This window comes from Roseicyclus salinarum (assembly GCF_029624655.1).
In the GTDB taxonomy this organism is placed as follows: Bacteria; Pseudomonadota; Alphaproteobacteria; order Rhodobacterales; family Rhodobacteraceae; genus Roseibacterium; species Roseibacterium salinarum.
Window position 1 is genome coordinate 1 of record NZ_JARRSA010000025.1, and the last position, 52,090, is coordinate 52,090.

General features: G+C 69.4%; 53 protein-coding genes and 1 pseudogene. 32 read left to right on the plus strand and 22 right to left on the minus strand.

Features of this window, described 5'->3' with window-relative positions; all coding sequences use genetic code 11:
• A pseudogene (locus P6F26_RS14810) lies at window positions 1-342 on the plus strand (hypothetical protein); the annotation flags it as partial.
• Window positions 343-696: 354 nt separating this feature from the next.
• Window positions 697-1,524, plus strand: coding sequence for a hypothetical protein (locus tag P6F26_RS14815; protein WP_278029472.1), 828 nt, complete (start codon window positions 697-699; stop codon window positions 1,522-1,524).
• 105 nt (window positions 1,525-1,629) lie between these two features.
• On the opposite strand, the gene P6F26_RS14820 is transcribed toward P6F26_RS14815, so the two are convergent.
• Complete coding sequence (locus P6F26_RS14820; RefSeq protein ID WP_278029473.1) at window positions 1,630-2,454, minus strand: outer membrane protein; 825 nt, start codon at window positions 2,452-2,454, stop codon at window positions 1,630-1,632.
• Between the two features lie 345 nt (window positions 2,455-2,799).
• Between P6F26_RS14820 and P6F26_RS14825 the strand changes: the two genes are divergently transcribed.
• Together P6F26_RS14825 and P6F26_RS14830 are read left to right on the plus strand one after the other, a co-directional pair.
• Window positions 2,800-6,069 (plus strand): adenylate/guanylate cyclase domain-containing protein, encoded by a 3,270-nt coding sequence (locus tag P6F26_RS14825; RefSeq protein WP_278029474.1) that lies wholly within the window; start codon window positions 2,800-2,802, stop codon window positions 6,067-6,069.
• 133 nt (window positions 6,070-6,202) lie between these two features.
• Entirely contained in the window at window positions 6,203-7,330 is a 1,128-nt protein-coding gene (locus P6F26_RS14830) for a ligand-gated ion channel (protein ID WP_278029475.1), read from the plus strand.
• Between the two features lie 6 nt (window positions 7,331-7,336).
• Here P6F26_RS14830 and P6F26_RS14835 read toward each other — a convergent pair whose 3' ends face one another.
• From P6F26_RS14835 to P6F26_RS14860, 6 genes are all read right to left on the minus strand, one after another.
• Window positions 7,337-10,939 carry a flavoprotein gene (locus tag P6F26_RS14835; protein ID WP_278029476.1) on the minus strand — a complete coding sequence of 1,201 codons (3,603 nt, stop codon included), beginning with the start codon at window positions 10,937-10,939 and terminating at the stop codon, window positions 7,337-7,339.
• A gap of 285 nt (window positions 10,940-11,224) precedes the next feature.
• Window positions 11,225-11,668: a BLUF domain-containing protein gene (locus P6F26_RS14840; RefSeq protein ID WP_278029477.1), complete on the minus strand. Its 444-nt coding sequence runs from the start codon at window positions 11,666-11,668 to the stop codon at window positions 11,225-11,227.
• A gap of 382 nt (window positions 11,669-12,050) precedes the next feature.
• Entirely contained in the window at window positions 12,051-13,400 is a 1,350-nt protein-coding gene (locus P6F26_RS14845) for a cyclic nucleotide-binding domain-containing protein (RefSeq protein ID WP_278029478.1), read from the minus strand.
• Between the two features lie 4 nt (window positions 13,401-13,404).
• Window positions 13,405-13,635, minus strand: coding sequence for a hypothetical protein (locus P6F26_RS14850; RefSeq protein ID WP_278029479.1), 231 nt, complete (start codon window positions 13,633-13,635; stop codon window positions 13,405-13,407).
• Entirely contained in the window at window positions 13,632-13,850 is a 219-nt protein-coding gene (locus tag P6F26_RS14855) for a hypothetical protein (RefSeq protein WP_278029480.1), read from the minus strand. The genes P6F26_RS14850 and P6F26_RS14855 overlap by 4 nt, the downstream gene beginning before the upstream one ends.
• Window positions 13,851-14,013: 163 nt before the next feature.
• Window positions 14,014-14,217: a hypothetical protein gene (locus P6F26_RS14860; RefSeq protein ID WP_278029481.1), complete on the minus strand. Its 204-nt coding sequence runs from the start codon at window positions 14,215-14,217 to the stop codon at window positions 14,014-14,016.
• Window positions 14,218-14,442: 225 nt separating this feature from the next.
• Here P6F26_RS14860 and P6F26_RS14865 point away from each other — a divergent pair, with 225 nt between their 5' ends.
• Window positions 14,443-15,843: an amidase family protein gene (locus P6F26_RS14865; RefSeq protein WP_278029482.1), complete on the plus strand. Its 1,401-nt coding sequence runs from the start codon at window positions 14,443-14,445 to the stop codon at window positions 15,841-15,843.
• 343 nt (window positions 15,844-16,186) lie between these two features.
• On the opposite strand, the gene P6F26_RS14870 is transcribed toward P6F26_RS14865, so the two are convergent.
• Window positions 16,187-17,155: a LysR family transcriptional regulator gene (locus P6F26_RS14870; protein ID WP_278029483.1), complete on the minus strand. Its 969-nt coding sequence runs from the start codon at window positions 17,153-17,155 to the stop codon at window positions 16,187-16,189.
• Between the two features lie 90 nt (window positions 17,156-17,245).
• Here P6F26_RS14870 and P6F26_RS14875 point away from each other — a divergent pair, with 90 nt between their 5' ends.
• The 10 genes from P6F26_RS14875 (at window position 17,246) to P6F26_RS14920 (ending at window position 26,731) form a co-directional block, all read left to right on the plus strand.
• A complete protein-coding gene (locus tag P6F26_RS14875) occupies window positions 17,246-18,112 on the plus strand; it encodes an ABC transporter permease (RefSeq protein WP_278029484.1) in 867 nt (288 codons plus the stop codon).
• A complete protein-coding gene (locus tag P6F26_RS14880; protein ID WP_278029485.1) occupies window positions 18,112-18,909 on the plus strand; it encodes an ABC transporter permease in 798 nt (265 codons plus the stop codon). The genes P6F26_RS14875 and P6F26_RS14880 overlap by 1 nt, the downstream gene beginning before the upstream one ends.
• Window positions 18,910-18,949: 40 nt before the next feature.
• Window positions 18,950-20,092 (plus strand): extracellular solute-binding protein, encoded by a 1,143-nt coding sequence (locus tag P6F26_RS14885; protein ID WP_278029486.1) that lies wholly within the window; start codon window positions 18,950-18,952, stop codon window positions 20,090-20,092.
• Window positions 20,093-20,157: 65 nt separating this feature from the next.
• Window positions 20,158-21,240, plus strand: coding sequence for an ABC transporter ATP-binding protein (locus P6F26_RS14890; protein ID WP_278029487.1), 1,083 nt, complete (start codon window positions 20,158-20,160; stop codon window positions 21,238-21,240).
• Between the two features lie 4 nt (window positions 21,241-21,244).
• Complete coding sequence (locus P6F26_RS14895; RefSeq protein WP_278029488.1) at window positions 21,245-22,600, plus strand: aminotransferase family protein; 1,356 nt, start codon at window positions 21,245-21,247, stop codon at window positions 22,598-22,600.
• Between the two features lie 14 nt (window positions 22,601-22,614).
• Window positions 22,615-23,541 carry a 3,5-dioxohexanoate:acetyl-CoA acetone transferase gene (gene kce / locus P6F26_RS14900; protein WP_278029489.1) on the plus strand — a complete coding sequence of 309 codons (927 nt, stop codon included), beginning with the start codon at window positions 22,615-22,617 and terminating at the stop codon, window positions 23,539-23,541.
• A gap of 3 nt (window positions 23,542-23,544) precedes the next feature.
• Complete coding sequence (locus tag P6F26_RS14905; protein ID WP_278029490.1) at window positions 23,545-24,036, plus strand: GNAT family N-acetyltransferase; 492 nt, start codon at window positions 23,545-23,547, stop codon at window positions 24,034-24,036.
• Complete coding sequence (locus tag P6F26_RS14910) at window positions 24,033-25,058, plus strand: histone deacetylase family protein (protein ID WP_278029491.1); 1,026 nt, start codon at window positions 24,033-24,035, stop codon at window positions 25,056-25,058. The genes P6F26_RS14905 and P6F26_RS14910 overlap by 4 nt, the downstream gene beginning before the upstream one ends.
• 75 nt (window positions 25,059-25,133) lie before the next feature.
• On the plus strand, window positions 25,134-25,583 hold the full coding sequence (locus tag P6F26_RS14915) for a thioesterase family protein (protein ID WP_278029492.1): 450 nt from the start codon (window positions 25,134-25,136) through the stop codon (window positions 25,581-25,583).
• 95 nt (window positions 25,584-25,678) lie between these two features.
• Complete coding sequence (locus tag P6F26_RS14920) at window positions 25,679-26,731, plus strand: extracellular solute-binding protein (protein WP_278029493.1); 1,053 nt, start codon at window positions 25,679-25,681, stop codon at window positions 26,729-26,731.
• A 1-nt stretch (window position 26,732) separates the two neighbouring features.
• Here the strand turns inward: P6F26_RS14920 and P6F26_RS14925 are convergent, their stop codons facing one another.
• The 10 genes from P6F26_RS14925 to atpD form a co-directional block, all read right to left on the minus strand.
• Window positions 26,733-27,257, minus strand: a complete 525-nt coding sequence (locus tag P6F26_RS14925; protein WP_278029494.1) for a DUF6647 family protein — start codon at window positions 27,255-27,257, stop codon at window positions 26,733-26,735.
• A 145-nt stretch (window positions 27,258-27,402) separates the two neighbouring features.
• Window positions 27,403-28,287, minus strand: a complete 885-nt coding sequence (locus P6F26_RS14930) for a F0F1 ATP synthase subunit gamma (protein ID WP_278029495.1) — start codon at window positions 28,285-28,287, stop codon at window positions 27,403-27,405.
• On the minus strand, window positions 28,274-29,809 hold the full coding sequence (locus P6F26_RS14935) for an alternate F1F0 ATPase, F1 subunit alpha (RefSeq protein ID WP_278029496.1): 1,536 nt from the start codon (window positions 29,807-29,809) through the stop codon (window positions 28,274-28,276). Before P6F26_RS14935 ends, P6F26_RS14930 begins: the two co-directional genes overlap by 14 nt.
• Window positions 29,806-30,618 carry a F0F1 ATP synthase subunit delta gene (locus tag P6F26_RS14940; protein ID WP_278029497.1) on the minus strand — a complete coding sequence of 271 codons (813 nt, stop codon included), beginning with the start codon at window positions 30,616-30,618 and terminating at the stop codon, window positions 29,806-29,808. The genes P6F26_RS14935 and P6F26_RS14940 overlap by 4 nt, the downstream gene beginning before the upstream one ends.
• 4 nt (window positions 30,619-30,622) lie before the next feature.
• Window positions 30,623-30,880 (minus strand): F0F1 ATP synthase subunit C, encoded by a 258-nt coding sequence (locus tag P6F26_RS14945; protein WP_278029498.1) that lies wholly within the window; start codon window positions 30,878-30,880, stop codon window positions 30,623-30,625.
• Window positions 30,881-30,882: 2 nt separating this feature from the next.
• Window positions 30,883-31,587 carry a F0F1 ATP synthase subunit A gene (locus P6F26_RS14950; RefSeq protein ID WP_278029499.1) on the minus strand — a complete coding sequence of 235 codons (705 nt, stop codon included), beginning with the start codon at window positions 31,585-31,587 and terminating at the stop codon, window positions 30,883-30,885.
• Window positions 31,578-31,868: an N-ATPase subunit AtpR gene (locus tag P6F26_RS14955; RefSeq protein ID WP_278029500.1), complete on the minus strand. Its 291-nt coding sequence runs from the start codon at window positions 31,866-31,868 to the stop codon at window positions 31,578-31,580. Before P6F26_RS14955 ends, P6F26_RS14950 begins: the two co-directional genes overlap by 10 nt.
• Window positions 31,861-32,148 carry an AtpZ/AtpI family protein gene (locus tag P6F26_RS14960; protein WP_278029501.1) on the minus strand — a complete coding sequence of 96 codons (288 nt, stop codon included), beginning with the start codon at window positions 32,146-32,148 and terminating at the stop codon, window positions 31,861-31,863. The genes P6F26_RS14955 and P6F26_RS14960 overlap by 8 nt, the downstream gene beginning before the upstream one ends.
• Window positions 32,145-32,537 (minus strand): F0F1 ATP synthase subunit epsilon, encoded by a 393-nt coding sequence (locus P6F26_RS14965; RefSeq protein ID WP_278029502.1) that lies wholly within the window; start codon window positions 32,535-32,537, stop codon window positions 32,145-32,147. The genes P6F26_RS14960 and P6F26_RS14965 overlap by 4 nt, the downstream gene beginning before the upstream one ends.
• Window positions 32,527-33,939, minus strand: coding sequence for a F0F1 ATP synthase subunit beta (atpD, locus tag P6F26_RS14970; RefSeq protein WP_278029503.1), 1,413 nt, complete (start codon window positions 33,937-33,939; stop codon window positions 32,527-32,529). The genes P6F26_RS14965 and atpD overlap by 11 nt, the downstream gene beginning before the upstream one ends.
• Window positions 33,940-34,145: 206 nt before the next feature.
• Between atpD and P6F26_RS14975 the strand changes: the two genes are divergently transcribed.
• Both P6F26_RS14975 and P6F26_RS14980 read left to right on the plus strand, forming a co-directional pair.
• Window positions 34,146-34,319, plus strand: coding sequence for a hypothetical protein (locus tag P6F26_RS14975; RefSeq protein WP_278029504.1), 174 nt, complete (start codon window positions 34,146-34,148; stop codon window positions 34,317-34,319).
• A 35-nt stretch (window positions 34,320-34,354) separates the two neighbouring features.
• Window positions 34,355-34,717 (plus strand): hypothetical protein, encoded by a 363-nt coding sequence (locus P6F26_RS14980; protein ID WP_278029505.1) that lies wholly within the window; start codon window positions 34,355-34,357, stop codon window positions 34,715-34,717.
• Window positions 34,718-34,815: 98 nt separating this feature from the next.
• Here P6F26_RS14980 and P6F26_RS14985 read toward each other — a convergent pair whose 3' ends face one another.
• Window positions 34,816-35,850, minus strand: a complete 1,035-nt coding sequence (locus P6F26_RS14985; protein ID WP_278029506.1) for a LacI family DNA-binding transcriptional regulator — start codon at window positions 35,848-35,850, stop codon at window positions 34,816-34,818.
• A 128-nt stretch (window positions 35,851-35,978) separates the two neighbouring features.
• Here P6F26_RS14985 and P6F26_RS14990 point away from each other — a divergent pair, with 128 nt between their 5' ends.
• The 9 genes from P6F26_RS14990 (at window position 35,979) to P6F26_RS15030 (ending at window position 44,426) form a co-directional block, all read left to right on the plus strand.
• Complete coding sequence (locus P6F26_RS14990; RefSeq protein WP_278029507.1) at window positions 35,979-36,935, plus strand: Bug family tripartite tricarboxylate transporter substrate binding protein; 957 nt, start codon at window positions 35,979-35,981, stop codon at window positions 36,933-36,935.
• A gap of 70 nt (window positions 36,936-37,005) precedes the next feature.
• A complete protein-coding gene (locus P6F26_RS14995) occupies window positions 37,006-37,464 on the plus strand; it encodes a tripartite tricarboxylate transporter TctB family protein (RefSeq protein WP_278029508.1) in 459 nt (152 codons plus the stop codon).
• A gap of 13 nt (window positions 37,465-37,477) precedes the next feature.
• Complete coding sequence (locus P6F26_RS15000; RefSeq protein WP_278029509.1) at window positions 37,478-38,977, plus strand: tripartite tricarboxylate transporter permease; 1,500 nt, start codon at window positions 37,478-37,480, stop codon at window positions 38,975-38,977.
• Window positions 38,974-39,837, plus strand: coding sequence for an alpha/beta fold hydrolase (locus P6F26_RS15005; protein ID WP_278029510.1), 864 nt, complete (start codon window positions 38,974-38,976; stop codon window positions 39,835-39,837). The genes P6F26_RS15000 and P6F26_RS15005 overlap by 4 nt, the downstream gene beginning before the upstream one ends.
• Window positions 39,838-39,841: 4 nt before the next feature.
• The gene (gene ltnD, locus P6F26_RS15010) at window positions 39,842-40,756 is read left to right on the plus strand and encodes an L-threonate dehydrogenase (protein WP_278029511.1); all 915 of its coding nucleotides are present in this window, start codon (window positions 39,842-39,844) and stop codon (window positions 40,754-40,756) included.
• A 16-nt stretch (window positions 40,757-40,772) separates the two neighbouring features.
• On the plus strand, window positions 40,773-41,759 hold the full coding sequence (denD, locus tag P6F26_RS15015) for a D-erythronate dehydrogenase (RefSeq protein WP_278029512.1): 987 nt from the start codon (window positions 40,773-40,775) through the stop codon (window positions 41,757-41,759).
• Window positions 41,756-43,024 carry a 3-oxo-tetronate kinase gene (otnK, locus tag P6F26_RS15020; protein ID WP_278029513.1) on the plus strand — a complete coding sequence of 423 codons (1,269 nt, stop codon included), beginning with the start codon at window positions 41,756-41,758 and terminating at the stop codon, window positions 43,022-43,024. Before denD ends, otnK begins: the two co-directional genes overlap by 4 nt.
• The gene (gene otnC, locus P6F26_RS15025; RefSeq protein WP_278029514.1) at window positions 43,021-43,668 is read left to right on the plus strand and encodes a 3-oxo-tetronate 4-phosphate decarboxylase; all 648 of its coding nucleotides are present in this window, start codon (window positions 43,021-43,023) and stop codon (window positions 43,666-43,668) included. Before otnK ends, otnC begins: the two co-directional genes overlap by 4 nt.
• The gene (locus P6F26_RS15030) at window positions 43,665-44,426 is read left to right on the plus strand and encodes a hydroxypyruvate isomerase family protein (RefSeq protein WP_278029515.1); all 762 of its coding nucleotides are present in this window, start codon (window positions 43,665-43,667) and stop codon (window positions 44,424-44,426) included. The genes otnC and P6F26_RS15030 overlap by 4 nt, the downstream gene beginning before the upstream one ends.
• 25 nt (window positions 44,427-44,451) lie before the next feature.
• Here P6F26_RS15030 and P6F26_RS15035 read toward each other — a convergent pair whose 3' ends face one another.
• Window positions 44,452-44,883: a hypothetical protein gene (locus tag P6F26_RS15035; protein WP_278029516.1), complete on the minus strand. Its 432-nt coding sequence runs from the start codon at window positions 44,881-44,883 to the stop codon at window positions 44,452-44,454.
• A gap of 515 nt (window positions 44,884-45,398) precedes the next feature.
• On the opposite strand from P6F26_RS15035, the gene P6F26_RS15040 reads away from it, so the two are divergent.
• Both P6F26_RS15040 and P6F26_RS15045 read left to right on the plus strand, forming a co-directional pair.
• Window positions 45,399-45,710, plus strand: a complete 312-nt coding sequence (locus P6F26_RS15040; protein ID WP_278029517.1) for an ElaB/YgaM/YqjD family protein — start codon at window positions 45,399-45,401, stop codon at window positions 45,708-45,710.
• A 6-nt stretch (window positions 45,711-45,716) separates the two neighbouring features.
• Complete coding sequence (locus P6F26_RS15045) at window positions 45,717-46,139, plus strand: phage holin family protein (RefSeq protein ID WP_278029518.1); 423 nt, start codon at window positions 45,717-45,719, stop codon at window positions 46,137-46,139.
• Between the two features lie 113 nt (window positions 46,140-46,252).
• Here P6F26_RS15045 and P6F26_RS15050 read toward each other — a convergent pair whose 3' ends face one another.
• Entirely contained in the window at window positions 46,253-47,698 is a 1,446-nt protein-coding gene (locus P6F26_RS15050) for an FAD-binding oxidoreductase (protein WP_278029519.1), read from the minus strand.
• 227 nt (window positions 47,699-47,925) lie between these two features.
• Here P6F26_RS15050 and P6F26_RS15055 point away from each other — a divergent pair, with 227 nt between their 5' ends.
• Window positions 47,926-48,615: a winged helix-turn-helix transcriptional regulator gene (locus tag P6F26_RS15055; protein ID WP_278029520.1), complete on the plus strand. Its 690-nt coding sequence runs from the start codon at window positions 47,926-47,928 to the stop codon at window positions 48,613-48,615.
• Window positions 48,616-48,654: 39 nt separating this feature from the next.
• Here P6F26_RS15055 and P6F26_RS15060 read toward each other — a convergent pair whose 3' ends face one another.
• Window positions 48,655-49,710, minus strand: a complete 1,056-nt coding sequence (locus P6F26_RS15060) for a GlxA family transcriptional regulator (protein ID WP_278029521.1) — start codon at window positions 49,708-49,710, stop codon at window positions 48,655-48,657.
• 108 nt (window positions 49,711-49,818) lie between these two features.
• On the opposite strand from P6F26_RS15060, the gene P6F26_RS15065 reads away from it, so the two are divergent.
• The 3 genes from P6F26_RS15065 to P6F26_RS15075 form a co-directional block, all read left to right on the plus strand.
• Window positions 49,819-51,072 (plus strand): sarcosine oxidase subunit beta family protein, encoded by a 1,254-nt coding sequence (locus tag P6F26_RS15065; RefSeq protein ID WP_278029522.1) that lies wholly within the window; start codon window positions 49,819-49,821, stop codon window positions 51,070-51,072.
• 151 nt (window positions 51,073-51,223) lie between these two features.
• A complete protein-coding gene (locus P6F26_RS15070) occupies window positions 51,224-51,526 on the plus strand; it encodes a sarcosine oxidase subunit delta (RefSeq protein WP_278029523.1) in 303 nt (100 codons plus the stop codon).
• On the plus strand, window positions 51,523-52,090 hold a 568-nt coding region (locus P6F26_RS15075), incomplete at its 3' end, for a 2Fe-2S iron-sulfur cluster-binding protein (protein ID WP_278029524.1). The genes P6F26_RS15070 and P6F26_RS15075, both read left to right, overlap by 4 nt.

Sequence of the window (52,090 nt, forward strand, 5' to 3'; positions counted from 1 at the left end):
CCCGGCACCTACGAACTGCGCTACATCGCAAGCCAGGACCGCACGGCGCTTGCGACCCGCATGATCGAGGTCACGCCCGTCGCGGCCTCGCTCGCCGCACCCGATACCGCCGTGGCGGGGGCCAGCACCAAGGTCGCGTGGCAGGGGCCGGATTATGACGGTGACTACATCGCCGTCTCCCGTCCCGGCGACGACGGCTATGAGACCTTCGCCTACACCCGCGAGGGCGCGCCGCTCGACCTCGTGATGCCGTCCGAACCCGGAGCGTACGAGCTGCGCTACGTGGTCGGGCAGGACCGCACCGTGATCGCGACGCGGCCGATCTCCGTCACGCCGCCCTGATCCGGACCGACGGCCACCACGCGAGGGCAGGGGGGCTGCGTCAGGGAAGGCGCCATCATTGCCGACGTCCCGGCAGGACAGGCTGAGCTCGCCGCCGATGTCGCTGTCGCCCGCGCTCCTTCCGGCGCGGGCGACAGGGCCCCTGAGCGCCGATCACCCGGTGGCCGCACACTGCCACTTTTGGCCAGCGCACGACCCCAGCCGATCTGGCCTGCTCCCGTGGCCGTCCCGGACCTCCAGAGCGCGGTATCCAGGGGGTGGCACGAAACGGCGCCGCGGTTTGATCTTTGTCAAAGATAACTATAGGCGACGTCCTCTACCTTGGGTTTGCGAAACCTGAAGGGAGCGACTTCAATGACATCTTTCACATGCCGGGGCCTTGCGCGGTCCGTCTCTGTTGCCGCGGTTGCCGCCGTGCTTGCGTCCGGGGGGCTTGCCCTCGGTCCGTTCGGGGCCGGGGCGGCGCTGGCCGACAGCCATAACGCGGGCCAGGGCAACCAGGGCGAAAGCCGGGGCTCGGACGGCTCGGGCTCGGGCCAGGGCAACCAGGGCGAAGACCGGGGTTCGGGCGGGCAGTCCGAGGCGCAGCGCGGCGGCAACCAGCCGGCCGAACCCGGCCAGGGCCAGGGTCAGGGCAGCCAGGGCGGGACCGGCATGGAGAACAGGCCGAACTGGGGCGGCGCGGAGCTGACCGACATCGGGCGGCTGAACATCCTGCGGGCCGACGAGCGCGTGCTGAGCAATTCGCTCTACAACACCGACCTCACCTTCGACGACTACTCCTTCTACAACATGACGGCCGAGGATTTCGCCTCGAGCCTGACGAGCCTCGATCAGATCATCGATTCGCCCGTGACCAACATGGCGCTGCTCGACCTTTACTGGAGCACGTCGGATTTCGTGTTCAGCCACGTCATCCGGACCGATGACGGCGGGACCGAGATCGTCACGGTGGACCTCGGCGACGACATCGACCCGGCCTCCAACATCGACTTCTCGGCGATCACGATCGGCATCGCCCTCGACAAGGAGATGGAGCCCTCGGAGGAGATCGTGGAGGCGATCGCGACGATCGTCTGGGGCCCCGAGGAGTTCTGGCCGACATGGTTCGACGCCGGGGACATCGCGGAGGGCGCCGCGGTGGTGCAGGACCAGGTCGTGCTGATCCACGACACGCAGTGAGCGCACGCGCCCCGGCAGGCCCAAGCGCGCCCGCCGGGGCGCGAAAACCCCCGCAGCGGGGCCGGGGCGGGGAACGCCGGCGATGTGCGCGCCTTCGCGCGTCCGTCACTGCAGCGGGATGCGGACGCCGAGCGAAAAGACCTGAGAGCTGAGATCGAAGGTCAGCGGCTGGCGCGGAACGCTGGCGCCGACGTCGGCGACATCGCCCCCGACCGCCTCGCCGAAGTCGTAGTAGCGCCACGTCACATCCATCACGATCGGCGTCTCGGCATCCGTCAGGCACCAGGAGGCCCCTATGCCGATCGACCACGCGACGTCGTTCTCGGTGTTGGACCCGAAGGTGCGGAACGGCCGGGAGCCGGGCGGGGTGCCGGCCTGCGGGTTGAAGCGTGTCCACGACTCGACCGTGTTCCACGCCACCCCCAGGCCGCCGACGACGAAGGGCTGGATCCTCGCGTCGGGGTTGCGCCCCTCCAGCGGCGCGTAGAAGAGGTTCGCCATCATGGCGCGCGACCGCACCGTGCCGTCGGTGATGTCCGCGTGGGGCGTGGCATCGCAGTCGCTTCCGTCCGAGGCGGAGGCGCAAGGCCCCGAAAAGCCGATGTCGCCCGTGTGAATCAGCGCGAGATCCGTCCTGAGGCCGTTGTTCCAGTCGATGCCGAAGGCGGCGCTTGCGAAGCCTGCGTTGTCGCCGTCGAGATCGAAGTCGATGCGCGGGTCGGCCTGTCCGGGCGGCAGCCAGTAGGCGTCCGAAAGCTCGGGCAGAAGCGACCCGACCTCGGCGCGCAGGTAGGGAGAGAAGCTGACCTGCGGCTGCGGGGCCGGCCCCGCCTCCGGCGCGGCGGGGTCGATGCCGCCTGCCGCGAGCGGTCCCGCCGCAAGCACGAGAAGGCCCAGTCCGGCGATGCTTGCGAGATGTGACGTCTTCATCGGCGCTTTCCTCCCAAGGCGGTGCGTTTATTGACACTACATACTATTGCAGGCGTAGCCATGATAGGGCCGAGGAGTGATCCGGGCCGTGCCTGTTGTGTGAAATCAACGCCCGCGCGACGGTGGCGCGGCCGCGGATGGGGTGCCTTCCCCTGCGGACATGGCCGATGCGCGCAGGCGGTTCGCAAGGGCGCGCCGCGCCGCGACGGCACCGATCGCCGCGCAACTCCTTGAAGTTTCTCCCTCGGGGCCGTTTACTCGCAGCAGAGGCGGGTCAACCGTCCGATGGCGGGGGGCCGCCATCTTCCTGACTTGGAAGAAAGGAGTGGGGGCGGAAAGGACCGGATGTCGGACAAGGTAAGCAGGTGGCTCGCGGAACGCGGCCTGGCGGAATATGCGCCGCTGTTCCAAGAGAACAAGATCGATCTGTCCATCCTTCCCGAACTTACGGTCGAGGACCTGAAGGACATGGGCGTGACGGCGGTGGGGGACCGGCGGCGCATCATGCGGGCGATCGCGGCCTTCGACGACGAAACCTCCATTCACGGGTCGCGCCCGATGCACCCGACGGCGGCGAAGCGGCAGGTGACGGTGATGTTCGTCGACCTGTCGGGATTCACGAAGCTGTCGGCGAACATGGATGTCGAGGACGCGCACGGGCTTCTCAACAACTTCTTCGTCGCCGCCGACGCGATCATCGAGGACTTCGGCGGGCGGATCGACAAGCACATCGGCGACGCGGTCATGGCCGTGTTCGGCGTGGCCGTCTCCAACGCCAACGACACCGAAAGGGCTGCGAGGGCCGCGCTGGAGATCCACGCGGCGCTGGCGGCGCTCGACCCGCCGATGACCTGCCATATCGGCATCGCGTCGGGACAGGTCATCGCAAGCGCGGTCGGAAGCGAGGTGCACACCGAATACACGCTCGTCGGGGACGGCGTGAACCTTGCGGCGCGGATCACCGACAAGGCGGGTCCGGGAGAGACGCTGATCTCGGCGGATATCCATCTTGCGCTCGGCCCGCGGTTTCTCGGTGACGATGCGGGCGAGGCCGAGCTTGCGGGCATCGATGCGCCGCAGAGGCTGTGGCGCCTTGGCGGGGTGTCCAGCGGGTCGGGCGCGCGGCGCCACCGCTTCGTCGGACGGGGGCGCGAGTTGTCCATGTTCCAGGCGGCGTTCGAACGGTGCCGCGACCACGCGACCGGCGAAGTGCATCTTGTGCTGGGCGAGCCGGGTATCGGCAAGACGCACCTGTCCGAGGAGATCGCCGGGGTCGCGCGCGGCATGGGCTTCGCCGTCCACGGCGCGGCGGTGATGGACTTCGGCGCCCGCGAGGGGCAATCGGCGGTTCAGGGGCTGGTGCGCAGTCTGCTGGGCATCGGCATGGATGCGGCAGCCGGGATCGCCGAGGCCGCCGTCGAGCAGGCCGGCGCCATGCGCTGGATCGACCCGTCGAACAGGGCGCACCTGAACGCGCTTCTCGAGCTTGAGCAGGACGCGGGCGTGGCCGAGGTCTATGCCAACATGGACAACGTCACCCGGATGCGCGGCCGTCGTGCCGTCATCGACGAGTTGCTGCACGCCCGCAGCGACGCCGCCCCCCTCCTGTTGCAGATCGAGGACATCCACTGGGCCACGCCGGACGTGCTGTCGGCCTTCGCGCATGTCGCTTCGGCGATCCGCGAGCTGCCCTGCCTGATGATGATGACGAGCCGGATCGACGGCGATCCTCTGGACATCGAATGGCAGTCGCAGGCGAACGGCGTCTACCTGACGAAGATCGAGCTTTCGGGTCTGTCGGCCGCGCAGTCACGGGAACTGACGAAGGCGATCACCGAGGACGGCGCGGAGGTCATCGACGCCTTCATCGAGCGCGCGGGCGGCAACCCCTTGTTTCTCGAGCAGCTTCTGCGCAGCCGCGAGGCGCTGGCGGGGGGCGGCCTTCCGGGCAGCATCCAGGCCATCGTGCAGTCGCGGCTGGACACGATCGGACCCGAGGCGCGTGCCGCGATACAGGCCGCCGCCGTCCTCGGCCAGCGCCTGTCGCCCGACGCGCTGAAGTTCCTGCTCGAGGACGAGACGCTCGATTTCCGGGTCATCCTGCGGTCTGGCCTGATGCGCGAGGCGGGGCCGGACCTCGTCTTCGCGCACGCGCTCATCCGCGACGGCTCCTACGAAAGCCTCTTCAAGGCCGAGCGGGCACGGCTGCACGAGCGCGCGGCGGAGTGGTTCGCGGGCCGCGACGCGACGCTCCGGGCCCGTCACCTCGACCGGGCGCAATCGCCGGATGCCGCGCAGGCCTATCTGGAGGCCGCCACGAACAACATCCGGTCGTTCCAGTTCCAGTCGGCCGAGGCGCTCATCGGGCGGGCGCTGGAGCTTCAGGTGACGCCGGAGGTCCGGGTGGACCTTCTGGGCGCGCTGAGCGAGGCGTTGCGCCTTCAGGGACGTACGCACGAGGCGCTGGCGCAGTGCGACGAGGCCGCCGCGCAGGTCGCCACGGACGCCCAGCTTTCGCGCATCCACATCGAACGCGCCCAGTCGGCGCGCCAGACGAGCCAGTATCAGGACGCGCTCGACAGCCTCGATGTCGCCGAGGCGGCGGCGCGTCGGTCGGGCGACGAGCAGAGCCTCGCGCAGGTGCATTACCTGCGCGGCAACATCCATTTCCCGCTCGGCCGTTTCGACGAGGCTCTCGTCAGCAACGAAAGCGCCCTGCGGCTGGCGCGGAAACTGGGTTCCGTCCGGCTCGAGGTCGGGGCACTGAGCGGCTTTGGCGACGCCTATTTCATGAACGGCGCCATGCGCACCGCCGCCGACTACTACACGCAGGCCGTGGAACGCGCGCGGCCCGACGGCCTCGTGCGGGACGTGGCGGCCAACCTGCACAACCTCAGCGTCGCGCGCAGCTACAGCGGCGACGTGCTGCAGGGCAGGATCGACGGGATCGAGGCGGTCGAGGTGTCCCGCACGTATTTCGCGCTGGTTCCCGAATGCGTCGCGCTGACCTGCGTGGGGGTCGCGCACACGCTCCTCGACGAGTTGGACGAGGCGCTCGAGGCCTTCGCGACATCGGCCGAGGTGGGGCGGCGCGTGGGCGCGCGGCGCCTCGAGGCGCAGGCGCTGGAGCATCTGGCGCGCGCGCAGGCCCATTCGGGCGATCTTGCGGCGGCCGAGCGGACGGGCCGCGAGGCCGTGAAGATCGCGCTGGAGCACGGGCCGAACTTCGTCGGCCCCAAGTCGCTGTCCGCGCTCGCCCTCGCGCTCGAGGATCCCGACGAACAGGATCGGTTGCTGGACCAGGGCGCCGGGATCATCGCGGAGGGCTGCGTGGGGCACAATCACCTGCACTTCTATCCCGATGCCTGCGCCATCATGCTCGCGCGCGGCGAATGGGACCGCGCGCTGGCCTTCGCCGACGCGCTGGAACGCTTCACCGAGAGGGAGCCCCTTCCGCTGGTCGAGCTGACGCTTCGCGAGATCCGCCACCTCGCCGACGCCGGCCGCCGGCAGCAGGCGCCCGCCGAGGGCGAGGAGGCCGCGGCGCTTCGCGCGGACTTCGCGCGGATGGCGGTGCGGCGGGGGCTTCTGGGGCGGGCCGACTTCGTGTCCTGAGCCCCCGAGCTCGCGGGCGGCGGTCTGCGGTGTCTCTTTGCCTTCCCATCCGCCCTATCGCCCGGTAGCCTATGGCGAAAATCGCGCCGTGCCGGCATGGCCGCGGCAGGAACGAGGGGATCGGGCAGGCAGCATGAGTGTCGACAAGAAGATCTGGATCGCGTCCTGCGTGATCTCGGCCGTCCTCGCCTACATCCTCTTTGCGCTCTGGGGCGTGATGAACCGCTTCGAGGGCGATCCGACCCAGCTGCACGACACCGCGGACGTGGAGGCCTATTTCGCGGCCACAGGCGCCGACCCGGCCTACGAGGTCAGGACCGGCATCTACGTCCAGTCCCTGGAATTCGAGGGGGCGACCGACGTCCGGGTAAGCGGCTACATCTGGCAGATCTACGACTACGGCGTGCACGACGACATCCGCCCGCCCCCCGGCGTGCCCGGTTTCCTGCTGCCCGAACGTGTGGACGCGGGCGACGGCGTGATCGAGGAGGCCTACCGCATGGACCGCGGCGACGGCGAGCTGATCGGCTGGTATTTCGAGCAGACCCTGCGGCAGACCTTCGACTACACGGCCTATCCCTTCGACCACAAGACGGTCTGGGTGCGCCTCTGGCCGAACTCCTTCGGGCAGCAGGTCGTGCTCGTGCCGGATTTCGACGCCTATCCCGCGACCGGGCCGGCCGACATCTTCGGCATCGACGAGCGCATCGTGCTGGGCACGTGGGAGCGCGAGAACACCTATTTCGACTACAAGCCCTCGGACCTCGTCACCAGCCTCGGGCTCGCCCGGTCCCCGGCGCAGGCGGGCTTTCCCGAGCTGCACTACAACTTCGTGGTCAAGCGCAAGTTCGGCAACGCCTTCATCGTCCACATGGTCCCGCTTTTCGTGGTCGCGACGCTGATCTTCGGCGCGCTCATGACCGTCACCCGGCAGGAGGAGCTGGCGTCGCGGCACGACTTCAGCACCTCCTCGGTGATCGAGACCGCCTCGGTCCTGTTCTTCGTCGTGCTGCTGGCGCACGTGCAGCTGCGCGAATCCATCGCCGGCTCCGAGGTCATCTACATGGAATACTTCTATTTCCTGATGTATTTCATGCTGCTCGGCGTGTCGCTGAACACCTATTTCTTCGTCTCGGACCTGATGCCGTCGTCCCGGTTGATCCATTACCGGGACAACCTGATCCCCAAGGCCGCGTTCTGGCCCGCGGTGTTGTCCTCGATGATCGCGATCACGCTCTACAGCATGACGCTGCAGATGTGACGGGCCTCACTCCGCCGGCTCGAAACCGGGCTTCGGCTCGCCGCGCGCCATGTCCTCGGTATAGACCGCCACCGTCTCGGCCTCGCCGCTTTCGAGCGCGGCAAGATGGGGTGCGGCGTCGGCGGTGACGTAGGCGTAGGCGTGCTCGACCGCGCCGCCGACGACCACGGCGATCTTCTTTCTGAGATAGACGTTCTCGGGCGAGGCGGGCCCGTGGTAGCCCTCAAGCCGGTCGAGGGCCGCAAGGCCCGAGGCCGTGACGCGGTAGACCTCGCCCTCGACCTGCTGGCCGCGGCCCTTGAGGTCCACGAGAACCGCCATGCGGTGCAGGTAGGGGCAGTTCGGGTTGTCGCAGCGCGGCTCCTTCTGGACGATGAGTGGCATCGGCTGGCGCGTCTTCGCCGTGCCGACGAACGCGCCGAGAACCTCGGCATGGGCCGCGTGGTTGGGAAAGCCGCGCTTGAGCGAGCCGTAGGTGAAGTAAAGGTAGCTCGGCTCGGCCTCGCTTGCCGCTCCGGGCGTGGGGGCCGCGCTTGGGGCCTGCGCCGCCGGGGACAGCCCGTTGGCCGCGGCCCACCCCGCGAGCCGCGCGCGTATCTCCTCGGGGACGGTATCGTCCTCGGCGAAATGCAGGCAGGGACGCGCGTCGATGCCGTCGGCCTCAAGCAGGATGTCCACCATCTCGGGCGAGGCGTTGCCGATGGCGACGTGCAGCGCGGTGAAACCCATGTCGTTCTGCGCGTTCACGTTGATGCCGCGCGCGATCAGGTCGCGGCCCACCTGAAGGTCCGGCACGCCGCGCGCGATGCCGTTCTCGGTCATCTCGCCCTCGCCGCCGGCGGCGAAATGAAGAAGCGTGTCGCCCGTCAGCTCGTCGATGACGTCGATGCCCACCACGCCCTCGTCGATGGAACGGAAGATCCGCCTCCACTGGGTATAGTCGTCCGAGGCTGCCGCGTCGCGCGCCCAGCGGATGATCCGCTGCTCCTGGTCGTCGAGCTGCTCGAAGGCCTGTTCCAGCGCCATCATGATCTGGTCGGGCGTGGCCATCATGCCGATGCCCTTGGTGCCGTTGGACAGCATCCCCTCGCGCGGGCCCACGAGATCGACGCCCAGCGTCCGCAGCGCAGCCACGTTGTTCTGGGTGGTGATGTTGTTCCACATGTGCGTGTTGCACGCGGGGCAGAGGATCGCGGGCTTGCGCTGATACTGCCAGGCCACGAAGACGGAGGACACAAGGTTGTCGGCGATGCCGTTCGCGATCTTGCCCATCGTGTTGCAGGTCACGGGCGCGACCACGACGCAGTCGGCCCAGTCGCAGAGCGCGAGATGAGAGGCGCGCAGCGGCATCCCGTATTCGATGTAGTGGAAGTTCCACTCGTCGTCGTCTCGGTAGATGTCGTTGGGGCTGATGCGCGACAGGATGCGCTCGGCGCCGTGATCCTTGAAGAACTTCTCGGCCGCGACCGAGGGGATCAGCTTCACGTTGTGGCCGGCATCCGTGATCCGCTCCACCAGCTCGGGGATCTTGTCGGCGGCGGACGACCCGCAGGCGGCCAGCAGCACGTTGCGCTTGCCGTCCGGCGGCTCGGTCAGCCCGCCCTTGGGATAGCCGAAGATGTTCTTGTCGAGGCTGGGGGATTCGTGGCGCAGAAGCACGTTCAGCCCCGCCTCGGCGATGCGCGCCTGAAGGCTGCCGTCCATGACCATGCCCACGATATCCTCGCGCCCGCCCAGAAACTCGCCCCGGAAGAACAGGTAAGGCACCGTGTCCTGCCCTGTCATGGCGACGAGCTGGCGGCGCATCCTGACCGACCTCAGGTCGTGGCCCGACACGTCGATTGCGGTCAGTTCGGTCACGCCGATGTTCTGCAGGATGTTGCCCAGCATGTTGGACCACGGGTCCTCGTCGTCGTGGAAGAACGCGATCGTGTTCTCCTGGATGATGGCCGGGGCGTCGTCGGGGACGCGCACATGCTCGCGCTCCTCGATCACCAGCATGGCGGGGTCCCGCAGGTTCCTGAGGCCGCGGAAGATCTGCATGCGCGGCGCCTGCCAGACCTGCGAAGTGGCCGGGCTCATGTCGACAAGCGTCACCATGTCCTCCGCCTCGTCGTAGGCGATGCAGAGGCACCAGAACTCTTCCAGCAGCGCGGTCTCGCGGTAGACGTTGTCGGGCGCCTTGATCGCCTCGAACCCGAGCACGCGGTTGAGATCGATGTTGATCATCAGGTGGCGCCCGTCGTGATCGACGAGGTCGCGAAGCCGCGCCCTGAACCAGTCCTCGGGCGACAGGTCGCGCTCGTCCTCGGTGCGTTCGGAATAGCCGCGGAACTCGCTCCCGAGCTGGGTGTGCACCGCCTGCGCGAGATACATCCTCGCGATCCGGTCCATCTCGCGGGCGTCCGAGACGCGGCTCAGCGTCTCGCTGTAGGCGGCGGTGGAGGACAGGAGCAGCTTGTCCTCGTCCACGTCCGGATCGCCGAGGATCGCGAGGCTTTCGGACAGGACGCCGAGGCTGTTGAGGTTCGGGCTGGAGCGGCGGAAGAGGTTGCGCTTGTTGCGCCGCCCCGTCGCGAGGTAGCGCGTGGTGTCGACGTAGCGGCAGGGCTGCTTGAGGCATTGGAGCCGCGTCGTGACGGCCTGCCGCGCGGAAAACCGCAGAAGCCCGCGCGACCGCATCGAGGTGCCGTCGCGGTCCGACATCGCCTCGTAGAGCCGGTCCACCGTCGTCACCCAGAGCTTGCCGTATTTCTCGGGGTGGACGTCGATCATGTGGATCAGGCCGGTGCTGGGATTGCACTTGGCGATGATGGCGAAATGGCCGCCCGGCATCGTCGCCTTTCCATGCGCCATCCCGACCTGGAAGTTGGCCACGAGGATGTCGTTGTCGCCGCCGAGGCGGTTGGACTCGTCGATCGCCTCCAGAAGCTTCTCCGGCGATGTCGTCGCGGCGTCCATGAAATACGCCTGAACCTGCATGGTGTCGCGCAGTCCCAGCTTGTGGATGTAGGTGCAGGCCACGTCGAAAAGTTCGGCCAGCGAGATGCCGTCGTTGACCACGAAACTCGCCGGCAGCTGGCATTCGCGGAAGATGTCGTTCACCTCGCAGGTGAAGCCGAGCGCGGACATGCTGAGCGCGGCGGCGGTCACACTGCAGCAATTGATGGGCTGCTGGAAATTGTGCATGTGAACGGCCACGAGGTCGCCGAACAGCGTGGCGAAGCCCGCGGTGCGCAGGTCCTCGGGCAGCTCGAACCATTCGGCGCTCGACAGGTAGGCGAGGCGCGTTCCGGGCGACGCGACCGCCTCCATCGTCACGGGAATGTTGAAGACCTCGAGGTGCTCCTCGTAGAAATAGTCGCCCGCATCGGCCGTGGCGAGCGTGGCGTCGCCCTGCCGAAGCGCGACCTCGCCCTGAAGGACCACATACATCCCGTTGGGCGCGAGGGTGGCGTCGCCCGTGGCCTCGAGCACCCTGAACCTCGGCCGGATCACGTCGGGATCTATCGCGCTCGTGTCGCTTTGGAACACATGCAGGATCATGGCGAAATCGGCCTCGGAAAGACTTGAGGCGTCTCGCGTCGTGATCTCTTGGCTCGAAGTCATCATGGGCTCCCTCGTGTGCGTGCGGCGATCCTGTGCGCCGGTCGCGCGGGCCCGCGCCTTCACCGCCACGCCGACGACGTTACGTCGGGCATCGCCGTGCGGGCAACGGCGGAAGCCGGATTTCTCGAGGGGGGCGGCACCTGTATCATGTATGCCGCCGCGCGGTCCCGCCGGCTTTTCGGCACGTGCCCGGATCGGTCCCGGCGTCCGTGCGAAGGAGCCCGAAGGCGATGGAACACGGGGACGGCCGGGGACGGGAGCGGGCCCGGTCCGCCGCGGGCAGGCCTACATCGGCCGCACGGACCTGCTCGAGAATTCGCTGAAGATCTCGCGGGCGATCGACAGGGCGATGCTCTTCGTGGCTTTTCCCGCGCCGCCGCCGCGCCGGATGCGGTCCAGAACCGCCTCGCTGCCGCGCGCGAAACGTCCGATCTCGGCCGGCCCGGCATAGCCCATGGTCCAATCGGGGAATTCCCGCCGCTCGGCCTCTCCCTGCCACATGACCGAGACCGCCGAGTGGCGGGGATCCTGGCGGATGCGGCCGAAGCAGGCGTCCAGCTCCGCCTCCGACCCTTCGAGGGTCTGGAAGAAGATCCGGTCGTGATAGAGAAGCACCCCGGTGATGCCGTCCCGTTCGTTGTTGCGCCGGGAAACGTCGAGGATGGCAGACAGCGCGTCTTCGTCCAGGGGGCCGTGGGATGCGCTCACGTAGGCGATCTGGTGGACCATTCCGTCTGACCTGCTGAAACGCGGTCGGACAATTCCGGGAACCCTGCCTGATCAGGCCGGTTCCAGCCGCGATGCTTGCGACCTTGCCTATACCCCCATGCCCCGAGACCCTTCATTGTTTAAGGTTGGGTAAAGCATTTCACAATCCAGACGGTTCAATGGCAGCCCACATACAGCCTTAGGTTGCAACCCATGACACCCCGTGCCCGGATTGTTCGCGGTTGCTCAATTTAATTGCCGCGGTCGCCAACCTTTGCAAATCCAATGAAAATCATTGATTCGGATGCCTAAATGGCGGTGGAGGCCGCGCGGGACCCTAGGGCCAGCCGGGCGGGCCGAGCGTCGATGCGGCGCGCGCGCCCGCCTTCGGAGGCGGGCGCCGTCACGTGGTCTGGCGCAGTTCCACGATCTTCAGGACCTGCCTCATCGTCGCCTCCGACCGGAATTCGCCCTCGTTGGGGTTCATCAGGTCGGCGAAGGTGGCCGCGTCTATCCTGAGGCATCCCACCGGGCCGAGCGCGACCGCCGTGGCGGAGCGCGGCTTGCCCTCGATCAGCCCCATCTCCCCCAGAAGCGCGCCATCGCGAAGCTCGGCGATCTTGCGCTCCTGCGGGCCGCCGTAGTCGATGTAGATGGCGACGCGCCCCTCCTTCATCAGGAAGCAGTGCGTGGCGGGATCGCCCTCGCGCAGGATGACGTCCCCGCGGGAGAACGAGACGTCGTCGACCTTCGTGGAGAGGCGCGAGATGTCCTCGAGGGACATCTCCGAGAATGCCATCTCGAGGTAGCGCGACCGCAGGTTCCTGAGCTCCACGAGAAAGCCGATCACCGTCGGGATCGTGATGGCGAGGTTGTAGCCCATGTGAAGCTCGGCCCGGCCGGGCATCCCGTCGAAGCCGGTGAGCTGCTCGAACAGGCCGTTGTTGGCCATCAGGCCGAACCGACCGCCCGCCTCGTAGAAGTTGAGCATCGCGGCTTCCTGCCCGGCGGGCACCGCCATGTAGATGTTGCCCTCCACCGGCACGGTCGCCCAGAGCTGCCGGAAGCCCGGCCACAGCTCGGCCTGTTCGAAGTAATAGAAATAGGTGATCGTGAGGTGCTCGAGGGCGTGCCAGCTGAGCGCGAGCAGCGCCACGAACAGCCAGATGTTGCGCGGGAAGCACAGCAGCACCAGACCGGTGCCGAAATAGCCGACCAGCTCCCAGACGAGGTGCACCACCCCGAGGTCGAGCTGGCCGAAGACCGCGCAGGCCGCAGGCCCGATGATGTATCCGCCGGCCGCATCCAGCCGCGGCAGCCCGTCCGCCCCCGCCTGCGCGATGCGCGCGGTGGAGTAATAGCTGGGCTCGACCGCCGCGTCGCGCAGGCCGAGCTCTGCGGCGCGCATGGCGTTCTCGATCGTGTCCACGGGCGGCGGGCAGGCCACCGTGCCGTTCATCACGTTGAGCTGGATGACCTGGATCAGGTGCTCGGAGAAATGGCCGACCTGCAGGACCGTGAAAAGCCCCAGCACCGCGATCATGGAGTAGTTCTTGACCTTCCAGATCCCCTCGAACAGCGCGAGCGGGATCCACGGCAGGAGCGTGTAGAACGCGATCATGTAGAGCGGTTCGTCGCCCACGATCGCGTTGATCTGCAAAACGTAGGAAATCGCCGCAGTGACGAGGACGACATCGAGGCTGACGCCTTCGAAGCGGAAGAACCGCCGAAGCTTGCGACCGAGTTCGCCCATGGCTTCAGGCGTCCGCGCCGAGGGCGCCGATGCGCGCGCGCAGCCTCAGCACGAGGCTGCTGAAGGCGCCGACGAACAAGAGAATGGCGGCCAGAACCGGCCACTTCTCGCCCCACGCTCCGGCGTCGAACCCCAATGCGACCGGCGCGTCCCAAAGACCGCAGAAGGCCATCGCGGGCGCTGTCGCCCAGAAGGCGCACGACCCGACGGCGGCGCCCAGAATTGCACGTTTCATCCCTCGCCGCTCTTCCGCGCCGCTCTCCGGCCCCTGACCATCAGTATGGTGAGATAGGTCGTACAGACCACGACACTCAAAAGGACGATCGCGAGAAGCGGCCATTTCGACAGCCAGTCGTCACCGCCGAACCCCTCAGCCACGCCACCCGGTCCCGCCGCGAACGCGACACCGGGAACCATCGTCGCCAGAACCGCCACGCGCCATCCGGTCATTCCAGGGCTCCATCTGCTGTCACGCCGAATGGCGAAACGATGCGGCATTGCCGCTAGGTAAGCCTGTTTTCAACTGGAAATGGAAATGCGCGCGGTCGTGACAACCTTTTGTAGACCTTGGCAACGAGGAGCCGGCGTCGTTCGGGGCCGGGTCCCGCGCGCGTCAGGCGTCGAGCAGGAAACGAAGCCGGTCGAGAACCCCGGGATCCTTCGCGAGTTCGACGGCGCCCTTTTGGTCGGATTGGAGGTGCCTGGCCCCGCTCTTCATGGCGATCCAGGGCGACTTGCCCCGAAACGACACGATCACGCCCGCCGGGACACCCCTCGGCAGGATGGACGATTGAGGTCTGATCGCGACGGTCTGCATCTCATGATTCCCGGCAAGCCCTGTCCTTCCGCGAACAGGTTGATGCAACTTGAGGGCAATAGAATGGCGACAATTGCCCGATTTCGGGACGATTGAAGCACCGGATGAAACCGGGATCCACGGATGCGCGGCGGGTTTCGTCGGGCGCGGCGGCGGCGGGACCGTCGACATTCCCGCGTCCAGCTGTGAAGCTCTGCGCAGCCATGAGGGAGAAGGGTCGCATCCATGACGCAGACGTGGGAACTGACGGCAAGCCGCATCGCGGCGGACGTGCGCGCGCGGCGGATGTCCGCGACCGAGGTGACGCAGGCCCATCTCGACAGGCTGGCGAGCGTGAACCCGCGGATCAACGCGGTGGTGCAGGAGTTCCCCGACGAGGCGCTCGCGGCCGCCCGCGAGGTCGACGCGGCGATCGCCCGCGGCGAGGATCCGGGGCCGCTCTGCGGGGTGCCGGTCACGATCAAGGTCAATGTCGACCAGAAGGGCCATGCCACGACGAACGGTCTGAAGCTTCTGGAAGGCCTGGTGGCGACCGAGGACAGCCCCGTGGTCGCGAACATCCGCAAGGCGGGCGGGGTGATCGTGGGGCGCACCAACACGCCTGCCTTCTCGTTGCGCTGGTTCACCAGGAACGACCTGCACGGCCAGACGCTGAACCCCCGCGACAGGGCGATCACGCCCGGCGGGTCGTCGGGCGGCACCGCCGCCGCCGTCGCCGCGGGGGTCTGCGCGCTCGGCCACGGGACCGACATCGCGGGTTCCATCCGCTATCCCGCCTACGCCTGCGGCCTGCACGGGCTGCGTCCGACCGTCGGTCGCGTCCCGGCGTACAACTCCAGCGCGCCCGACCGCTTCATCGGCGCGCAGCTCATGGCCGTCTCCGGGCCGATCGCAAGAAGCGTCGAGGACCTCGGGATCGCGTTCGCGGCCATGTCCGCGCCCGATGCCCGTGACCCGTGGTACGTTCGCGCGCCGATCGGCGGCGCCGATTTCCCGCGGCGCGCCGCTCTCGCGCCGGCCCCGGACGGGATGCCGGTCTGCGACGAGGTGCGCGCGGCGCTGGTGGAGGCGGCGGACCGTCTGCGGGACGCCGGCTGGACGGTCGACGAGGTGGAGTGCCCGCCGATGCGGCATGCCGCCGAGATCAACGCCTGCCTGTGGATGGCCGAAACCCAGTTCGGGATGCGCGACATGCTGGACCGCGAGGCCGAGGCGGACGCGCAGTTCGTCTTCGCGAGGATGTCGGAACGCGCGGGCGAGGTCGGGTTCCGCACCCTGATGGAGGCCCTGCAAGCGCGCGTGTCGCTGGTCCGGCAATGGGAGCTGTTCCTGCGCGAGCGTCCGGTGGTGCTGTGCCCCGTTTCGGGCGAATTGCCCTTCGATCAGCAGCTCGACGTGGCGTCCGACGCCGCCTTCGGCCAGGTCTACGAGGCGCAGCTGACCCAGCGGGGGATCCCGGCGATCGGCCTGCCGGCGCTGGCCGTCGCCACAGGCGCGGCCAGCGGGCGGCCTGTCGGCGTCCAGCTGATCGGCCCCCGTTTCCGCGAGGACATCGTGCTTGCCGCCGGACGCGACATCGAGGCGGCGGGGCCGCCGGTCACGGTGGCAGGGCCCGACTGGACATGAGCCCGGGCGCGCGGACCGGCGGCGAGCCGGGGGCGGGATGGCACCGCCGCCCTGGTTCCGCATCGCGATCCCGTCGTCGCATCGACAGCCCTCGCCACCTCCCTGCCAGACACCGTGGCCGAAGGGGTTGGGCTTTAGGCGGCTTCGGCCCTGGGCGTGACCGTCCGGTCCGGTCCGGCGGCCCGCACCCAAGATAGGCCCCTGGCGTCGGCGGCGAAGCAAGGCGCCGGTTCACGCGCGGCGGGCGGGGGAGGGGCTGGCGGTCACATGTCTTGCTCCGCGCCCCCGCAAGCGGCCCGCATCGACGCGCGCCATCGCGATGTCCGCCAGCCCCGGCCCGGTTTCAGGTGTAGGTCCGCCGCTCGATCGGGGTCGCCTCGATCTTCCGCTTCAACACCTCGAGCATGATCTTCTCCGCCCGGCTCAGCTTGGAGCGGGGGTTCCACAGCAGGTGCACGTCGATCGCGGGAAGGTTGTCGTAGGGCGGCACTTGCCACAACTCCCCCTCGGCCACGTCGCGGGCCGCGACATGTAGCGGCAGCGGGCCGATCCCGAGCCCCGCGATGATCATGCGGCGCACCTCCTCGAGGTTGCTCGAGGTGCCCACCACGTGCGCGCCGAGATCGGACGCCGCGCGCATCAGCGCCACGGGTTTCAGGACGTCTTCCAGCCTGTCGGTCTGGAAGCTGACCGACGCGCGCCCCTTGAGGTCGGCGCGGGTCAGGTCCCGGCGGCCGAACAGCGTGTGCGGGGGGCCGCAGAACAGGCCGAAGAACTCCCGGTAGAGGCGGCTGTATTCCAGCCTCGGGTTGCGGTCGCGCACGAGGCAGATGGCGAAGGACGCGCTGCGCGCCTCGACCGCGGCGATGGCGGCGTTGCTGGTCATGACGTCGATCTGGAACGTGGCCGCCGGGTGTTCGGCGTGGAACTCGGCGAGCGCCTCGTCGAAGAGGGGGCAGACGACATGGGAGGCGACGGCGATGCGCACATGCCCGCTCACCTCGTCGGTCGTCTGCCGCAGCACCGTGGTCAGCCGCAGCACCGCGCCCTGGATCTCGAGCGCCTCGGCATAGAGAAGCTCTCCGGCGGCCGTCAGCCGGAAGCGGCCGGGCGCGCGGTCGATGAGCTTGCGCCCGACCCGGTCCTCCAGCCGCTTGAGCGCCGAGGAGACCGAGGGCTGCTGAAGGCGCAGCCTGCGCGCGGCATCCGTGACGGAGCGCGATTGCGCGAGGACCACGAAAGTATGGAGCAGGTTCCAGTCGAGTTCGCGGAGGGTCCGTTCGGCGTCGAGCGAGTGTCGGTCCATGCCCATTGATAGCATCAATAATCGGAATACCAATTAACTATTTGAGTAATGAGGCGCGGCTCCACATCCTCGCGCGGGGACAAGCCGGGGAATTGGATGTCGATCGAGGCCCGTGAAGCGCGCCAGCCGTGGATACTGCTGTCACCCAGCCTGACGGCGATCACGCTGCTGCTGTTCGTGCCGCTCGTCTTCATCCTCGTCTATTCCTTCTGGCTGAGAACGTCCGTGGGCGACGTCGAGCCCGGCTTCCACCTGGAGAACTGGGCCGACGCGCTGACCGACCGGTTCTACCGCGACATCCTTCTCAACACCCTGAAGATCGCCGCGATCACCACCGTCGTCTGTGCGCTGATGGGCTATCCGGCGGCCTATTTCATCGCGCGGGCGCGGGGCAACAAGGTGTTCCTGCTGCTTCTTCTGATGCTGCCCTTCTGGATCAGCTACATCATCCGCACGATGAGCTGGATCTACATCCTCGGCACGTCCGGCGCGCTCAATTCCACGCTCCTGTGGCTCGGGCTGATCGATGAGCCGATCCAGATGCTCTACAACGAGACGACGGTGATCCTCGGCCTCGTGCACTTCCTGCTGCCCTTCATGGTGCTGAACGTCTACGTCAGCCTCGAGGGCATCGACAGCACGCTCGAGGATGCGGCCGGGTCGCTCGGGGCGACGAAATGGCAGGCGTTCCTGCAGGTGGTCCTGCCTCTGTCACTGCCCGGCCTCGCGGCCGGCGGCCTCCTGTGCTTCGTGCTCGGGGCGGGCACCTACATCACGCCGGCGGTCCTCGGTGGGCCGCGCGACGCGATGTTCGCGAACCTCGTCTTCGAGGCGATCATCACCCAGCTCAACTGGCCGCTCGGCGCCGCGCTTTCGCTTCTGCTGCTGGCGGTCCTCGGCGCCTTGGTGATGGTCTACAACCACTTCCTCGGCCTCGGCCAGCTGATGAAGGGGCTGCGCTGATGGGATGGCGCGCGATCCAGGCGTGGACGGTCCTCGTCTACCTGTTCATGTTCCTGCCCATCGCCGTCGTGATGCTGCTCAGCTTCAACGACAGCCAGTTCGGCAGCTTTCCCATGACCGGCCTCTCGCTGCGCTGGTTCGAGGAGTTGTTCGGGAACCAGGCGATCCTGCGCGCACTCCGGACCTCGCTTGTGCTGGGGCTTCTGACGGCGGCGATTTCGACCACGCTGGGCGTCCTCGCGAGCCTCGCGCTCGTGCGCTACAACGTGCCGTTCCGCAACACGATCTCCACCATCCTCATCGCGCCGATCCTCGTGCCCGAGGTCGTGCTGGCCGTGGCGCTTCTGCTGTTCCTTCAGTTCCTGGGAATGCACAAGAGCTTTACGCTCCTGCTGCTGGGCCACGTGATCTTCACGCTGCCCTTCGTGATCCTCGTGGTGCAGGCCCGCCTCATGGGCATCCGCCGCGACGTGGAGGAGGCCGCGATAAGCCTGGGCGCCTCGCCCGTGCAGACCTTCTTCGCGATCACCCTGCCGCTTCTGACGCCCGCCGTCGCGGCCGGGGCGCTGTTCGCCTTCACGATCAGCTTCGACGACATCACCGGCACGCTGTTCTGGAAGCCCGGCGGGTTGGAGACGGTGCCGACGCAGATCTTCGCCATGCTGCGCAACTCGATCTCGCCCGAGATCAACGCGCTCGGCACCCTGATGATCCTGATCACCGCGGGGCTGCCGATCCTCGGCATGGCGATTTCCCGCTGGCTGTCGCTTCGCAGGATCAGGCGGCAGGCCGACTGACCACGAAACCCCCGACCCCCAAACCCTGGAGACCGACGACATGGACAACAGCAAACGTTACGAGCGCCTTCTGGAGCGCTATCGCAACGGCGATCTCGACCGGCGGACCTTCCTCGGCCTGATCGGCGCCGCGGGACTGGCCTACGGCGTTCAGACGCCCTTCGCCCGCCACGCCCACGCGCAGGAGGTCACGCAGGTGCGCTTCGACGGCTGGGGCGGCGTGGTGTCCGAGGCGTTCCGCGAGCACGCCTTCGACCCCTACACCGCGGCGACCGGAATCGAGGTCGTGGACGGCACCTTCGGCGGCGCCGACGAATACCTCGCCCGCGTGCGCACCAGCCAGCCCGGCGAGTTCAACATCGCCCACCTCTCGGGCGTGTTCGACTATGCGCGCTACCACAATCTCGGGCTGTCCTCGGTGCTGAACGAGGACAACATCCCGAACCTCGGCCTCGTGATCCCCAAGCTCACGCAGGTGTTCCGCGACGTGACCGACGGGACGCTGTCGTGCGTGCCCTACGACTACGGGACCACCGGCATCGCCTACAACCGCGCCTACATCTCCGACGAGGAGGCGCAGGCGCAGGGCGCGCGCCTGCTGATCAACCCCGAATACGAGGGCAAGATCGGCGGGTGGTCCGACTGGCGCACGCGCATCTGGTACGGCGCGCTGCAGACCGACCAGGATCCCAACGACATCCAGGACATGGAGGCCGTCTGGGACGCGATCCGCACCCACCGCGACCTCGCGCTGCGCTACTGGACGTCGGGGGCGGAGCTGATGAGCCTGCTCGCCGAGGAGGAGATCTACGTCACCGAGGGCTGGTCCGGCCGGATCTACGCGCTGCAGGAGCAGGGGCACGACATCGGCTATATCGACCCGCCCAACGGCTTCGGTTGGCAGGAGTGCATGTTCGTCATCGCCGGCTCCCCGATGGAGGCCTGCGAGGAGCTTCTGAACTTCATGCTCGCACCCGAGACATCGATCGCCGTGGCCGAGGGGCAGAACTATCCGCCCGCCCTCGATCCCCAGCAGGTGGATCTTGGCGCGAAGATCCCGACGCTGCCGGCCTTCGACCCCACCGGCACGCTCGACGGGCTGACCTTCGCCTCGCCGGCCTACTGGAACGGCAACGAGCAGGAATGGTCCGAGACCTTCAGCCGCGTCCAGCGCGGATACTGAGCACCACGACGACAGGGGCGGCCCCATCAGCGGGGCCGCCCGCCCCCTCCAGCCGGAGAACGCCCGTGAGCGCCGTCACCCTGACCAATATCGAGAAGAAGTTCGGCACGTTCACTGCCGTGCACCCAATGTCGCTGGAGATCCCCGAGGGGCAGTTCGTCACGCTTCTGGGGCCGTCAGGCTGCGGCAAGACGACGACGCTGCGCATGATCGCGGGGCTTTTGGACCCCAGCGGCGGCCGCATCGCGATCAAGGGCCGCGAGGTGACCGACGTGCCGATCCACAAGCGCAACCTCGGCATCGTGTTTCAGAACTACGCGCTGTTCCCGCACAAGACGATCGCGGAGAACGTGGGCTTCGGCCTGCGCTACCGCAACGTGGCGCGGGACGAGGCCGCGCGGCGCGTGCAGGACGCGCTTGACCTCGTGCAGCTGCCCGACGTCGGCGCGCGCTATCCCTCGGCGCTGTCGGGCGGCCAGCAGCAGCGCATCGCGCTGGCCCGAGCCATCGTGATCGAGCCCGACGTCCTTCTCCTCGACGAGCCGCTCTCGGCGCTCGACGCGAACCTGCGCGAGGACATGCGCGTGGAGCTCAAGCGCATCCAGCACCGTATCGGCGTGACATCGATCTTCGTCACCCACGACCAGTCCGAGGCGCTTGCGATGTCGGATCAGATCGTGGTGATGTCGAACGGACGGGTCGAACAGGTCGGCCCGCCCGAAGAGGTCTATAACGCCCCTGCGAGCGAATTCGTGGCCAATTTCCTCGGCGCCTCCAACATCCTGCCCGCGCGCTGCGTCTCGCGCGCGAACGGCACCGCCATGCTGGAGGCGGAGCTGTTCGGCACCGTCCCCGTTCCCGCCGGCAAGGCGCCCAACCTCGGCGGCGAGGGGCCCGCGAAGCTGGTCCTGCGCGCCGAGAAACTGCAGCTCGCCCCGCCCGGCGCGGTGCCCGAAGGGCACATCTCGGCAGATGCCACGGTCGAGACCGTCGATTACCAGGGACAGGCCGTGCGCTACTTCGTCCGCACGCCCGACGGGCGGCAGCTTCAGGCCATCAACATGATCGACGAGCGGCCCTTCGCGGAAGGCGCGTCGGTCCAGATCCGTTTCCGTCCGCGCGACTGCGCGGCGCTTCCCGGAGCGTGACGCCATGAGCGAACGTCCAGCCAGCCACCTCTTCTACCAGGGCCGGGGCCGCAAGCCCGTGCTCGACCAGGCGCGCGGCGTCTACATGTGGGACACCGACGGCAAGCGCTATCTCGACGGCTCGTCCGGCGCGATGGTCTGCAACATCGGCCACTCCAACGAGAACGTGCTCGCCGCGATGCGCGAGCAGATGGAGCGCGCGACCTTCGGCTACCGGCTGCACTTCGAGACCGAGGCGTCCGAGCGGCTGGCCTCGCGCACGGCCGGGCTGACGCCCGAGGGGCTCGACCGCGTGTTCTTCGTCTCTGGCGGTTCGGAGGCGGTGGAGAGCGCGATGAAGCTCGCCCGGCAATACGCCATCGCGACCGGCCAGGCGCAGCGCTGGAAGGTGATCAGCCGCGCGCCCTCCTATCACGGCTGCACGCTGGGCGCGCTCGCCATCACCAGCTACGGGCCGCTCACCGCGCCCTTCGACCCGATGATGCGCGCCATGCCCAAGGTGCCGGCGCCACGCGCCTATCTCGACGGGCTCGACCCCGACGACGCGGCGACCGGACACCACTACGCGGACATGCTCGAGGCGCGCATCCTCGAGGAGGGGCCCGAGACCGTGCTCGCCTTCATGGTGGAGCCGGTCGGGGGCGCCTCGACCGGCGCGCTGGTGCCGCCCATGGGCTACATGGAGCGCGTGCGCGAGATCTGCGACCGCTACGGCATCCTTCTCATCCTCGACGAGGTGATGACGGGCGCGGGGCGAACGGGCCGTTTCCTCGCCTCCGAGCACTGGGGGATCGCGCCCGACATCATCGTCCTGTCGAAGGGCTACGCCGCCGGCTACGTCCCCCTCGGCGCGATGGTGGCGCACTCCCGCCTCGTCGAGCCGGTGCTGGACGCGGGCGGCTTCCAGCACGGGTTCACCTATGCCGGCAACCCGCTGGCGTGCGCTGCCGGGGCGGCCGTGCTCGACGAGATCGAACGGCAGGACCTCGTGGGCAATGCCGAGCGGATGGGCGAGGCGCTGCGCGCGCGCCTCGAGACGCTGATGCAGCGCTACCCCGTCATCGGCGACGTGCGGGGCAAGGGCCTTCTGATGGCCTTCGAGTTCATGGCCGACCGCCGCACCAAGGCCCCGCTTCCGGCCGACCTCAGGGCCTTCGACCGGTTCGTGCAGATCGCCTACGAGCACGGCCTGATCGTCTATTCGCGCCGCACACGCGGCGGCGTGGACGGCGACCACGTCCTCGTCTGCCCGCCGCTCATCGTGACCGAGCCGCAACTCGACGAGATCGCCGAGATGCTGGACCGCTCGCTCCGGCAGTTCATGGACGAAATCCGTCCCAACCTGCCGCGAAGCGCCTGACGGAACCGATCGCCATGTCCAAGATCATCATCACCTGCGCCGTCACCGGCTCGATCCACACGCCCTCGATGTCGCCGCACCTGCCGGTGACCTCCGACGAGATCGTCGAGCAGGCGCTGGCGGCCGCCGAGGCCGGGGCGTCGATCCTGCATCTCCATGCCCGCGACCCCGAAACCGGGCGTCCCTCGGCCGAGGAGGCGCATTTCATGGCCTTCCTGCCGCGCCTGAAGCAGGCGACGGACGCGGTCCTGAACATCTCGACCGGCGGCAGCGCGGTGATGACGCTCGATCAGCGCCTCGCCGCACCCAAGCGGGCCGAGCCCGAGATGTGCTCGCTCAACATGGGGACGATGAACTTCGCGCTCTACCCCGCGGCCGACCGCATCACCGAATGGCGGCACGACTGGGAGGAGCCGTTCCTGCGCAACTCAGACGACCTCGTGTTCAAGAACACCCCCCGCGACATCGCGCGCATCCTGACCGAGATGGGCGAGGAGCGCGGCGCGCGCTTCGAGTTCGAATGCTACGACGTCGGCCATCTCTACATGCTGCGCCACTTCATGGACCGGGGGCTGGTGCGCGCGCCGGTCTTCATCCAGTTCGTCTTCGGCGTGCTGGGCGGCATCGGGGCCGACCCCGAGAACCTCACCCACATGAAGCTGATCGCCGACAAGCTCTTCGGGGCCGACTATGCCTTCTCCGTGCTGGCGGCGGGGCGGCACCAGATGCCGTTCGTCACGATGTCGGCGGCGATGGGCGGGCACGTGCGCGTCGGGCTGGAGGACAGCCTGACCATCGCGCGCGGCCAGCTCGCCCGGTCGAACGCCGAACAGGTCGCCAAGATCCGGCGCATCGTCGAGGACCTCGGCCGGGAGCCCGCCACCCCGGCCGAGGCCCGCGCGATGCTGGATCTCAAGGGCGCCGACCGGACGGCGGTCTGACCGATGCAGGATCGCGTCCAGGTCCGAAGGGCCACCGCCGAGGATCTTCACCTGATCGATGCCGCCCTGCGCGCCCTCGCCGCGCATCTGGGTGATCCCTACCGCGTCGTGGCGGCCGATATCGAGGCCTGCAGCTTCGGGGACGCCCCTTCGAGCTGCATCGAGATCGCCATGACACCGGACGGGGCCTGTGTCGGCATCCTGCTCGCCTCGCCGGTCTTCTCGACGATCCAGGGCGGGACCGGCCTGTTCGTCAACGACCTCTGGGTCGATGCGTCCATGCGCGGGCAGGGCCTTGGACGGCAGCTTCTGGCGGCCGTTCGGCGCGACGCCGCCGAGGTCTGGGGCCGCCCGCGTTTCCTTCGGCTGATGGCCCACGACGCCAACGACGCGGGGCACGAGTTCTACAGGCGCCTCGGCTTCCGGCGCATGGAGGGGCTGTCGCTGCTTGCCCTCGACGAGGACGCGCTCGACCTTCTGGAGGAGACCGCATGAGGGCCTTTCTCGACCCCCGCCAGTCACTCCACCGGCCGCGGCACTTCATGGCGAACGGCGCCCTCCTGCCGAACCCCGAGGTGGCCGGGCGGATCGACATCCTCGCGAAGGGCGCGGAGGCTGCGGGATGCGTCCTGGAGGCGCCAGGCGACGCGGGCCTCGGCCCCATCGCCGCGGTCCATACGCCGGAATACCTGACCTTCCTTCGCACCATCCATACCCGCTGGCGCAGGATCGAGGGGGCGGGGGACGAGGTCATACCCAACATCCACCCCGCCAACCGCACCGACGGCTACCCGCGGTCCGCGGTGGGGCAGGCGGGATATCACCAGGCGGACACGGCCTGCCCGATCGCCGAGGGCACGTGGGAGGCCGCCTACAGCTCCGCCCAGTGCGCCGTGGCTGGCGCGGACGCGCTTCTCGGCGGCTCGGGCGCCGGCTACGCGCTCTGCCGTCCGCCGGGCCATCACGCCTTCGCCGATCTCGCCGGGGGCTTCTGCTTTCTCAACAATTCGGCCGTCGCCGCCGAGAGGCTGCGCGCGGCCGGGCGGCGTGCCGCCATCCTCGATGTCGACGTGCACCATGGCAACGGCACGCAAGGTATCTTCTACGACCGCGGCGACGTGCTCACGGTGTCGATCCACGCCGACCCGGACCGCTTCTACCCCTTCTTCTGGGGCCACGCGCAGGAGCGCGGAAGGGGCGCGGGCCTCGGCTGCAACCTGAACCTTCCCCTCGCGCGGGGCGCGTCGGACGAGGATTACCTCGCGGCCCTCGACATCGCCATGGCGCGGATCGCGGATTTCGGGGCCGACGCGCTGGTCGTCGCCCTCGGCCTCGACATCCATGTGGACGATCCGTTCCGGGGCTTTGCCGTCACCTCGAAGGGCTTCGAGGCGATCGGGCGCAGGATCGCGCGCGCGGGGCTCGACTGCCTCTTCGTGCAGGAGGGCGGTTACGTCTCGGACGCGCTGGGCGCCAACCTGACCGCCGTGCTCGGCGGGTTCTCGGCCGCGGCCTGATACCTGTCCGCGCCTTGCGCCCGAAGCCTTCCGCCGTCATGGAGGACCACGTCCCAGACCCGAAAGGTGCCGCCGATGCCGACGTTCCACCTGCATGAAGAACCGCTTCAGGAGGCATGGCTCGACGCCTACGGCCACCTCAACGAGGCCTTCTACCTCGTGCCCTTCAGCAACGCGACGTGGAGGCTGCAGGATCGGTTCGGCATCGGGACGGAGTATTTCGACCGCACGGGCTGCGCGCTCTACACGCTCGAGACGCACCTGCGCTACCTCGCCGAGGTCCGCCCCCCGGCCATGCTCTCGATCGAGACGACGGTTCTGGGCCTGGACGCCAAGCGCCTTCACATCGGTCATGTCATGTGGAGCGGCGAGCACCAGTGCGCGACGTTCGAATGCATGGCCCTGCACTACGACACCCGCGCGAAACGGTCCGCGCCGTTCCCCGACACGGTGCGCGAGGCCATGTCGGCGGCGGTGCCGGACGCTCTGCCCGACTGGGCCTGCGGGTCCGTCAGGCTGTTGTGACGCGCGCGGGGGCGGGCCCTCGCGCGCGCTTGATCGAGCGGATCGTCGGGGCGTAACGTCTCGGCATGGACGGATGCAGACACTGGTTGTTCGCAATGCTCGCCGCGCCAAGCCTCGCCATTCTCGCCGAGGCCGGATGCGCGGAGGGCCTCAGCGTCGTGACCTGGGGCGGGAGTTACCAGACCAGCCAGCGGAACGCCTATGCGCCGGGCTTCGCGACCCCGATCGTCTGGCTGGAATATCGCGGCGGCCTCGACGAGATCCGCGCGCAGGTGCGGCGGGGCGAGATCGCGTGGGACGTCGTGGACGTGCTGGGCCATGACGCGCGCGCCGGCTGCGAGGAGGGGCTTTTCCTGCGGCTGCCCGACGATCTCTTTCCGGCCGACCTGGACGGCGACCTCGTGATCCCGCGTCCGAACGATTGCGTCGGGCCCAACATAACCTGGTCCTGGGTCGCGGCCTTCGACAGGACCGCCTTCCCGCATGCGGCCCCGGCCTCTGTCGCCGATTTCTTCGACACGCAGGCGTTCCCCGGCCGCAGGGCCATCGCAGCCTTCCCGCAGGCAAATCTCGAAATGGCGCTCATGGCCGACGGCGTGGCGGCGGGGGACGTCTACGCCGTGCTCGCGACGGACGAGGGGAAGGACCGGGCCTTCGCGGTCCTGACCCGCATCGCCCCCGACCTGCACCTGTGGTCCTCGGGCGAAGAGCCGGTCGATCTGCTGCGGTCGGGCGAGGTGGCCATGACGACCGCCTACAATGGCCGCGTCGCGGCCGCCGAACTGGCGGGTGCCGCCCGGATCGGCACGATCCACGCGGGCCAGATCCTCGACGAGGAATGGTTCGTCATCGTCGCGGGAACGCCGAACGAGGCGGCTGCGCTCGACTTCCTTCGCCATGTGGCCCGGCCCGAGCAGCAGGCCGCGCAGGCGCGCTGGATCCCCTACGGCCCGATGCGGAGATCGGCGCTGCGGATCATCGCGGCGGGCGAGCCGTGGTTCCACACGGGCGTGCCGGTCCTGCCGCACATCCCCACAAGCGAGGACCGCGTCGAGGGCGCGCTGGTGCTCGACCCCGACTTCTGGGCCGGACACGGGCCGGAATTGACGGCGCGGTTCGCCGACTGGCGCCGGGGGCTCGGCCTCTAGCTCAGTCGGGATGATGGTCGCGCACGGCGCAGCTCGAGGCCAGCAGCACCCACGCCCAGTTGAAGCCGCCCGTCTCGCCATGGGCGTTCAGGTACGCCTCCTGGATCTGGTAGGCGTCCCATTCCATCGCCTGCGGGCAGTACCAGTGCCGCGCCTTCTCCTGCCGGTGGTGGACCATCTCGTGCAGAAGCACGCTGCGGTCGAGCGGCGTCTCGCCGTACCATTGCCGCACGAGGTAGATCGTCGCCGAGGTCGCGTCGTAGACGCCCCGCACCGTCTCGTGGATCTGCATCGTGCGCCCGTCGTAGCGAATGTCCCCGCCGGGCGGCACCAGCACGATGCGGGCCAGCGGCCCGGCGCGCGGCAGGTCGGTATGGGCATCGAGCCAGAGGTCCAGCGCCTCCACCGCGCCGAGGATCGCGCGCGGCTCGTGAGGCGAGCGCTGGCCCTCGATCCGGGGGGCGGCAACGGCAGCGGCAGGGGCGGCGAAGGTCAGGGCAAGCAGGCCGATCTCGAGAATGTTCATCAGATCGTCTCCCATGCACTCGAGTGCGATGGGTCCAGCTTGCCCGTTCCGCCGCGGATTCGCCGCAACACGGGGAAAAGGGGCGCCCGAAAGTGCGTCCTCGGAACGGCCGGGCGCAAGGCTGGCGCGCCGTTCGGGGCTGGGATCACTCCTGCGGCGCGTTCACGGCCTCGAAGCCCGAGACGAGGTCCATCAGTTCCCTTGTGATCGTCTCCTGCCGTCTTTGGCGGAAGCGCGAGCGCAGGCCCTCGCGTCGCTCGTCGATGTTGCGCTCGGCGCTCTGCATCGCGGCCAGCCGGGTGGCGTGCTCGCTCGCGAGCGCCTCGGCCAGCGCACGGTAGAGGACCACGAAAAGCCGCTGCCGCACCAGCCGGGACAGAAGCCGCCCGGTATCCATGCGGAAGAAGGGCAGCCCCGGTCCCGGCCAAGGCGTGTCCAGAAGGCGCTTGAGGTGGCTTTCGGGGACCGGCAGCAGGGGGAGGTCCACCGGCACGGCGCGCGCACGCTTCTCGCGGCGATTGTGCAGGACGCGGACATGACCGACGCCTTCGCCGTGGGTCCATGCGTCGATGTCGATGATGATGCCCTGCACGAGCGAACTCATGCCCGCGACGGTTCCCGGCACGGCGAACCGGCGGTCGACGCGGTGTCCGGCCGCCTCCAGCCGCGCCGCGACGCGCGCGCCGACGACGGCCAGCACGGAGGTTTGCGCGCCGATCCCGTCGCGGGCCGCGCGGAAGGCGATGTCGTTGTATCGCCCGCACATGCCCCGGTCCGAGCCGATCACGATCAGCGCCTCCTTCGCGGACGCGGAGGGCGCGCCGCCCAACAGCGGAAGGCCCCGCGCGCGGCGATCGTGCAGAAGCGCCGCAAGGCCGAGGTCTATGGTCCTCTCGTAGCCCGAAAGTGCATCTTCGGCCTGTTCGTACTTGCGGATGCTGACGGCCGAGAGGGACTTCATCGTGCGCACGATCGAGCGGATGTCATCCGTCGTCTCCAGCATCGCCGACAGCGATTCAAGCGTCTCCATCGGCGCCTCCATTCCCGTCGAGGGCGTCGCGCAGGGCCGCCAGAAGCGTCTCGCGGCGCTCGCCGGTCAGCGGCTCGCCGGACCGGATCTGGGCGGCGAGGTCCGGCAGGTCGTCCCGCACCACCCGGCGCAGCCTGTCCTGCGCCTCGGGCAGGGCGTCGGGGTGCGTCCCGTCCAGAAGCCCCTCGGTCGCCGCCAGAAGGACGGCGATCTGCTCCTCGACGGAGAAATGATCGTGCTCCTTCTGGGTCAGCACGGCGCGGACGCGCTGGCCGCGGGTGAGGCGCGCGCGCGTCTCCCGGTCGAGCTGCGTTCCGAACCGGGCGAAGGTCTCGAGCTCCTCGAACTGCGCGTAGGTCAGCCTCAGGTTGCCCGCCACGGCGCGGAAGGCGGGACGCTGCGCCTTGCCGCCCACCCGGCTGACCGAAAGTCCGATGTCGATGGCCGGCAGGTGGCCTTTCTCGAACAGGTCGGGGGACAGGTAGACCTGCCCATCGGTGATCGAGATGAGGTTCGTCGGGATGTAGGCCGAGATGTTCTGGGCCTGCGTCTCGACGATGGGCAGCGCGGTGAGGGATCCGCCGCCATGCTCCTCGCGCAGATGCGTCGCGCGCTCCAGCAGGCGCGAATGGATGTAGAAGATGTCGCCCGGATAGGCCTCGCGCCCCGGCGGGCGTCGCAACAGCAGCGAGAGTTCGCGGTAGGCGCGCGCGTGCCGCGTGAGGTCGTCGTAGACGATCAGCACGTCGCGTCCCTGCTCCATGAAGTGCTCCGCCATGGTCGTCGCCGCGTAGGGCGCGACGAACTGCAGCCCCGGCGCCTCGTCCCCGGTCGCGGCCACCACGATCGTGCGCTCCATCGCGCCGCCCTCGCGCAGGTCGCGCACGACGCGCGCCACCGCCGAGGCGCGCTGGCCGACCGCGCAATAGACCGAGACGACGCCCGTGTCCCTCTGGTTCAGGATGGCGTCCACCGCGATCGCGGTCTTGCCGGTCTGCCTGTCGCCGAGGATGAGTTCCCTCTGCCCGCGCCCGATCGGCACGGCGGCGTCCACCGCCTTGATCCCCGTCTCCAGCGGCACGTCCACGGGATCGCGGTGCATGATGGGCGGCGCGGGCCGCTCGACCGGGCGGCGGTCCCGCGCCTCGGGCGGCTTGCCGCCGTCGAGCGGTCGCCCCAGCGCGTCGAGGATCCGGCCGAGGGCCGCGTCGCCCACCGGCACGTCCACAACGCGGCCGGTGCGGCGCAGCCGGTCGCCGGGCTTGAGTTTGTCGGTGCTGCCAAGGACGATGACGCCGATGCGGCCTGGCCGAAGGCTCGACGCGATGCCGACCACGCCGCCGGGAAAGCGCAGCAGCTCGTTGGCGTGAAGGTCGGTGAAGCCCGCCACCTGCGCCACGCCGTTGCCGACCGACAGGATGCGCGCGGTCTCGGCCACGTCGAATTCCGGCGCGACGTGGTCGAGCGCGGTCTCGAGCGGGGCGAAGAAGTCGCCGGCGAAGTCGTCGGGTGTCCTTCTCATGCCGTGGCGCGGTCCTTCTTTGCGCCTGGGCCGGTCCGGCCCATGCCGCGCAGGTCGGTGTCGATGATCTCGCCGAGCTCGGCTTCCAGCCGGTCGAGGTAGCGCTTCGCCGACCATTCCACTGTGTGGTCGCCGATGGTCAGGCGCACGCCGAGGATCATGTCGGCGTCCTCGTGGTAGTCGACGTCGATCCCGGTCGAGAGCGCCTCGTGGATCGCGCGCGTGATCCGCGCCTTCGCGGCGCTTTCGATGGCGACGCCGGTCTGCACGAGGGCCGTCCGGTCGCCCCCGGCGGCGGCCTCGCAAAGCTTCTGGCGGGTGTCGGGATCGAGGCCTTCGAGGCGCTGCGCGAAATTCGCGGCCGCGCGCTCGGCGATGTCGGCGTCGCCGTAGTCCGACAGGATGCGCCCGGCCACGCGCAGCACCTTGCGGCCCGCCTGTTTGCGCAGCGAGGCCACGATGTTGGCGCGCTCGTGGTCGAGCTGGTCGAGCCACGCGTCCCGCCGGTCCTCCGTCTCCGCGCGGATCTCGTCCTCCAGCCGCGCGCGCAGCGCCTCCGCCTCGTCGCGGGCGCCCTGCACGATCGCCTCGCGCTCCGCCTTCAGGTCCGCCTCCCGCCGCTCGAGCCGGCGCGCCTCGTCCTCGGCCTTCGCGCGGGTCTCCCGCGCCTCGGCAAGCCGCGCCTCGATGCGGTCCTCGCGGCGGCGCATCGCGTTCGTGATCGGCCGGTAGAGGAACCGCTGCAGCAGCCAGACGAGAACGAGGAAGTTCACGATCTGCGCGGCGACGGTAAGCCAGTCGATCTGCACGCGATCATCCTCCGGTGAAGGGGTTGGCGAAGATCAGGATCATGGAGACGACGAAGCAGTAGATCGCCGTGGATTCGATCATCGCGAGGCTGACGAAAAGCGTCCGCGTGATGGTGTTGGCCGCGTCCGGCTGCTGCGCGAGCGCCTGCAGGGCCTGCGCGGCGGCGCGCCCTTCGGCGAGCGCCGGGCCGATCGAGCCGATGGCGATGGTCAGCCCGGCGGTGGCGATCGAGATGATGGCGATCCACGTCGCTGCGTCCATTGTCAGTCTCCCCTGGGTTTGGCTTCCGGCGTCCCGGCCTCCGGCTGCGCGCGGCTGGCCGAGGCGATGTAGACCATCGCTAGGATGGCGAAGATGTAGGCCTGCACGAAGCCCGTCAGCAGCCCGAGCAGCTGCAGCAGGACGGGAAAGAAGAACGGCGCCACGCTGATCAGGATGCCCACGATGACCGTCCCGCTCATCACGTTGCCGTAGAGACGGATGGCGAGCGCCAGCGTCCTCGAAAGCTCGGAGATGATGTTGAAGGGCAGCATCAGCGGCGTCGGGCGGACGTATGTCGACAGGTATGCGACGAGCCCCCGGCGCGCGATCGAGAAGAGCGGCACGGCGATCAAGACGCAGATGGCCAGCGCCGCCGTGGTCGAGAGCGATCCGGTCGGCGGCGCGTAGCCCGGAACCACGGCCAGAAGGTTCGCCGTGGCGATGAACAGGAACAGGGTGCCGATGAAGGGCAGGTAGCGCTCGGGATCCTCGGCGCCGACCTCGTCGATCTGGTCGCGGATGGTCGAGACGACGACCTCCAGCATCACCTGCCACCGCGAGACGACCTCGCCCTCGCCGAGCCGCGCGGTGATCGCCCAGGACCCCAGCACCAGAACGGCCATGACCACCCAGGTGAAGGCGACGGTCGCGGTAAGCCGCAGGCCCTGCCATTCGTAGAGGATGTGGGCGTCGGGGCTTATCTCCATGTCGCGTCCCCCCGGTCCCCGGCCCGCCGCGTCGCCGCGATGCGCACGGCCACGAACCCCGCGAGCCCCGACAGGACCATGGCGGCCCCCGCGCCGAGCGATGCAGCCCCCGTGAGAGCGCCCGCCACGAGCGCCGCGCGCGCCGCGGCCAGGCCCGCGAAGGCCAGCACGGGCCGCGGCCCCGCGATCTGCCGCGCGCCCGCCCAGAGCAGCGCCAGATACGCCGCCCCGAACGCCGCGCCGGCCGCGAAGCACAGGCCCCATGTCGCGATCTCAGTCATCGCCCCGTCCTTCCTTGCGAACCCAGTACCATGCGTTGACGCACCCCAGGGCCGCGCCCCCCAGCAGACCCACGAGCGTCCATGACGTCTCGCCGGGCCAGCGCGCGTCGATCCAGACGCCAAGCGCGGTCCCGGCCACCATCGGCACCGCCACCGCCCAGCCGACCATGCCGAACATCGCGAAGCCCGAAAGCGCGCTCTGCCCGGTCTGCCGGCGCGCGCGTTCCATGCGCCGCGCCTTGCGCGAGATCTCTCCCGTCTCGTCGTCCTCGTGCCTCATGCGCCGCGGGCCTCCAGATCGCGGAACCTGCGGAACATGCTGGCCTCCAGACGGGCCAGCGCGGCGCGCGCGTCGCGTTCCAGTTCGTCGTGCTGACGGAATTCCGTCTCGACGCGCTCGCGCAGTGCGCCGAGATCGCTGCCCTCTATCGCGTCGCGCACGGCCACGCGCACATGCGCGCCGCATTTCACCAGCGTTCCGGAATGCAGCGCGACGAAGCGCTCGGGCCCCTCGCCGGGATCGTAGAGCAGGATGCCGGGCACCAGTTCGGTCACGAAATCCCCGTGGTGCGGCAGCATCCCGAAATGGCCGTCGGGCGCTTCGGCGACGATGCGGCGCACGGTCCGGTCGAGGCGGACGCGCTCGGGGGTGATGACCTCAAGCCGCATCGGACCCCTCGCGCCGCTCCAGATCGCCGACCGCGCCGATCATGTAGAAATCGCCCTCGTCCCGGTCCGCGAACTCGCCCGACAGGATGCGCTCGCAGCTCGTCAGGGTGTCCTCGAGCGGCACGAAGCGGCCCTCGCTGCCCGTCATCGCCTCGGTCGAGAAAAAGGGCTGCGTCAGGAACCGCTCGAGCTGGCGGGCCTGCTTCACGGTCGCGCGGTCCTTCTCGGACAATTCCTCGAGGCCCAGCATCGCGATGATGTCCTTGAGGTCCTCGTATTCGGCCAGCGTGTTGCGCACGTCGCGCGCCAGCCGGTAGTGCCGCTCGCTGACCGCGCCGGGGGCAAGCAGCCCCGAGAAGGACTGCAGCGGGTCGATCGCGGGATAGAGCCCCTCGGAGGCCTTGCGGCGCGACAGGACGATCGAGGCCGAGAGATGCGAGAAGGTGTGCGTCGCGGCCGGGTCGGTGAAGTCGTCGGCGGGGACGTAGACCGCCTGCACCGAGGTCATCGCGCCGTTCCGGGTCGAGCATATGCGCTCTTCGAGGTCGGCCAGTTCGGTGCCGAGCGTGGGCTGGTAGCCGACGCGGCTGGGGATGCGCCCCAGAAGGCCCGAGACCTCCGAGCCGGCCTGCACGAAGCGGAAGATGTTGTCGATCAGCACCAGCACGTCGCGCCGCTTCTCGTCGCGGAAATACTCGGCCATCGTCAGCGCCGCATGACCAACGCGGAAGCGCACGCCGGGGCTTTCGTTCATCTGGCCGAAGACCATCACGGTATTGTCGAGCACCTTCGCCTCGCGCATCTCGCGGTAAAGTTCCTCGGCCTCGCGCGAGCGCTCCCCGATGCCGCAGAACAGGCTGACGCCGTGATACTCGGCGACCATGTTGTGGATCATCTCGGTGATCAGCACCGTCTTTCCGACGCCCGCGCCGCCGAACAGCCCCGCCTTGCCGCCCCGCTCGATCGGGCTGAGCAGGTCGATGGCCTTGATGCCGGTCTCGAAAAGGGTGCTCTCGACGCGGCGCCGGGCGAGGGGGACGGGCCGGCGCAGGATCGGTTGCCGGGGCGCGTCGGCCAACGGCTCGCCGCCGTCGATCGTGTCTCCGAACACGTCGAGCATCCGCCCCAGCAGCTTCTCGGTGACCGGCACGCGGATCGGGGCGCCGGTGTCGCGCACCCCGAGGCCCAGCCGCAGGTCGGCGGTGGGGTTCAGCACGAGGCCGCGCGCCGTGTCCGAGGACGGCAGCGCGGCCACCTCGATCATGATCGGCGGGTCCGAGAGGGTCTCGAGGCAATTGGCGATGGCGGGCAGGCTGCCGGGCGCGAAGCGGATGTCCGCGATGCCGCCCTCGACCGAGCAGATGTGGCCGATGGCCGTGTCGCTTTTCCGGTCGCCGGGCATCGCGGACCTCCCTTGGCCTGACCCGGGGATGGCGGGTATCGGGCCTCGACCTTCTCTTGAAACCAGAAAGAGGCGCGCATGGCATTGACGCAGATTATGCGCAGGCCCTCTTGCTTTCGGGAAAACCCTTGGCCGCATGGGCGCGACCGCGGTTCACTCGACCTGGTGCGGCATGGTTGGTTTTGGGGGTGACGAGAGCCATGTGCATGACGTGTTACGAAAGGATCGAAAGCGGCGCGGCGGGCATCGACCGCTGCCTTTGCGGGGCGCCCCAGACGCAGGCGGCCATGGACCGGATCGAGGCCGACATCTCGCGCCGGCAGTTTCTCGGCGGGACGCCGGCGGTCGTTGGGTTGTTTGCAGGCGGCCCACGCTTCTGACCAACCTTCGCTATTTCGACGGCACGACCCTCGCCATGCGCACGGGGCGCGACATCCTGATCGAGGAAGGCCGCGTGGTCGCGCTGCCGGTCGCGGGGACCGGCCCCGGGGACGCCGACGTCATCGATTGCGGCGGGCGGGCCGTCACGCCGGGTCTGATCGTCTGCCATTGGCGCGCCACGCTTGTCAGCGTCAGCCGGATCGCCGCGCTGACGCAGGACATCGCCTTCGTGCACCTCGTCGCCGGGCAGGAGGCGGTGACGGCGAACTACCGGGCGATGGACAGCCTGTTCCTGTCCTTCGGGTACCGCCATCTCCGCCTCGACTTCGAGGAGGGCGGCCCTTCGTTCGAGGGCAGCATGGGCGGCCCGGTGCTGGGCGCCACGTTCCGGTTCTGAAGGCTCCGGTCGGGCGCGGCGCAAAGCGCGGCATGCCGGGGCCATGACGTGCGGTGCAGGGCCATGACGGGGACCCTGTTCCCGGCAGGGGGCTTGCCTCAGATGCTTTCGCCGAGGCGGATCTCGAAGCCGAGGTCGACCACCTGCCGCGCGCCGGGGTCGTCGGCGGCGGCGAGCAGCAGCCGGGCCGTCTCGACGCCCATCTGGTAGCGCGGCGTCACCACGCTTGCGAGGACCGTGGGCGTCGCCCGACCGATCTCGATCCCGTTGAAGCCGATGAGCCCCACGTCCTGCGGCACCCGCCGCCCGGTGCGCTGGCAGAAGAACAGCGCCCCCAGCGCCTGGTCGTCGTTGGCGAAGAAGATCGCGTCGATCTCGGGGGAGCGGGTCAGCAGGATCTCGGTGGTCTGCGCGCCGACCTCCGCCGAGGCCGGCATCTGCGCGATCTCCTTGTCGATCAGAGGAATGCCCAGCTCCGCCAGCCGCGCCTCGAAGGCGAGGCGCCGCGCCTTCGATCGGTCGGGCCGCTCCGCCCATGCGCCGATGTAGCCCGGCCGCCTGTAGCCGCGCTCGGCGAGCAGGTCGGCCACCGCCACCGCCGCCTCGACGTTCGAGATGCCGACCGACGCCTGCATGGGAGGGCGGTCGATGTCCATGAACTCGACGACGGGGATGTCGTGCTGTTCGATCATCCGGGCGACGGCGGGCTCGTGGTCGGTGCCCGCCATGATCACGCCCATCGGCGACCAAGCCAGCATGTCGCGCAGGACCTGCACCTCGCGCGCGCGGTCGTATTGCGTGATGCCCAGTACCGGCTGCAGCCCCGCCTCCGCCAGCACGGTCTCGATCCCGTTCAGAACCTCGGGAAAGACGCCGTTGCCGATGGAGGGCACGATCACGGCGACGAGGTTGCTGGAACTGGTCTTGAGCGCGCCGGCCAGCCGGTTGGGAGTGTAGCCCAGCTCGTTCGCGGCGGCGAGGACGCGCGCCTTGAGCCGCTCGGACACGGAGGGCGCGTTGCGCATCACGCGGGAGACCGAGATCTCGCTGACGCCGGAAAGCTGCGCCACGTCGCGCAGGGTGGCGCGGCGGGTCCGGTCCGGCCGGTCAGAGGTGGTGCGTGACCTGGTCATATCGTTGCTCTGCGCCCTTGATGCCGGTAATTTCCGGAAATGACAACGTTGACATTTGAAATGACAACGCTACCAATTTGGCTGGTGTTTGCGAGAGGAGGCCCTGGGAGGGGCCCAAGGGAGGAACAATGAACTACGCATCCGTCACGGCCGGACTGGTCGCCATCACCGTTTCCGCCGGCATCGCCTCGGCGCAGGAATTTCCCGAGCGGCCCATCAACCTGATCGTTCCGTTCAACGCCGGCGGCGGCACGGACCTGCTGCTGCGCGGTCTCGCCCCCCATTTCGCGGAGGCCATCGGCGGTGACGTCTTCGTGTCGAACATGGCGGGCGGCGGCGGCACGGTCGCCGCTTCGGCGCTGCAGGGCCAGCGCGCGGACGGCTATCAGATGGGTTATTTCTCGATCACCGTCGCCACGGTCCAGCCGCAGATCCGCGACGTGCCCTACGACGTCGACAGCTGGACGCCGATCTGCTCGGTGGCCGCCTCTCCCACGTTGCTCTTCACCAGCGCCGACCAGCCCTACATGACGGCGGCCGACGTCGTCGCCGCGGTCGAGGCCGAGCCGGGCGCGCTTGTCTACGGGTCGTCGGGCGCGGGTGCGATGACGCATCTGACGACCGTCGCGGCCTTTGCCGGCCTCGGCATCCTCGACGACATGGTGCACCTGCCGTTCCAGGGCTCGGGCCCCGCGATCCAGGCCCTGACGGCCGGCACGATCCAGTTCTTCGGGGACACCGAGATCCTGATGCAGCGCGGCGACTTCCGGCCGCTCATGGTGTTCAACTCCGAGCGCCTCGAGGCCTATCCCGACGTGCCGACGGCCGCCGAGGTGGGTATCGAGCCGCCGCTCGACGAGCTTTACCTGTGGGGCGGTCTCTTCGCGCCGGCCGGCGTGGAGCCCGATGTCGTCGCCAAACTGGAAGCCGCCTGCGAGCAGGCCGTGAATTCCGAGGGCTTCCAGGAATTCGCTGCGTCGTCCGGCACGGTGATCGACTACCGCGGAGCCGCGGACTTCGACGCCTTCTTCCGCGCCCAGTACGAGGCCAACTCGGTCATCATCGAGGCCGCAGGCCTGAACTGAGCCATCCCAGAGACTGGGCCGGCCCGGCATCGGCGCGGGCTGGCCCTCTCCATTCCGGGCGGACCCCCCAATGCCATCGCTGCTTTCCGAGCGCGTGCTCGTGCTTCTGACGCTTCTGATCGCCGCCGGCGCGCTGTTCGCGACGACCTTCGGCACCGACTACCGGCTTCTCGGCGCGGTGCAGTCGCCGGTCTATTTCCCGCGCATCATCCTCGGCATCATGATCGCCCTGACGCTGGCCGCCATCTTTCAGGACGTGGCGGGCCGCAAGGCGGTCGAGCCGGTTGAGAAGTGGGGCGCGCTGATCGTGTTTGTGATCGCGGCCCTGATCTACGCGAACGTCATCACGCGGGTCGGCTTCATGCTGGCCTCGATGCCGTTCTGCGTCCTCGCCCTGTTGGTCTTCGGCATACGAAGCCCGCTGGCGATCGCGGCCTACGCGATCCTTGTGCCGGGCAGCCTCGTGGTCCTGTTCAACCATGTGCTGAAGCTGCCGCTGCCCACTTCGCCGTTCACCTACCTGTTCTGAGGGGCCGCGCGCCATGATCTCCGCAATCCCCGACGCGCTGTCCCTCCTGATGACGACCGAGGCGCTGCTGACGCTGGTCCTCGGCACGGTCCTCGGCATCGTGCTGGGCGCCATGCCCGGCATCGGCTCGACCGTGGCGGTGGCGATGGTGCTTCCCTTCACGCTGTCGATGGGGCAGGCGCCGGCCATCCTGATGCTGCTCGCCGTCTACGCGGGGTCGGTCTATGGCGGGTCGATCTCGGCCATCCTGATCAACACGCCCGGCACGCCGCAATCGGCGGCCACCTGCTTTGACGGGTATCCCATGGCGCAGCGCGGCGAGGCGGGCAAGGCGCTGGGCTGGGCCACGGTCGCCTCGGTCGTGGGCGGGATTGTCTCGGCCGTCGTGCTGCTGCTGGCGGCGCCGCAGCTTGCGGCCTTCGCGCTGAACTTCGGGCCGATCGAGACCTTCGCGCTGGTGCTTCTGGGCATGACCTGCATCGTCTCGGTGTCCTCGGGCTCGCTCGTGAAGGGGTTGCTCGCGGGCACGATCGGGATCTTCCTCGCCTCGGTGGGGGGCGATCCCGTCACGGGCCAGCCGCGCTTCACCTTCGGCAACTGGCAGCTCATCTCGGGCTTCAACCTGCTGGCCGTGGTCATCGGCATCTTTGCGCTCTCGGAGGTGTTCGTGCGCGCCAGCAAGACGGCCGAGGAGGTCAGCGAACTGGCGGACTTCAAGGGCATCGTCCTGCCGCGCTGGTCCGAATGGGCGGGCCGCAAGAAGAACCTCGCGAAGTCGGTCCTGATCGGCAACGTGATCGGGGTCCTGCCCGGCACGGGCGCGGCCACGGCGGCCTTCATCTCCTACGCCGAGGGCAAGAGATCGTCCCCGAACAAGGACGGCTACGGCAAGGGCGAGCCCGACGGCATCGTCTCGTCCGAGGCCGCCAACAACGCCGTGACCGGCGGCGCGCTGGTCCCGACGATGGCGCTCGGCATCCCCGGCGACGCGATCACGGCGGTGATGCTGGCGACCCTGACGCTGCACGGGATCACGCCGGGCTTCCGCCTGATGGAGGACAACCCGACCCTCATCGCGGCCATCTTCGCGGGCTTCTTCATCATCAACATCCTGCTTCTTCCGCTGGGCATGGCGCTGGCGCGGGTTGCGGCGCCGATCCTTCGGATGCGCGAGGGGTTCATGATGACGGGCGTGGTGCTGCTGTGCGGGGTCGGCATCTACTTCGTGCGCGGCAATCCCTTCGACCTGATGGTGATGGGCTTCGCGGGCGTGCTCGGCTTCGTGCTGCGCAGGCAGGGCGTCCCGATGGCGCCCCTGGTGATCGGCATGGTGCTGGGGCCGACGCTCGAGCTGACGTTGAGGCAGGGCCTGATCCTGACGCGGGGCGACATCACCGCCTTCGCCACCGACCACCCGATCGCCGGAACGCTGTTTGCGGTGACGGCGCTGGCGCTGGCCTTCCCGGTGCTGCGCGGTCTCATGGCGCGGCGCCGCGCGGCCTCGGGCGCATGACGCGGCCCCCCGAGGTCAACGAGGCGCAGGTCCGCACCGCGCGCCTGTCGCTTCATGTCCTTCGATCCCGCCCGGATCGTCCCGAGGGGCGCGTCCTGCTCCTGGGCGGGTCGAATTTCGATCTGCGGCTGAAACGGAACTTCCTCGAAAGCGAGCTGGCGCGGCGCTTCGAGATCCTCACCTACGAGCCCCGCGGCATCGGCCGCAGCGAACGGCCGGACGGGGCGTGGAGCATGGAGGACTACGCCCGCGACGCCGATGCCCTGATGGCCGCGGCGGGCTGGGACAGCGCCGACGTGCTGGGCGAGAGCTTCGGGGGCATGACCGCGCTGCACCTCGCGCACCGCTTCCCGCACCGGGTCGCGCGCCTTGCCGTCGCCTCGGCGGCGGCGGGCGGGGCGGGGGGCAGCTCGGCCGACATCGCGCATCTTCTGGAGATGCCGCGCCGCAAGGGCGCGGCCGAGGCCCTGATGCTGCTCGACGCCGCGAACGTCGCGCTGCGCGACGGCGATCCCGACGCGTTCGCCGCGCGGCTCGACGCGCGGCTGGCCTTCGAGACCGCCTTCGCCGATCCCGCCCTCGTCAGTGGCGGCTACCGGAGGCTTCTCGCGGCGCGTGCGGCCCACGACGTCTGGGACGCGCTGCCGCGGATCGCTCAGGAGACCCTCGTGATCACGGGCAGCCGAGACCGGCAGGCCCCGCCCGAGGCGCAGGCGGCGATGGCGAGACGGCTGCCAAATGCCGAGCATTGGGTCTATGACTGCGGGCACGGCGTGGCCTTCGCCACGGCGCAGCCGATGCGCGAGCTCTGCGCGCGCTGGGCGGGGCCGGGGTCCGGCGAACGGGTGCAACATGGGTGAGGACATGAAACGGACATCGGTTCTGGTGATCGGGCTTGGCTCGATGGGGTTCGGGATGGCGCAGTCGTGCCTGCGCGCGGGGCTCGCGACCCGCGGCGTCGACGTGAACCCCGAGGCCGAGGCGCGCTTCGCCGCATCTGGCGGGCAGGCGGGCGATGCCCTTGCCGCGGCGGCGGATCTCGACGCCGTGGCTGTCGTCGTCCTGAACGCCGTGCAGCTCGAAGCGGTGCTTTTCGGCCCCGAGGGGATCGTGCCGCACCTGCGCGCGGGCGCGGTCGTCATCGCCTGCCCGACCGTGGCGCCGTCCGTGGTGCGCGACATGGCCGCGCGCTGCGCCGGGCGGGGTGTCCATTACCTCGACGCGCCGATATCGGGCGGGGCGGTCAAGGCCGCCGAGGGCGCGCTCTCGATCATGGCGTCCGGGCCGGCCGAGGCCTTCGAGGCCGCGGGCCCGGTTCTCGAGGCGACGGCGGCGAAGGTGTTCCGCCTGGGCGACGTGCCCGGCGCGGGCTCGGCCATGAAGGCGGTCAACCAGCTCCTGGCCGGCGTCCACATCGCCGCGATGGGCGAGGCGATGGCCTTCGGCATGACGCAGGGCGTCCGGCCCGACACCTTCCTTGAAGTCATCAGCCAGTGCGCCGGCACCTCGTGGATGCTCGAGAACCGCGCGCCGCACGTGATCGAGGGCGACTACACGCCGCGCAGCCAGATCGCGATCTGGCCCAAGGACCTCGGGATCGTGCTCGACATCGCCCGCGAGGCGAAGTTCGCCGCGCCGATCACAGCCGCAGCGCTTCAGCAATACATGGTCGCGGTCGGCATGGGGTTGGCATCCGAGGATGACGCGGCGATCACCAAGGTCTATGCGCGCAACGCGGGGCTGAAGCTGCCCGGCGCGGGCGGCGGGACGGACGACTGAACTGGAGGGGCGGACCATGCGGGTCCTGATCATTGGCGCCGGTGGCATGATCGGCGCGAAACTGGCGCTGCGGCTGATGCGCGAGCGCCGTCTGGCGGGCCGCGACATCGCGGCGCTCGAGCTTGCGGACCTCGCCGCCCCCACGCCGCCCGAGGGCGAGGTGCCGGTCACGGCCCGGTCCGTGGACATCACCGCCGATGGGGCGGCCGAGGATCTCGTCTCGGGCCGCCCGGACGTGATCTTCCATCTCGCGGCGATGGTGTCCGGCGCGGCGGAGCGCGACTTCGAGGGCGGCTACCGCGTCAACGTGGATGCCACCCGCGCGCTTCTGGAGGCGATAAGGCGCGCCCACGAGGCCGACGGCTATACGCCCAGGCTGGTCTTCGCCTCGTCGCTCGCGGTCTACGGCGCGCCGCTGCCCGACCCGGTGCCCGACGATCAGATCCGCGCGCCCCGGTCGAGCTACGGCACCCAGAAGGCCATCGTCGAGCTGCTGCTCGACGACTACACGCGGCGCGGGTTCCTCGACGCGATCGGGCTGCGCCTGCCCACGATCGTGATCCGGCCCGGCGCCCCCAACGCCGCCGCCTCGGGTTTCTTCTCGGGCATCCTGCGCGAACCCCTCGCAGGATTGCCGAGCCGCCTTCCGGTGAGCCGCGAAGTCAAGCACTGGCTGGCCAGCCCGCGCGCCGCCGCGGGCTTCCTCGTGCATGCCGCCGGGCTTGACGGCGCGGCGGTCGGGCCGCGGCGCACGATCACGATGCCGGGGGTCGAAACCACTGTCGGCGGCCAGATCGAGGCGCTGGCCCGCGCCGCCGGCCCGAAGGCCGCGGCCCTGATCGAGGAGGCGCCGGACCCCGCGATCGCCGCCATCATCGAGACGTGGCCGCGCGCCTTCGCGCCCGCGCGCGCCGCAGCGCTGGGCTTCGTGGCTGAAGCCTCGGTGGACGATCTGATCGCCGTCTACCTCGAGGACGACGCACCGGGCGGGGCAGGGGCATGACCACGGTCCTGGGCTGCATCGCGGACGATTTCACCGGCGCGACGGACCTCGCGGGCCTGCTCGCGCGGAGCGGGCACCGCGTGAGCCTGCGCATCGGCGTGCCCGACACGCCGCCCGAGACGACCGCCCCCTTCGAGGTGATCGCCCTGAAGTGCCGCACCGCGCCCGTCACCGAGGCGGTCGCCGAATGCCGCGCCGCGCTTGCGTGGCTGCGGGCGGCCGGCGCGCGGCAGGCGTTCTGGAAATACTGCTCGACCTTCGATTCCACGCCGCAGGGCAACATCGGACCCGTGGCCGAGGCGTTGATGGACGACCTCGGCGCCGTGCAGACGATCTATTGCCCCGCCTTCCCGGAAAACGGGCGCTCGGTCTTCATGGGCAACCTCTTCGTGGGGCGCCAGCCGCTTCACGAGAGCCCGATGAAGGACCACCCTCTCACGCCGATGCGCGACAGCAACCTGATGCGCCTCCTTGCGCCGCAGGTGACGCGGCCGGTGGGCCTTGTCGACCGGCTGACGGTGGCGCGGGGCGCGCAGGCCCTGCGCGCGGCGCTTGCGGATCTGGCGGCGGAGGGCGTGGCCCATGTGGTGGTGGACGCCGTGGCCGATGACGATCTGCGTGTGATCGCCGAGGCCTGCCGCGACATGCCCCTTCTGACCGGCGGAAGCGCCGTCGCCATGCCGCTGCCGCGCCTTCTTGCGGAGGGCGAGGGGCTGCCGGGCGGCGCTGCGGGGCGCTCGCGCCCCGGCATCGGCCCCTCGGCCATCGTCCTGTCGGGCAGCTGTTCGGCGATGACGCGGGCGCAGGTGGCGGACTACGCGGCCCGCGCGCCGCATCACCGGCTCGATCCGCTGCACCTGGCCGAGCACGGTCCGGGCGCGGCGCTGGAGTGGCTCTCGGCGGTGCCGCTCGGGGAAAGCCCGCTGGTCTACGCGACGGCCGAGCCCGCAGCGGTGGCCGAGGCGCAGGCACGGCTCGGCGTCGCTGAGGCGGGCCGTGTCGTGGAGGACGCGCTCGCCCGGCTTGCGGTCGCCGCGCGCAAGGCCGGGCGGCGGCGCTTCGTGGTGGCGGGCGGCGAGACCTCGGGCGCGGTGACGCGGGCTCTCGGCGTCAGCCGCCTGGATATCGGGGTCGAGATCGCGCCGGGCGTGCCCTGGACCTATGCCGACAGCGCGGGCGTCGCGATTGCCCTGACGCTCAAATCCGGCAATTTCGGAGGGCCCGGCTTCTTCGCCGAGGCGCTGGCGAAACTGGAGGGCGCATGACCGACACCGCGCTGCGCGAGCAGATCTGCCTTCTGGCGAAATCCATGTTCGACCGCGGCCTGACCGGGGGGAGCACCGGCAACATCTCGGCGCGCACCGCGGATGGCGGGCTTCTGGTCAGTCCAACGGGCACCAGCTTTGGCAGGCTCGATCCCGCGCGGCTCAGCCGGTTCGACGCGGACGGGCGGCTGGTCGGGGGGGATCCGCCGACCAAGGAAATGCCCCTTCACTCTGCCTTCTACGACACGCGCTCGACAGCCGGCGCGGTCGTGCACCTGCATTCCTGCCATTCCGTCGCCCTGTCGATGATGCCCGACGCCGACCCCGACGACTTCCTGCCGCCGCTCACGCCCTACGGGATCATGAAGCTGGGCAAGGTCAGGCTTCTGCCCTTCTTCCTGCCGGGCGACCCGGCCATGGGCGAGGCGGTGCGCGGGCTGGCTGGACGGCGCTCGGCGGTGATGCTGGCCAACCACGGCCCCGTGGTGGCGGGCCGCGACGTGGAGGCCGCGTGCAACGCCATCGAGGAACTCGAGGACACCGCCCGCCTCGCCCTTCTGACGCGGGGGACGGGCGCGCGCGGTCTGACCGACACGCAGGTGCGCGCCGTGGTGACGAAATTCGACGTGGAGTGGGACGAATGAGGTTCTCGGCCAACCTGGGCTTTCTCTGGGCGGACCGGCCGCTGCCCGAGGCGATCCATGCGGCCAAGGCGGCGGGCTTCGACGCGGTCGAACTGCACTGGCCCTACGAGGTGCCCGCCGCCGAGGTCGCGCGGGCGCTGCGCGAGACCGGGCTGCCCTGTCTGGGGCTGAACACGCGGCGCGGCGACGTGGCGGCGGGCGAGAACGGGCTTGCGGCGCTGCCGGGGCGCGAGGCGGAGGCGCGCGCGGCCATCGACGAGGCGCTCGCCTACGGCGTCGAGATCGGGGCGCGCCGCGTCCACGTCATGGCCGGCCGCGCCGAGGGGCCGCAAGCGCGGGCTGCCTTCGTGGCCAACCTCGCTCATGCCTGCGAAAAGGCCGCGCCGCTCGGCGTGGGCATCCTGATCGAGCCGCTCAACCCCTATGACGCGCCGGGCTATTTCCTGCGCACGACGGGGCAGGCGCTCGAGATCATGGAGGCCGTCGGTCACGAGGCGCTGCGGCTTATGTTCGACTGCTACCACGTGCAGCTGACCGAGGGCGATCTGACCCATCGCCTGACGGATCTCATGCCGCGCATCGGCCACATCCAGTTCGCCTCCGTTCCCGACCGGGGCCCCCCGGATCACGGCGAGGTGAATTACGAGCATGTCTTCGCCGTCATCGAGGCGCTGGGCCATGACGGCCCCCTCGGCGCGGAATACAAGCCCGCCGGCGACACCGACGCCACGCTCGGCTGGCTGCGTCGCCGCCGCTAGGGAGGACACGTCCGCCGTCGCGGGCTCAGGCGGGCGGGGCGGAGACGTCGAGGGCGAAATCCACCATTCGGCCGGTGTCCCGGTCGTTGCCCATCAGGTAGACGCGGATCGCCCAGTCGCCGTCCGCAGGGATCGTGACCTCGGCGCGTCCGTCGTCGTCCATGTGGCCCGTGTAGAGGCCGCCGTAATCCTGCCCGGCAGGCAGGATGTTGAAGTAGACGCTCCCGTGGCCGTTCGTGCCCGTGACCTCGATCGAGGCGCGCAGGGTCTTTCCGCCCCGAACTGTCAGGACGTGGTCGATGTAATCGTGGCCGCGCACCGTGCCTTCGATCGTCGTGCCGGTCGCGCCGGGCGGGAAGGCGATGTCCAGCCGTTCCTGCGCCGACACCGGGCCCTCCGCGAGGCCTGCCGCCGCGAGGAACGCGGTGACGGCCGCGAGGCGCGCCGAACGCGGCATGGACCGTCCCGGGCCAGACGCCAGAAGGTCGAGGGGACCGCGATGCCCTGCAGGGCGGGTCGCGCATCGGACATCCGGGGCGCGTCGTCCCTGCGTCCCCTCGCGAGCTTGCCCTGCCGCGTCCGTCATCGCCTTGCCTCCCCGGCCCCGAGAGAAGATCGGTCGTGCGCCAGCATACCCCATCCCGAACGGGCGGGCGACGGGAAAGGCCGTCCTCCGCCACCGAACCGCGCCGTTTCGCGCGACCGACCGGTAGCGGCTTCGTGGGCCGGGCGGCCCGCGGCCGGGTGGAAAGGTATGGCTTCGGCAGGCGGCAGGGCCGATACTGCACCCAGCGACGATCCCCCGGCGGGAGGTGAGATGACCGCAAGGACACGATCCATGTCGGCAGACGCGCCCCAAGCTCCGGCGCAGGGAGGGCGCAGGACTGGCGCAGGACTGGCGCAGCCCGGCCCCTTTCCCCGGCGCGCTCGGCGATCTGCCGACACCCCCTTGACCCCGAAAGGACACAAGACATGACGGACACCTCGAGAAGCCCCGGCAGCGAAGACCTCGAACGCCAGTTCCGGGTCATCCGCGACGACATCACCCGGCTTGCCGCCCTCCTGCGCGAGATCGGCGAGGCCAAGGCGGGCGAAAAGCGCGACGAGGCGCTTGCCGAGGCGGCGGAGCTTCTGGAAAGGTCGCGCTCGGCGCTTGACGAAGGGCGGCTGAAGGCGCGGCAGGCCACGGCCTCGGTCGAGGGCTACATCAGGGAAAAGCCCATGCAGTCGGCACTGATCGCCCTCGGCGTGGGGTTTCTCGTCGGCATGATGACCCGGCGCTGAACACTCATGATCGAGGATCTCATCGGCGCCCTCGTCAGGTCGCAGTTCGGCGATGTGAAACGGCGCACCGCGGGCGCGGTGCTGGAGCTTGCGGCCCTCGGCATGGCGGGGCTTGCGACGGCGTTCGTGTTCGTCGCACTCCATGTCTGGCTGGCGGGTCGGATGGAGACGTGGCTGGCCGCGCTGGCGGTCGCGGGGGTGGCGCTGTTCGTCGCGCTCATTCTGATGCTCGTCGGACGCTCCCTCCTTCTGCGCAAGGCGCGACGGCAACGGAACGAGGCGCTGTCGGGCCTCGAGGCGCTGTCGCTCCTGCTTCGGCCCGCGCCCGGCGCGGAGGGTCCGAGGGCGGCCGAGGGCGACCCCGCAGGCGTCCTTGTCGGCGCGGCGCTCGCGGCGGGGATCATGCTGGGGCGGTCGGTCGGGCGATAGCGCGTCGATGCGCGCGCAAGGGCGCGGGTCCCGTGCCTCATGCAGGGCTCGGCGCATCCTGGCCACTGCCGCGCCGCCGCGGCCGGGTGCCTGGCCCCGCCGCGGCGTCCGCCTTACTGCGCTGCCTGCGCCATCGCCGCGGGCTCGATGTTGTGGTTGACCCGGAACAGGTTCCCGGGGTCGTACCTTGCCTTCACCTCCCGCAGCCTGCCGAGGTTGCCGCCATAGGCCTCGCCCATCCGGCCCGCCTCGTCTTCGGGCATGAAGTTCACGTAGACGCTCGGCGCGGCATCCGCGGCCGTGTCCTGAAACAGCCCGCGCGCCCAGGCGATGCAGGTGGCGTCGGCCTCGGGGTCGCTCCAGCGCGTGTGGACATTCATCGTGAAATGCGACGCGCGCTGCGGAAAGGCCGTCGCGTCCGAGGCAACCCGCGCCATCGCGCCGCCCACGTGGGCGATGAAAACCTCGCATTGCGGGTCGGGAAGCGAAGCGACCGCCGACAGGATCGCGTCGATGGTCCGGTCGCTCAGCTCGATGAAATCGCGGCTTTTCCAGTAGTTGCGCTGGCCCGGTGCCAGGAGCGGGTCGAAGGCCGCCTGCCAGCCCACGAAGGGATGCGGGCCGATCACGTCCGCGATGGGCGAGCCGAGCGACCGCAGCTTCCTCATCGCCTTTTCGCCCTCCGCCATGTCGCCGCAATGGCAGGCCGCGAAGATCAGGACCTCGCGCCCGTGCCAGTCCTCGGGCAGGAACGGCAGGGGCGGGGCCTTGCGCAGCACCGCCCAGACCGTCAGTTCGTCCGGCGCCTCGGCGCAGATCTCGCGGAACGCGGGCAGCAGCGTCGCGGCGTCCGCGATGGGATGCACGATCAGGCCCGACATCACCTCGGGACCGACCGGGTGCAGGCGGAACTCGAACGAGACGACGACGCCAAAATTCCCGCCGCCGCCCCGGATCGCCCAGAAGAGGTCCGGGTTCTCGTCCTCCGACGCCCTCAGGATGCTGCCGTCTGCCGTCACGACATCCGCCGAAAGCAGGTTGTCGATCGTCATTCCGTGCTTGCGGGTGATCCAGCCGAAGCCCCCGCCAAGCGTCAGCCCCGCGATCCCGGTCGTCGAATTGACGCCCACGGGCAGGGCAAGGCCGTGCACCTGCGTTTCGCGGTCCACGTCGCCCAGCGTCGCGCCCGGTTCCACCCGTGCCGTTCTCGCGCCCGGATCGACATGGACCGAGCGCATCTGCGACAGGTCGAGCATCAGGGCGCCGTCCTCGACGGCGAGGCCCGCGATCTGGTGCCCTCCCGCCCGGATCGACATGCGAAGGTCGTTTTCCCGCGCGAAGTTCACCGTGGCGCGGACGTCGCCCGCGCCGAGGGCGCGCACCACCAGTCCGGGCTTGCGGTCGATCATGCCGTTCCAGATCGTGCGGGCGTCCTCGTAGCCCGGCTCGGTCTCGGCGGCCGTGGTGCCGCGCAGTGCGGCCTCGAGCGCGCCTCGGCTCTCCTCGGAAATCTCCGTGGAGCCGCCGTCGAGCCGGTTGAGTTCGATCATTCGTGCCATTCTTGCCTCCCTGAGCTGTCGGAAGCGGGCGCGGGACGCGCCGCCGCCTCGTGTCGATCTGTCGATCCGGGACCGCGCCATCGGACGGATCCCATCTCCAGCAACGCGAATCACGGGCGGATGCGCTAGTGTTCGAACTGGACCGGCCGGTCCAGATCCTGAACTGGATCGGACCGCTCCGCAGAAGCTAGGCTTGCAGCGCGAGCCTTGTCCCGGGGGAGGGTCCGATGTCGAATGGCAGCTATCACCAGTTTTGCCCGGTCGCGATGGCGGCTGAGGTCCTGTGCACGCGTTGGACGATGGTTCTCGTCCGCGAGCTTGTCGCGGGATCGACGAGGTTCAACGACTTGCGGCGGGGCGTGCCGAGGATGTCGCGCTCGCTGCTCGCCCAACGGCTGCGCGAGCTGGAGGCGGCGGGCATCGTGGAGCGCCGGCCCGTGCCCGGATCGCAGAATGTCGACTACCTCCTGACGGCGGCGGGCCGCGACCTCTTTCCGGTGGTCGAGGCGTTCGGTCTCTGGGGCCAGAAATGGGTGCGCTCAAACCCCTCGCTGGAGAACCTCGACGTCTCGCTTCTGATGTGGGACATGCGCCGCAACCTCGATCCCAGCCCGCTTCCGGCCAGGCGCACCGTGCTGCAGTTCCGCTTCAGCGACCAGCCACCCGCGAAGCGCGACTGGTGGCTGGTGGTGGATCCCTCGGGCGGCACCGACCTGTGCCTGACCGATCCGGGCTTCGAGGTGGACCTGTTCGTGACGACCGACGTGCGGACCATGACGGCGATCTGGATGGGGCTGACCACGGTGCGCGCCGAGCGTGAGAGGCTGGATATGGAAGGATGCCGGGAGACCGCGTCGTCCATTCAGCACTGGCTCGGGCTGAGCCCCTTCGCATCGCAGGAAAAGCTCGTGTCCTGACCGGCCCGGCGGCGCGCGACCGGCGGTCCGCCGGTCGCGTCAGCTTCCCGGATGCAGCAGCACGCCGACGGCGGGCGCCGCCTCGTCGTCATGGGCGGCCTGCGACTTGCGGTATTCCGCCGGGGTGAAGCCGCGCTCGGATTTCAGCGTGCGCGCAAGGTGCGTCCCGTCGCAGAAGCCGGTCGCCAGCGCGATCTCCGCCACGGTGTCGCCGCTCGTCCTCAGCCGCAGAAGCGCCTTGTCGAGCCTGAGGTCGAGGTAGATCCGCGACGGCGTCCGGCCGAGGTCCGCGAGAAAGCGCCGTTCGAGCGTCCGCCGCCCCACGCCCATGCCCCCCGCCAACGCCGCGACGGGAAGCGGCACCTCGATGTTCTGCTGCATCCGCAGGACCGCGCGCTTGACGAGCTCGTCCCTGGGTTTGCGCGCGACCTGCTGGCCCGGCTGCGCCTCGTCCCCGCGCAGGGCCTCGTCGATCATCATGATGTTGAGGCTTTTTATCGCCGCCGACTGGCCGACGTGGCGGGCCACCAGAAACGCCGCGAGATGCGCCGCGCCGTGCCCCCCAGAACAGGTCAGCCGGTCTCGGTCCACCACGAAGATCTGGTCCGAGACGGGCTCCACCGCGTCGAAGCGGTCCACGAAATCCTGGTGGTGGAACCAGCTCACGCAGCAGCGGTAGCCGTCCAGAAGCCCCGCCTCGTGGAGGATGAAGACCCCGGTGCACAGGCCCACGACCGGCGTGCCGGACGCCGCCCTGTGCGCGAGGAACGCCCGTTCGGCGGCGCAAAGGCCGGCCTCGTCGCTCATCACGCCTCCCACGACCACGAGATAGTCGTAGTCACCCGCCGCGCGCAGCGTCGTGTCCGGCGTCACCCTCACTCCGCAGCTGGAGCGGACGGGCGCCATCGTGTCCGAAAGCACGGCCCATTCGCACAGGATCGGCCGCGACTTGTCCGCCTCGTCGGCCGCAAGGCGCAGGACGTCCACGAAGTTGGCGAAGGCCGACAGGGTGAACCGGTCGGCAAGAAGGAACGCGACGCGCAGCCGCTTGCGGGGCGGGGCGTCGCTTCGGGACTGGATCGCACGAGTCGGCATGGCGCATTCCTACGCATTTTTCGACGCAAATCTACCGCCGCGAGGCGGCGCACGCGCGTAAGACTTCGCGCGACGCACTCCCCCCGCAGTCTCCCCGAGGTCCAGCCCATGACGCATTTCAGTGCCTTCAGCCTTCTGAAGAACGCGCTTACCGGCAACAGGAACTGGACCGAGCAGTGGCCCGACGCCCAGCCGAAGGAGGAATACGACGTCGTCATCGTGGGCGCCGGCGGTCACGGCCTCGGCGCGGCCTACTACCTCGCCAAGGAGCACGGCATCACCAACGTCGCGGTGATCGACAAGGGATGGCTCGGCGGCGGGAACACCGGCCGCAACACCACGATCATCCGATCGAACTATCTCTATGACGAAAGCGCGCGGCTCTACGATCATTCGGTCGATCTGTGGGAGGGTCTCAGCCAGGAACTGAACTACAACGTCATGTATTCGCGCCGTGGCGTCCTTATGCTGGCGCACAACGTGCACGACGTCCAGAGCTTCAAGCGCCACATCCACGCGAACCGGCTGAACGGCGTGGACAACCGCTGGCTGACGCCGCGGGAATGCAAGGAATACTGCCCGCCGCTCTCGATCTCGAAGACCGCCCGCTATCCGGTCATGGGCGGCGCCCTGCAGGAGCGCGCGGGCACCGCCCGCCATGACGCGGTGGCATGGGGCTACGCGCGCGGCGCGGCGATGCGCGGTGTCGACATCATCCAGAACTGCCCGGTGACCGCGATCCGCCGCAACCCGGACGGATCGGTGGCGGGCGTGGAGACCGCCAAGGGCTTCATCCGTGCGAAGAAGGTCGCGGTATCTGCAGCGGGCCACACCTCGGTCGTGATGGAGACCGCGGGCGTCCGCCTGCCGCTGGAAAGCTACCCGCTGCAGGCGCTGGTGAGCGAGCCGGTGAAGCCCGTCTTCCCCTGCGTGGTCATGTCGAACGCGGTGCACGCCTACATCAGCCAGTCGGACAAGGGCGAGTTGGTGATCGGCTCGGGCACCGACCAGTATACCAGCTATTCGCAGCGCGGCGGCCTGCCGCTGATCGAGCACACGGTTGCCGCGATCGTCGAGGTGTTCCCGATCTTCAACCGCATGCGGATGCTGCGGAAGTGGGGCGGGGTGGTGGACGTCACGCCGGACCGTTCGGCGATCATCTCCAAGACGCCGGTGCAGGGGCTTTATGTCAACTGCGGCTGGGGCACGGGCGGGTTCAAGGCGACGCCGGGCGCGGCGCACACCTTCGCATGGACCGTCGCCAAGGACGAGCCGCACCCGATCAACGCGCCCTTCACGATGGAGCGGTTCCGCACGGGCCGCCTGATCGACGAGGCCGCAGCGGCCGCCGTCGCGCATTGAGGCGCGCGTGAGAAAGACAGCGCACTGAGGCCCGCGTGAGAAAGACAGCGCATTGAGGCGCGCGTGAGGAAGACAGCGCAATGACCTGCGCACGAGACAGACAGCGCACCGAGGTGCGCGACGACGACAAGACCCCGAGAGGTTCGCGACCATGCTCCTGATCCATTGCCCCTACTGCGACGAGACCCTGCCGGAGCTCGAGTTCACCTATGCCGGTCAGGCCCATGTCGTGCGCGCCGAGGATCCTTCGGCGCAGACCGACGAGGAGTGGGAGGCGTTCCTGTTCATCCGCGACAATCCCAAGGGCCCGCATTACGAGCGCTGGCGGCACCTGCATGGCTGCGGGCGCTACTTCAACGCCGTGCGCGACACCGTGTCGGACAAGTTCCTGACGACCTACCCGGCGGGCGCTCCGCGCCCCGATCTCTCCAGCCTGACGGAGGCCGCGACATGAGCAGTTTCCGCGTTCCGGGCCGCGGCCGCGTCGATCAGGACCGGCCCGTGCGCTTCACCTTCGACGGGCGGACCTATCGCGGCGCGGCGGGCGACACCGTCGCCTCGGCGCTTCTGGCCAACGGCGTCCACCTGATGGGGCGGTCGTTCAAGTATCACCGACCGCGCGGTCCCGTGGCGGCCGGTTCGGAGGAGCCCAACGCCCTGATCGGCACACGGCGCGGCAGGGGCCGCTACGAGCCCAACACCCGCGCCACGGTGCAGGAGATCTGGGACGGCCTGAAGGTCACGTCGCAGAACAGGTATCCCAGCCTCAAGTGGGACGTCGGCGCCGTCAACGACGCCGCCTACATGCTGTTCTCGGCCGGGTTCTACTACAAGACCTTCATGTGGCCCAAGTCCTTCTGGCACAAGGTCTACGAGCCCTTCATCCGCGCGGCTGCGGGTCTCGGCGTCGCACCGTCCGAGGTGGATCCCGACAGCTACGCCTCGCGCTATCTGCACTGCGACGTCCTGATCGTGGGGGCCGGTCCCGCGGGCCTCGCGGCCGCGCGCGCGGCCGCCG

Excerpts from the sequence above, each read along its gene's own strand:
- P6F26_RS15055 (WP_278029520.1), top strand. The coding sequence starts at position 47,926 with ATGTCGAATGGCAGCTATCACCAGTTTTGCCCGGTCGCGATGGCGGCT.
- P6F26_RS14860 (WP_278029481.1), bottom strand. The coding sequence starts at position 14,217 with ATGCAGACCGTCGCGATCAGACCTCAATCGTCCATCCTGCCGAGGGGT.
- P6F26_RS15030 (WP_278029515.1), top strand. The coding sequence starts at position 43,665 with ATGAGGTTCTCGGCCAACCTGGGCTTTCTCTGGGCGGACCGGCCGCTG.
- P6F26_RS14840 (WP_278029477.1), bottom strand. The coding sequence starts at position 11,668 with ATGGTCCACCAGATCGCCTACGTGAGCGCATCCCACGGCCCCCTGGAC.
- P6F26_RS14870 (WP_278029483.1), bottom strand. The coding sequence starts at position 17,155 with ATGGGCATGGACCGACACTCGCTCGACGCCGAACGGACCCTCCGCGAA.
- P6F26_RS15000 (WP_278029509.1), top strand. The coding sequence starts at position 37,478 with ATGATCTCCGCAATCCCCGACGCGCTGTCCCTCCTGATGACGACCGAG.
- P6F26_RS14995 (WP_278029508.1), top strand. The coding sequence starts at position 37,006 with ATGCCATCGCTGCTTTCCGAGCGCGTGCTCGTGCTTCTGACGCTTCTG.
- ltnD (WP_278029511.1), top strand. The coding sequence starts at position 39,842 with ATGAAACGGACATCGGTTCTGGTGATCGGGCTTGGCTCGATGGGGTTC.
- P6F26_RS14920 (WP_278029493.1), top strand. The coding sequence starts at position 25,679 with ATGCTCGCCGCGCCAAGCCTCGCCATTCTCGCCGAGGCCGGATGCGCG.
- P6F26_RS15065 (WP_278029522.1), top strand. The coding sequence starts at position 49,819 with ATGACGCATTTCAGTGCCTTCAGCCTTCTGAAGAACGCGCTTACCGGC.
- P6F26_RS14885 (WP_278029486.1), top strand. The coding sequence starts at position 18,950 with ATGGACAACAGCAAACGTTACGAGCGCCTTCTGGAGCGCTATCGCAAC.
- P6F26_RS15060 (WP_278029521.1), bottom strand. The coding sequence starts at position 49,710 with ATGCCGACTCGTGCGATCCAGTCCCGAAGCGACGCCCCGCCCCGCAAG.
- P6F26_RS14855 (WP_278029480.1), bottom strand. The coding sequence starts at position 13,850 with ATGACCGGATGGCGCGTGGCGGTTCTGGCGACGATGGTTCCCGGTGTC.
- P6F26_RS15050 (WP_278029519.1), bottom strand. The coding sequence starts at position 47,698 with ATGGCACGAATGATCGAACTCAACCGGCTCGACGGCGGCTCCACGGAG.
- otnC (WP_278029514.1), top strand. The coding sequence starts at position 43,021 with ATGACCGACACCGCGCTGCGCGAGCAGATCTGCCTTCTGGCGAAATCC.
- P6F26_RS14955 (WP_278029500.1), bottom strand. The coding sequence starts at position 31,868 with ATGACTGAGATCGCGACATGGGGCCTGTGCTTCGCGGCCGGCGCGGCG.
- P6F26_RS14825 (WP_278029474.1), top strand. The coding sequence starts at position 2,800 with ATGTCGGACAAGGTAAGCAGGTGGCTCGCGGAACGCGGCCTGGCGGAA.
- P6F26_RS14925 (WP_278029494.1), bottom strand. The coding sequence starts at position 27,257 with ATGAACATTCTCGAGATCGGCCTGCTTGCCCTGACCTTCGCCGCCCCT.
- P6F26_RS14935 (WP_278029496.1), bottom strand. The coding sequence starts at position 29,809 with ATGAGAAGGACACCCGACGACTTCGCCGGCGACTTCTTCGCCCCGCTC.
- P6F26_RS14985 (WP_278029506.1), bottom strand. The coding sequence starts at position 35,850 with ATGACCAGGTCACGCACCACCTCTGACCGGCCGGACCGGACCCGCCGC.
- P6F26_RS14950 (WP_278029499.1), bottom strand. The coding sequence starts at position 31,587 with ATGGAGATAAGCCCCGACGCCCACATCCTCTACGAATGGCAGGGCCTG.
- P6F26_RS14850 (WP_278029479.1), bottom strand. The coding sequence starts at position 13,635 with ATGAAACGTGCAATTCTGGGCGCCGCCGTCGGGTCGTGCGCCTTCTGG.
- P6F26_RS14880 (WP_278029485.1), top strand. The coding sequence starts at position 18,112 with ATGGGATGGCGCGCGATCCAGGCGTGGACGGTCCTCGTCTACCTGTTC.
- P6F26_RS15045 (WP_278029518.1), top strand. The coding sequence starts at position 45,717 with ATGATCGAGGATCTCATCGGCGCCCTCGTCAGGTCGCAGTTCGGCGAT.
- P6F26_RS15040 (WP_278029517.1), top strand. The coding sequence starts at position 45,399 with ATGACGGACACCTCGAGAAGCCCCGGCAGCGAAGACCTCGAACGCCAG.
- P6F26_RS14915 (WP_278029492.1), top strand. The coding sequence starts at position 25,134 with ATGCCGACGTTCCACCTGCATGAAGAACCGCTTCAGGAGGCATGGCTC.
- P6F26_RS14895 (WP_278029488.1), top strand. The coding sequence starts at position 21,245 with ATGAGCGAACGTCCAGCCAGCCACCTCTTCTACCAGGGCCGGGGCCGC.
- P6F26_RS14910 (WP_278029491.1), top strand. The coding sequence starts at position 24,033 with ATGAGGGCCTTTCTCGACCCCCGCCAGTCACTCCACCGGCCGCGGCAC.
- P6F26_RS14875 (WP_278029484.1), top strand. The coding sequence starts at position 17,246 with ATGTCGATCGAGGCCCGTGAAGCGCGCCAGCCGTGGATACTGCTGTCA.
- kce (WP_278029489.1), top strand. The coding sequence starts at position 22,615 with ATGTCCAAGATCATCATCACCTGCGCCGTCACCGGCTCGATCCACACG.
- P6F26_RS14865 (WP_278029482.1), top strand. The coding sequence starts at position 14,443 with ATGACGCAGACGTGGGAACTGACGGCAAGCCGCATCGCGGCGGACGTG.
- P6F26_RS15035 (WP_278029516.1), bottom strand. The coding sequence starts at position 44,883 with ATGCCGCGTTCGGCGCGCCTCGCGGCCGTCACCGCGTTCCTCGCGGCG.
- P6F26_RS14945 (WP_278029498.1), bottom strand. The coding sequence starts at position 30,880 with ATGGACGCAGCGACGTGGATCGCCATCATCTCGATCGCCACCGCCGGG.
- P6F26_RS15005 (WP_278029510.1), top strand. The coding sequence starts at position 38,974 with ATGACGCGGCCCCCCGAGGTCAACGAGGCGCAGGTCCGCACCGCGCGC.
- P6F26_RS14930 (WP_278029495.1), bottom strand. The coding sequence starts at position 28,287 with ATGGAGACGCTTGAATCGCTGTCGGCGATGCTGGAGACGACGGATGAC.
- P6F26_RS14990 (WP_278029507.1), top strand. The coding sequence starts at position 35,979 with ATGAACTACGCATCCGTCACGGCCGGACTGGTCGCCATCACCGTTTCC.
- P6F26_RS14905 (WP_278029490.1), top strand. The coding sequence starts at position 23,545 with ATGCAGGATCGCGTCCAGGTCCGAAGGGCCACCGCCGAGGATCTTCAC.
- P6F26_RS14815 (WP_278029472.1), top strand. The coding sequence starts at position 697 with ATGACATCTTTCACATGCCGGGGCCTTGCGCGGTCCGTCTCTGTTGCC.
- P6F26_RS14960 (WP_278029501.1), bottom strand. The coding sequence starts at position 32,148 with ATGAGGCACGAGGACGACGAGACGGGAGAGATCTCGCGCAAGGCGCGG.
- P6F26_RS14980 (WP_278029505.1), top strand. The coding sequence starts at position 34,355 with ATGCGCACGGGGCGCGACATCCTGATCGAGGAAGGCCGCGTGGTCGCG.
- P6F26_RS14975 (WP_278029504.1), top strand. The coding sequence starts at position 34,146 with ATGACGTGTTACGAAAGGATCGAAAGCGGCGCGGCGGGCATCGACCGC.
- denD (WP_278029512.1), top strand. The coding sequence starts at position 40,773 with ATGCGGGTCCTGATCATTGGCGCCGGTGGCATGATCGGCGCGAAACTG.
- otnK (WP_278029513.1), top strand. The coding sequence starts at position 41,756 with ATGACCACGGTCCTGGGCTGCATCGCGGACGATTTCACCGGCGCGACG.
- P6F26_RS15070 (WP_278029523.1), top strand. The coding sequence starts at position 51,224 with ATGCTCCTGATCCATTGCCCCTACTGCGACGAGACCCTGCCGGAGCTC.
- P6F26_RS14830 (WP_278029475.1), top strand. The coding sequence starts at position 6,203 with ATGAGTGTCGACAAGAAGATCTGGATCGCGTCCTGCGTGATCTCGGCC.
- P6F26_RS14820 (WP_278029473.1), bottom strand. The coding sequence starts at position 2,454 with ATGAAGACGTCACATCTCGCAAGCATCGCCGGACTGGGCCTTCTCGTG.
- P6F26_RS14965 (WP_278029502.1), bottom strand. The coding sequence starts at position 32,537 with ATGCGGCTTGAGGTCATCACCCCCGAGCGCGTCCGCCTCGACCGGACC.
- P6F26_RS14835 (WP_278029476.1), bottom strand. The coding sequence starts at position 10,939 with ATGACTTCGAGCCAAGAGATCACGACGCGAGACGCCTCAAGTCTTTCC.
- atpD (WP_278029503.1), bottom strand. The coding sequence starts at position 33,939 with ATGCCCGGCGACCGGAAAAGCGACACGGCCATCGGCCACATCTGCTCG.
- P6F26_RS14845 (WP_278029478.1), bottom strand. The coding sequence starts at position 13,400 with ATGGGCGAACTCGGTCGCAAGCTTCGGCGGTTCTTCCGCTTCGAAGGC.